We start from the raw sequence: 54,924 nt of genomic DNA, 5'->3' as shown, positions 1-54,924 counted from the left end.
TTCTTGGCGACCGGAGCCTTCTTGGCGGCCGGAGCCTTCTTAGCCGGAGCCTTCTTGGCGGCCGGCTTCTTGGCCGGAGCCTTCTTGGCGGGAGCCTCCTTGGCCGGAGCCTTCTTGGCGGCCTCGCCGGGCAGGTTCACCAGGGCAGCGGCACGCTCACCGACGGTGCGCGACTGGTCCGAGATGGTGCCCAGCGCCTCTTCGGTCAGGCCGCGGGCGTCGTTGTAGACCTTCTCCAGCTTGGGCAGGTTCTCCTCGACCAGCGGGTACTCCTTGAGCTTGCCGACGACCTCTTCACCGCGCTCGGAGAGCGAGTTCAGGACGCCGGCCGCGACGGCGAGGTAGCTCTCGGCAACCTTGCGCAGCTCCTCGGGGCTGAACTTGGCGCGCAGCTCGTCCAGGTCGGTGGGCAGCTCGACGGGCAGCGCCGCGAGGCGCTCCTTGGCCTCGTTGAAGCGGGCGACAGCCTGCTCCCAGGTCTCGTCGAAGCGGTTCTGCGCGTTGTCGCGGGTCTCGTCGAAACGGGCCTGGGCCTGCTCGATCGTCGCCTCGCTGCGCTCACGGAGCTGGTTCAGCACGGCGGTGGCCTGGGTGACTGCGTTGTTGAACGGGTTCTCGGTCATGCGGGTTCTCCTGTTTATTTCTGAGGTCGATTACTCGGTTTGGGAATCGGTTGCTATTCGGGCTTGGCCTGGTTCTCACTGCGAAAGGACTCGTAGATCTCCAGCAGCATCTGGCGCTGTCGTTCGCTGATCGACTCGTCGGCGATCAACGCGTCGCGCACCGGCGATGCCGGGCGCTCCTCGAGGATGCCCGCCCGCACGTAGAGGACCTCCGCGGAGACGCGGAGCCCCTTCGCGATCTGCGCAAGGACGTCGGCTGACGGCTTGCGCAAACCACGCTCGATCTGGCTGAGGTACGGGTTGCTGACGCCGGCCCGCTCTGCGAGCTGACGCAGGGAGACTTGGGCCGCGACACGCTGGGATCGGATGAACCCACCGATATCCGACGCGGCGTTGGACACCGCGTCCATCGGCGTGGCCGCGTTGTCGTGTGCGGCAGCCGATTCAGCCGTGTCGTTGGTCATGGTCGTCCCTTTTGTTGATCGAACGACCCAAATATTACCCCCTGTGCTAACAAATGCAAGCGCTCTGTTAGCAACGCCACACCTCACACCTGACCAGCAGGTTCTGAGAGAACTCAGTGGTGGAAGATCAGCACCGAAACGGTGTAGATCGCCAATCCTGCAAGCGCCCCGACGACAGTGCCGTTGATCCGGATGAACTGCAGGTCTCGGCCGACCTGCAACTCGATCTTGTCGCTGGTCTCCTGCGCATCCCACCCGCGCACCGTCTCGGTGATCACCGAGATGATCTCCCCCGCGTAGTTCTCCGCGACGTGATGGGCGCCGCGCGCCACCCAGCTGTTCATCTTCTGCTGCAGCGGCTCATCGTCGCGGATGCGTTCGGAAACCTGGATGACCGAGTTCGTGATCGTGTTGCGCAGCGTGTTGTTCGGGTCGTCGAGCATCTTCTCGATGACCCCCTTGCCGGCCTTCCACGCGGTCGACGCGGCGCCGGTCACCTCGTCGCGGCCGACGAGTTCGGTCTTGAGCGCCTCGAACTTCGCGATGGTCTCGGGGTCGTACTGCAGGTCGTTGGCGAACTGGCTGATCGCGCCCAGGAGGGCGAGCCGGAGCTCGTGCTGTGGGTCGCCGGCCACCTTCGCGGTGAACTCCACCAGCTCCTTGTAGATCTTGTCGCCGACGAAGTTCGCGGCGAACTTCGGCATCCACTGCGGACCGTCGCGGTCGATGAGGCGGTCGATGAGTCCCAGGCTGCCCAATGCCCAATCGTGGGCCCGGTCGGCACCGAGCTGCAGCATCGGCTCGAGTCGGTTCTCCTCCACAAGCTGCTCGAGGATCCGCCCCAACGGCTGTGACCACTCCGGCTCTGCGGCCCACCGGACGGCAGCAGTCAGGAACCGCTCGACATCCTCGTCCTCGAGCATCTCCGCGGCGAGGTTGATCATGCGCGCCGCCTCATCGGACACCCGCGGCGCATTGGCCGGATCCGCGAACCACGTCGACATCCGGCGAGGCAGTTCCAGTGCCGCGGCACGCTCCTCGATGAGTGCGGGCACCATGAAGTTCTCCTCGATGAACCCACCGAGCTGATCGCCGATCTGGTCCTTCTTCCGCTTGATGAGCGCGGTGTGCGGGATCGGCAGGCCCAGCGGATGGCGGAACAGCGCCGTCACCGCGAACCAGTCTGCGAGCGCACCGACCATTCCCGCCTCGGACGCGGCGCGCACATAGGGGACCCATCCGGCCAGGTCGGCTCCGTCTCGCGACTCGAGGTAGCGGGTGAACAGGTAGACCACGGCGGCGAACACGAGGAAGCCGGTGGCGACCGCCTTCATCTTCCGCAGGTCGCGGCGGCGCTGCTCGTCGGCCTGAGCGCCGAGTGCTCCCAGGGCGGGACCGCTCGACGACGATGGGGCTTTCGCGCCCGGATCCGGGCTCAGGACAGACGAAGTCGACATAACGTCCAGTCTTACCTACCGGCCTGCGGCAAGCCATGCGTTCGCCCCGCGCCGCGCCGCCTACGCTGAACGGATGCCGCCAGAGAAGCAGCGAGTCGCGCTCGTCACCGGAGCGAGCCGAGGCGTCGGCTGGGGTGTCGCCGCCGCCCTTCAGCAGAAGGGGTGGCGCGTGTATGGCACGTCGCGACACGGCACCGGACCCGACGGCACTGTCGCGCTGTCCGTCGACCATGCCGACGACGATGCCGTCGCCGCCGCCTTCGCCCGCATCGTCGAGGAAACCGGGCGCCTCGATCTGCTGGTGAACAACGCATGGGCATCGCCGCCCGGATTCGCCGGGTTCACCGCGAAGTTCTACGAGCGGCCGGTGTCGGACTGGGATTCGCTGATCGGCGTCGGGCTGCGCTCGCACTACGTCGCCGCGGTGCAAGCGGCGCAAGTGATGGTCCCGCAGGGCAGTGGGTTGATCGCCTCGACGTCGTCATTCGGCAGCCGCGGGCACCTGCACTCGGTCCTGTACGGCGTCGGCAAGACCGGCTTGGACAAGATGGCCTACGACATGGGCGCCGAACTCGCCAGCACCGGGGTCACCGCGGTGTCCCTGTGGCTGGGGCTGATCCGGACACCGTTGCTGCTGGGCAGCGGCCTCACCGAGTTCGCCGGCTTCCCAGTGTCGCGCGCCGAGGACCCGGCCTTCGTCGGGCGGGTCGTCGCGGCACTGGCCGACGATCCTGGACTACCCGCGTTGAACGGCCACACGATCATCACCGCGGAGTACGGTGCGGCCCACGGGATCACCAACGACGACGGTCAGACCGTGCCAGACTCGCACCGAGCCGCATTCGGTGGCGGGCCGTTGTTCCCGCCCCCGACGGAAACCGTCTGAGGGAGGCCCGATGGCCAAGAAGAAGAAGGCAACGCCCGCAGAGCCGCCGACCACCGGCTGGTCGGTACCGGCGTGGGAGGCACTGCGCGCGAGCACCGCCGATCCGGTGGCGCGCTACGACCCGAAGGCGACGCCGGGGTACACCGGCAACAAGGCGTCGGCCGCGGCGGAGCTGACCAGTCGTGGCCAGCGCCTCGCGGATTTGCAGGAGATGCTGTTCGCCAACGGACGGTCGGGCGACCATCGCAGCGTCCTGCTGGTGATCCAGGGCATGGACACGGCGGGCAAGGGCGGCATCGTTCGCCACGTCGGCGGGATGGTCGATCCGCAGGGCCTGGCGATCAAAGGGTTCGGCAAGCCCACCCCCGAGGAGCTGTCCCACGACTTCCTGTGGCGCATCCACCGCGCGTTGCCAGCGGCCGGCCGGATCGGGATCTTCGATCGCAGCCACTACGAGGACGTGCTGCCGGTGCGCGTGCACAACCTTGTGCCCGAGGAGGTGTGGTCGCAGCGATACGAGCTGATCAACCAGTTCGAGCGCGAGGTCACCGAGGCCGGCACCACGATCATCAAACTGCTCCTCGTCGTCTCGAAGGACGAGCAGAAGCAGCGCCTGACCGACCGGCTGAACAACCCGGCCAAGTACTGGAAGTACAACCCGGCCGACATCGATGAACGCGCCTATTGGGACGCCTACCTCGAGGCCTATCAGGCGATCCTCGACAAGACCGACACCGACGTCGCACCCTGGTTCATCGTGGGCGCCGACCGCAAGTGGTTCTCACGGCTGGCCGTGTGTGAATTGCTCATCAGTGCGCTGGAAGGCCTCAACCTGGACTGGCCGCCGCCAACTTTCGACCTCGCCGTCGAGCAAGCCCGGGCAGCTGCCCTCTAATCGCCGACTGGGCCCTCCTAACCCGCCGACTGGGCTTCCGCGTCCGCCGACTGGGCCCTCCTAGCCCGCCGACTGGGCTTCCGCGTCCGCCGACTGGGCCCTCCTAGCCCGCCCACTGGGTCGTCCTCGGTCGCCCACTGGGTCGTCCTCGGTCGCCCACTGGGTCATCACGGGATTCGTCAGACTCCGCACGGCGAAGAGCCGGCCTAAGTCACGTGTCTCCGACGCAGATCTCACGTCCCCATCAACGACGTCGAACCCCGCGGCCGCAACGTGTTCCGCAAGCAACTCGGGGGGCCAGGAGTAGCCCAAGGTCACCGCGTGGTCAAAGGTCATGAGCTCGGTCCCGACGAAGTATCCGATCGCCAGGCCTCCGCCTGTCCGGACACACCGGGCGAACTCGGCGAGCGCCACGTCAAGCTGCTGCGGCGCCAAGTGGATCAGCGAGAACCACGCAAGGATTCCACCGAGACTGCTGTCCCTCTCATCAAGTCGTCGGGCGTCGCCGAGCCGAAACTCGAGACCGTCGTGCGCGCGACGCGCCTCGTCGATGAACTCCGGCACTACATCGACACCGGCGATATAAGCACCAGCGCCATGGAGAAACCGTGTCCATTGCCCTGGACCGCAACCGACGTCGATGATTCGGCCGCTGAGCCCCCCGACCCACTCAACCAACCGGGTCCGATCGACGTCGGACGCCGACTCGATGTTGCCGAACAGATCGATGTACTCGACGGCTCGTCGTGAGTAGGCGGCGCGCACGTCTTCCTCAGTCACTCCGCAAACGATAGCGCTGCACTGACTCACCACCCACTCGGCGGCGTGAGACGACCCACTCGCGGGATTTCCTGGCCCACTCGGCGGCGTGGGAGGGCCCACTCGGCGGCGTGGGAGGGCCCACTCGCGGGACTTCCGGGCCCAGTCGCGGCCTAGTCGTCGTCGCCAGATTCAACTCGACGGCGCTCGCGGCGCGCGGCAGCGACCATGTTCCGCAGCGACGGCTCCAACTGCCAGTAGTGGCGCGTCTTGAGCCCACCGTCGGGGTTGACCCACAACCGCTTCGGATCGATGTAGCGGGCGGCCAACTGGATGAGGTCGTCGATCTCGTCGATCTCGGGGATCAGCGCGCTACGGCTCTCGTACACACCCGGCCCAACACCATGCGACAGGGTTGTGCCCTTCGCCAACTGTGCGAAGACCCAGTCCAGGTGCCGCGTCGCGACGACCGACACCACGTCGGCATCCATCGCCTCGAACGCGTCGACAACCCGGCTGATCGATGAGTAGCCCAGGTGCGTGTGGATCTGCGTCTCCGGCTTCGCGCCGCCGACGGCGAGGCGGAAAGCGTTGACCGCCCAGTCCAAATAGCCCTGGCGTCCGCGCTCGCGCAGCGGCAGGAGTTCGCGGATCGACGGCTCGTCGACCTGAATGATTTTGATGCCGGCCTTCTCCAGGTCGGCGATCTCATCGCGCACCGCCAGTGCGATCTGCTCGGCGGTCTCATACATCGGCTGGTCCTGGCGCACGAACGAACGCGCCAGCATCGTGACCGGACCGGTGAGGATGCCCTTGACCGGCTTGTCGGTCAGTGACTGTGCGTAGCCTGTCCACTCGACGGTCATCGGGTGCTTGCGCTTGATGTCGCCGTAGATGATCGGCGGGCGCACGCAGCGGGAGCCGTACACCTGCACCCAACCCTGGTGGGTTGCGGCGTAGCCGTCCATCAGTTCGGAGAAGTACTGCACCATGTCGTTGCGCTCGGCCTCGCCGTGCACCAGGACATCCAGGCCGATGTCCTCCTGCAACTCGATGACGCGCTTGATCTCGTCACGCAGTCGCTGGGCGTACTCCTCCCACGACAGCCGGCCCTGGCCGTAGTAGTACCGCGCCTGGCGCACCTCGTTGGTCTGTGGAAACGAGCCCAAGGTCGTCGTCGGGATGATCGGCAGACCCAGCGCCTTGTCCTGCAACGGCTTGCGTTCCGCGTAAGGGAGCCGCTGGCGCTGATCCGGGCGGATGTTGGCCACGCGCTGACGGACGTCGTGCTTGAGCTTGAAGTGCACCGTCGCCGGCCGCGAATACCAGTGCTCCGGCGCACCGTGGGTGACGGCCTTCGCCAGCGCCACGACCTCGGCGACCTTCTGCTTGGCGAAGGACAACCGATCGGCGACGTCGCCGGGCAGGTCGGGCTCGATCAGGACGTCGATCGGGACGTGCATCAACGAGCACGACGTCGAGACGACCACGTCGGGGATGTGTTCCTTGATCTCCAGGAGGAAGTCGAGCTTGCCGCCCTTGGCGGCCTTCCACACGTTGCGGCCGTCGATCACGCCGGCATAGAGGCGCTTGCGCTTGAGCCCGGGCACCGCACCCAGTTCGGCCGCCGACATCGGCTCGCTGACCAGGTCGACGCCGATCGCCTCGATATTCGTCGATGCCAGGATCGGCAGCGCGTCAGCGAGGTCGCCGTAGGGTCCGGTGACGAGGATGCGCGGGCGCAGCGCGCCACGGCTCAGCTCGGTGTAGGCCTGGCGCAGCGCACCCAGATCAGACTCTGTACGGTCGCTGGTGAAGCAAGGCTCGTCGAGTTGCACGCACTTGCAGCCCTGCTTCGCCAGACGCTCGAACAAGTCCGCGTAGACCGCCAGCAGGTCGTCGAGCCGATCGATCGGCGCGAAGCCCTCCGGCGACCCGGGCGCGGCCTTGCTCAGCAGCAGCAGCGAGGTAGGACCGAGAATAACCGGGCGCAGTTCGATGCCTTCGGCCTTGGCACGACGATGCTCGTCGAGCAGCCCCTCGGCGTTCAGCGCGAACACCGTGTCCGGGGCGATCTCAGGCTGGCGGTAGAAGTAGTTCGTGTTGAAGTACTTGACCAACTCCAACGGCGGATGCCCGGGCTTGCCGCGCGCCATCGCGAAGTACAGGTCGATCGGTTCCAGCTCGTCGACGAGGTCGGTGAACCGCGGCGAGATCGCGCCGAACAACACCGCGTTGTCCAACACGTGGTCGTAGAACGAGAACGTGTTGCCCGGCACCTGCTCGAGCCCGGTGGCGGCCAGTTCGTTCCAGACGCCGTCGGCGAGTTCGCGACCGGTGGCCAGCAACTCGTCGCGGCTCAACGAGCCGTGCCAGTAGCCCTCGAGGGCAGCCTTCAGCTCGCGGTGGGCGCCGATACGGGGATAACCCAGAATCGACGAACCGTACTCGATGCCGTCCGGACTCGTCATAGTGCAGACCCGCTACTTCGCGTCGTACTGGTAGAACCCGTGTCCGGCCTTCTTACCGATGCGCCCGGCCTCGACCATGCGCAGCAGCAGCGGCGGCGGCGAGTACAGCGGCTCCTTGAACTCCTCGTACATCTTGTCGGCGATGGCCTTGACGGTGTCGAGGCCCACGAGGTCGGTCAGCTTGAGCGGACCCATCGGGTGCGCACAGCCCAGGACCATGGCCTTGTCGATGTCCTCGACCGTCGCGAAACCGGACTCGACCATCCGGATGGCGGAGAGGAGGTAGGGCACCAGGAGGGCGTTGACCACGAAGCCCGAGCGGTCGGCGGAACGGACGACCTGCTTGCCCAGGACGTCGCGCGCGAAGTCCTCGGCGCGCTCGGACACCTCGGGGCTGGTCATCAGCGTCGTCACCAGTTCGACCAGGGGAAGGACCGGAACCGGGTTGAAGAAGTGCATGCCAACGACGCGGGCCGCGTTCTGGGTGGCCATGCCAAGCTTCATGATCGGGATGGAGGAGGTGTTCGACGCGAGCACGGCGCTCGGGTCGGTGACAACCTTGTCCAGCTCGGCGAAGATCGCGGTCTTGACCGCTTCGTCCTCGACGACGGCCTCGACGACGAGCTGCCGGTCGGCGAAGTCACCGAGGTCGGAGGTGAAGCGCAGCCGCCATGCGGCCTGCTCGCGCTCGCGCTCGGTCAGCTTGCCGCTGGACACACCGCGGTCCAGCGACCGCATGACGCGGGCGCGGCCAGCAGCGGCGAGTTCGCGGGTGGATTCATAGACCAGGACATCGACTGAGGCGCGCGCACACACCTCGGCAATTCCTGCGCCCATCTGGCCGGCACCGATGACACCGACTCGCGTGATCTTCTGGCTTGCCATGGGACGGCTCCTCAAACTGGGATCTGTAACGCGGGGGTCTTGAGACTCAAGACTAGGGAAGAAAGCGTGGGGATGTTGAGTGGTTGACAGCGCGGGGCGATGACGGCGGACCGTCACCGCCCCGGCTGTCGTACGAACTGTGCTCCGCCGATTGGGCGGGGTCGCCCCCGCCCGTCGGCGAACTCGGGTGTTCCTAGTGGAACTGGCCCTCTTCGGTCGAGCCCTTGAGCGCCGCGGTCGACGTGTTGGGGTCGACGGTGGTGGCGATCTTGTCGAAGTAGCCGGCACCGACCTCGCGCTGGTGCTTGGTGGCGGTGTAGCCGCGCTCCTCGGCAGCGAACTCGCGCTCCTGCAGGTCGACGTACGCCTTCATCTGCTCGCGGGCGTAGCCGTAAGCCAGGTCGAACATCGAGTAGTTGAGGGCGTGGAAGCCGGCCAGGGTGATGAACTGGAAGGTGAAGCCCATCGCGCCGAGCTCGTTCTGGAACTTGGCGATGGTGTCATCGTCCAGGTGCTGCTTCCAGTTGAACGACGGGCTGCAGTTGTAGGCCAGGAGCTGATCGGGGTGCTCCGCCTTGACGGCCTCGGCGAACTTCTTCGCGAGCTCCAGGTCGGGCTTGCCGGTCTCCATCCAGATCAGGTCCGCGTACGGGGCGTAGGCCTTGGCGCGGGCGATGCAGGGCTCGACGCCGTTCTTGATCCCGTAGAAGCCCTCGCTGGTGCGGGTGCCGTCCAGGAACGGGCGGTCGCGCTCGTCGACGTCGGAGGTCAGCAGCGTGGCGGCCTCAGCGTCGGTACGGGCGATGACGACCGTCGGGGTGTTGGCGACATCGGCGGCCAGGCGAGCAGAGGTCAGGGTGCGGATGTGCTGCTGGGTCGGGATGAGCACCTTGCCACCGAGGTGGCCACACTTCTTCTCCGAGGCGAGCTGATCCTCCCAGTGGGTACCGGCGGCACCCGCAGCGATCATGGCCTTCTGCAGCTCGTAGACGTTGAGCGCGCCACCGAAGCCGGCCTCACCGTCGGCGACGATCGGCACCAGCCAGTTGTCGACCGACTCGTCACCCTCGACACGCGAGATCTCGTCGGCGCGCAGGAGGGCGTTGTTGATGCGGCGCACGACGGCCGGGACCGAGTTGGCCGGGTAGAGCGACTGGTCGGGGTAGGTGTGGCCCGAGAGGTTCGCGTCACCGGCGACCTGCCAGCCCGACAGGTAGATGGCCTTGAGGCCCGCGCGGACCTGCTGCACGGCCATGTTGCCAGTGAGGGCGCCCAGCGCGTTGATGTAGGAGCCGTCGCCCTTGGTCACGCCGTCCCACAGGACCTCCGCGCCGCGGCGGGCCAGGGTGTGATCCTCGACGACGTTGCCCTGGAGCTCGGCAACCTGCTCGGCGGTGTAGTCGCGGGTGATGCCCTTCCAGCGGGGGTTGGTGTCCCAGTCGTTCTGGATTTCCGCGGCGGTGCGGGGCTTTCCGACGTTGCTCATTAGTGCATTCGCTTTCTTTGACTTACGAAAAGGCCGTGACGATTGCGAAGAATCCGAGGCCTCTAGGCGGTGCCTGATGTAAGCGTGCCACACGACAAACCTGCAGGTCCAATCGTTTCGGAATGCAAATTCAGGGCATCCTATGGCGCTATTTTGCAAAGTTTGCAAATATAGAGGTGTGAATGTTCTGCCCGCTCGCGCCAAAAAGTACGCGCGTACTGGGATTTCGATGTCGGGCTCGTTCGACGACAAACGCCGTAGTTGCGCGCGTCATGCGGCGAAACCACGGCCGTGCACGGCCGCAGTGTGCGGGGAGTCACATGCTCCGACGACGGGGATGCGCCGGGATCAGGTCTGTCCGGCCGCGGCCAGCGCCTTGCTGAACAACTCCAGGAATGCGGTGTCGCTCATCGGCTCGGACACCTCTGGGAACGGTTTGGTGAACGGCGTCGGATCCCCGGCGACGGTCACCGCGACCGTGTACCGATTACGCTCGGACGGGCCCGGCGTGCGAGCCGCGGCGTACGCCGCGAAGGACACCGACCGCGATGTCGTGCCATCAGGCAAGGTCGTCGTCGTGTCTGTGCGTAGAGCGAGCATTTGGGAGATGTCGAGCCGGCCGAGTCGGCCCAGTCGCCCCGGCCGTGCGCCCACGAGCTGCGGTGGCGTCAGCTTGCGGTGTTCGGCGGTGATGACCGCCCCGGCGCGCGAACCCTCGGTGATCGTCGTGCGCGTGGTGGCACACCCGCCGGTGCGCTCGGCGATGTCGGCGTCGATGTTGCGCGCCAACGCGACCACGAGATTGCTCAACGTCGCATCGGCGCTGCGAGCGGCGAGTACCGCCGCGTTGTCGGTGTCGAGGCGCTTGTTGAGATCGGCATCAGCGGTGGGCCGGCACTGCGCCGGTACGACGCCGGCCTTGGCGGCTACTGCCAACGCCTCGGCATTCGCATCGACCAGCTCACCGATTCCGGCACTGACCGGGGAGAACCCGGACGGCAGCGACGACGGGGACAGCAACATCGTTCCCGGAGCGGGCGGCGCCAGGTCTACCGTGGAGGAGCAGCCCACCAGCCCGATGACGGCGGCCGTGGCCGCGATCGCCGTCGACGCTCTCGGAGAACCCATGCGCGACACCGTACCCGGCACACCGTGACGACCGCCCGCGCGCACTCGAAAGCCGACGACGCCCGCCGGTCGGGTTCCCAGTACGTGGGTTCTCGGCTCAAGCAGTTGCGGGCCGAGCGCGGCATGTCACAGGTGCGCCTCGCCACCGACCTGGGCATCTCGGCGTCCTACCTGAACCAGATCGAGCACGACACCCGTCCGCTCACGGCGGCGGTGCTGGGCCGCATTTCCGAGGTGTTCGGCGTGGACGCCGGGTTCTTCGACCCGCAAGACGACATCCGGCTCGTCGCAGAGCTCCGTGAGGCACTCATCGAGGAGCGCGTCGGCGACGCGGAGTCCACCGGCACGCCCATGGACCCGCACGAGCTCGCCGACATCGTTGCCGCGCACCCGGCCATCGCCGAGGCGGTCGTCAACCTGCACCGGCGCTATCGCGTCGCCGCCGATCAACTCGCCGCGGTCACTGACGAGCGCGGCGACCGCAGCATGCGCGGTGCGATCAGCGCTCCCCACGAGGAGGTACGCGATTTCTTCTCCGCGCACCACAATTACTTCAACGACCTCGACGTCGCGGCCGAGGAGATGGTGACGCGGATGCGCATGCATTCCGGAGACGTGCGCACCGAGATCGCGAATCGTCTGGAGACGGTGCACGGCGTACAAATCGTGCGACGCGTCGACCTTGGCGACGACGTACTGCACCGGTTCGACGCCCAGGCGGGCCGCCTCGAGATCTCCGCGGCACTCGGCCCCGGTCAACGGACCTTCAAGCTGGCCTTCGAATTGGCGTACCTGGCCTACGGCGACCTCATGCGCGAACTCGTCGATGACGCCGGCTTCACCTCTGACGACGCGCGGTCCCTGGCGATGTCGGGCCTGGCCAACTACTTCGCGGCAGCGGCGGTGATGCCGTATGAGCAATTCCACGGCGCGGCCGAGGACTTCCGCTACGACATCGAGCGACTGTCGGCGTTCTATTCGGTCTCCTACGAGACGATCTGTCATCGCCTCTCGACGCTGCAGCGCCCCAATCTGCGCGGCATCCCGTGGTCGTTCGTGCGCGTCGACCGTGCCGGCAACATGTCCAAGCGGCAGTCCGCGACCGGTTTCCACTTCTCCGCCAGCGGCGGCACCTGCCCGCTGTGGAACGTGTACGAGACGTTCGCATCGCCGGGCAAGATCCTCAGCCAGGTCGCGCAGATGCCCGACGGCCGCGAGTACTTCTGGGTCGCGCGCACGGTCGAGCGACGGGCCGCCCGGTTCGGACAGCCGGGCAAGACGTTCGCCATCGGGCTGGGCTGTGAGCTGCGGCACGCCGGACGCGTCGTCTACTCCGACGGATTGGAGATCGGCCCACAGGCCCGGGTCACCCCAATCGGATCGGGCTGTCGTGTTTGCGAGCGCATCCAGTGCCCGCAGCGCGCCTTCCCGCCGTTGGGGGTGCCGCTGCACATCGACGAGCACCGCAGCAGCATCTCCCCCTACGGCACGTAACGGACTCCGCGGCTACCGCGCCGGGACGGGCGCACGCAATTCGCCGACGAGGAACTTGGTCTGCGCAGCCACGGCGGGGGCGAGGAACGGTTCGACGTAGACGTCGAAGTGCCCGGCCTGCACCCGGTACAGATCGGCCTTGTCCCCCAGCTTCTTAGCGGCGGCCAGCGTCGGCGCGACCGGAGTGAGGTCGTCGAGTTCGCACGCGATGAACTGAATGCGACACGGAAGCCGGTCGAGGTAGGAGACGGCACGGAAGACCGGCAGCCGTAGGAAGTCTCGCAACCCGATCCGGTTGTTCCAGGTCGGACCGGCCAGGTGCTGGAGCCGGGCCCAGATGTCGTCGGAGGGGTAGGCGGAGCCGGATCCCTCTGGCCCCATCGCGCGCACGTAGAACGGCTCGCGCTTGCGCAGCGCACGGACGCCGTCGCGCAGCACGCCGGAGACCAGCCAGGCTCCATGCAGGGGCGGAGTGTTGCGAACCAGGAACAGTGCCGTCGCCAGGTTGTCGAGGTTGGGGCACTGCGAGACGACCGCAGCGATCTCACCGTCGCGCGCCGCCGCGGCGACGACGATGCCACCGGCGTAGGACGTGCCCCACAGGGCGACGCGCTTCGGGTCGACGCCGTCGAGGGCGCGCGTCGCGGTGATCGCGCATTCGTAGTCGCGCAGCTGGGAGTCGACGTTCACCACGTCGCGCGGGGTGCCCTCGCTGTCACCGAAGCCCGAGTAGTCGAAGACGACTGCATGGATCCCCGCTTGCGCGAAGGCCTGCGCGTAGCTGTCGAGTCCGCAGTCGCGGGTGAATCCCAAACCGTGGGCGAGAATGACCGCAGGCGCACGACCGTCTGCATCGGTCAGATCGGTCGACGACGGTGGGTAGTGCCACGCAGCGAGCACGTGCCCGTCACGGGCAATGGTGATGTCTTCGCGTTCGGTTACAGACTCCATTGCACCAATGTATCCGAGATTCTCAGTATCAGGTACCTGAATACCAGGATACAGCGCCGACCGAGCCTGAATCCCCGCCGACTGAGCCCAATCCACCACCGACCGAGCCCAATCCACCACCGACCGAGCCCAATCCACCGCCGACCGAGCCCGGTCACCCAACCACACGGCCCCGCGCACCCTAGGCTGTGGGGACCAATCCAGCGCTTTGCACACCAGGGGGTGACATGGTCGGAGCCGTTCGTGCCTTCGTCGCGGCCGCTGTCGCCACGACGGTGTCCGCGATCCTCGTCGCACCGTCCACAGCGAGTGCCGAACCCTTCAACGTCGCGCCCGCTCCGCCCGCAGTTCGCGACTTCATGAACCGGCTCGCGCCGCCGCCACCGGTGCCGCACCGCAAGCATCCCGACCCGCGTACCGCGGGAACAAACGAAGACTCCAAGGTGCGCGACGTGTGGGCGGCCCTGCTGCCGTCTCCGACGGGCGATCCGTTCTTCGACCACTGGCCGTCGAATCTCTCGAAGCTGCCCCCCGGAACGGTGATCGCCGCGCGCAGCGTCACGCCCACCGTCGGCGCCGTCTTGGGCCAGCCGGTCCGGCGCGCAGTGCAAGTGAAGTTCGCCACCACCGACTCGCGCGGCGAGCCGTCGTTCGGCACCGCCACCGTCCTGTATCCGACGGTCCACCACGCCGGTCGCGGGCCCACCCCCGTCCTCATCAACAACCTGGCGATCGACTCGCTCGGGGCCAGTTGCACGCCGGGGTACGCGATGTCGCATCCGCGCACCCTCGGCACCAACGATCCCGACCGCCTGCCCCCGACGACCCAATGGGCCCTGGATCGCGGTTTCATCGTCGTGGTCCCCGACCACCAGGGCGCGCGAATGGCCTACGCCGATCCGATCGTCGCCGGCCGTGTCGTCCTCGACTCCATCCGCGCGATCGACAACCACGACGCCGCGCTAGCGACGCCCCGGCCTCCTGGAACCCTGCCCTTGACGACCAGACCGCTGGGGATCTCCAAGTCCCCAATGGTGATGTCGGGCTTCTCCGGCGGGGCGATTGCGGCCCACGGCGCGGTCAAGCAACTCGACGACTATGCACCCGAGCTCAAGGGGCGCATCCGCGCCACCGCCCTGGGCGGGCTACCCGCCGACTTCTCCTTGCTACCCGCCTCGATGAACGCGACCTGGGCCACCGGCGTGCTCCACGTCGCGACGCTCGGCCTCATCCGTGAGCGGCCCTATCTGCTCGCCGACGCGAACAACCTCGCCCAGTGGATCGCGACGTCGCCGATCAAGGACACGTGCACCGCGCCGGCCGGGCTGGCGGGGGTGACGCTGTGGCCGATGCAGCTGTTCTCGCGCAGCGGCGACCCGTTCCACACCCCGCTGGCCAAGGAATTGTTCCGCGTCACGGCGATGCGCGGACTCGCTTCGGCCACGCCGCTGTACGTCTACCACGGCACTTTCGAATGGTGGGTGCCCGCCGCGGGGACGCGCGAGTTCGTCGCCGAACAATGCCGGCTGGGCGTCTCCGTCGACTACCACGAATACCCCGCCGAACACTTCGGCAGCGCCTTCATGGGGTTCCCCGATGCGTTGAGCTGGCTCGACGAGCAAGCGGGCGGTCCACACGTGGCCCCGTTACCTATCCCGCGCACGTCCGGCGGCTGCCCGAGGAAGCCGTAGTCCCCACGATTTCGTCTACCCCCCGTCGATCGATGCTGGTTTGCCGAAACGGTAGGGATCGGGGACGCTCAGACCGCGACGACGTCGATGAAGTCAGCCAGGCCGACGAAGTCGGAGGGATTGCGCGTGTAAAGGCGCGCGCCGTGGGCGTACGCCGTTGCTGCGATCAGCAGGTCCATCGACCGCGCCCGCGGGTTGCGGCCCTCGAGGACGACGGCCGAAGCCAGCCGACCGTAGCCGTCGGCCACATCATCGTCGACGGGGAGTGCGTCGAACTCCCGCTCGATCTGCACCAACCGCCGCAGACGCTCGGCACGAATGTCGGGCGTCTTGGCGACGAGCACGCCGACGTGCAGTTCGGCCAGGGTGATCGCGCTCAACGCCAGCTCACCCGGAATCGGTTCAACACCCGAAGCGAGGACAGCACTCGTGTCAAGGATTCCCCTCATCGCCGATCCCACGGATCGCGCAGTTCGTGGGCGACCAGGTCGCGGTCGGCCTCCCACGCCGGATCCCCCGGACCGGAGAAGAGCTTCTCGACGTCGGCCCACCGGCGCCAGGTCTTCGTCGCCGCGGAGACCAGCCGCGCGCTGGCGCGCCCGGACACCGTAATGGTGATCTCTTCGCCGTCCTCCACGCGACGGATGAGATCAGAGGCGTTCTGCCGCAGTTCACGCAGCCCGACGGCTTCCATGCTTCAAATGTAGCACTTGTGCTATCAGTCCCGCCGGTGCGGAAACCTCGCTACGGTTGGTCGCCATGACCACTCCTCGCATCGAGCCCGGCGGCCTGCGTGAACTCGGCCCGATCAATTGGGCTGTCACCCGCGTCCTCTCCACCGCCCAGGGTGTCCCCGACGCACACGTCTTCTCCACACTCGGCCGGTCCAAGGGACTCTTCCGCGGTTGGTTGTACTACTCGGCGCGGATGATGCCGTTCGGGAAACTGTCGCGCAAAGACACCGAGATGATCATCATCCGCGTGGCACATCTGCGCTCCTGCGACTACGAGATGGACCACCACCGCAAACTCGGTAAGCGCGCCGGGCTCGACAACGCGGCGATCGGCCGGATCATCGAGGGCCCCGACGCTGGATGGGGCGATCGGGAGCGATCGCTGCTGCTGGCCGTCGACGAGATTGTCGGGTCGCACGACGTCACCGACGAGACGTGGGCCGGACTGACCCGCCACCTCGACGAGCCCGAGCAGATCTCGTTCGTCCAACTCGTCGCCAACTACGACGCGTTGGCCACCACGCTGGGCGTCCTGCGCGTCCAGCGCGACGTGTAAGGAGGCCTCAGCGTGCCGAGCCTCGCGCAACACCTCATGGCCAATCCGGTGGTGTCGGCGGTCTACGAGGGCCTGTGGCGCCCGACGTTCACGCGGATCTTCAGCCTAGGCGGTCCGGGCACCGCGGAGTACGACAAGGCTTTCACCGCCTATCTCGCTCGCACCGGCGAGCGCCAGATCCTCGACGTCGCGTGCGGTCCCGGGCTCTACACCCGGCGTCTCGCGCAGCACCTGACCGGCGATGGCCGTGCCATCGGCCTCGACTTCTCCCCGGCGATGCTCGCCCGAGCCGTCCATAAGCCCCACGACCGGACGACCTTCATCCGCGGCGACGCCCACCATCTACCGTTCCCCGACGACACCTTCGACACGGTGGCATGCTTCGCCGCGCTCTACCTGATCCCGGATCCACTCCCGGTCATCGACGAACTGGTGCGCGTCACACGTCCCGGCGGGGAAATCGCGATCTTCACCTCGGTGCAGACGGCCGTCTCACGAATCCCCGGTGTCCAGCTCGTTGGCCGGATGACCGGCTACCACTTCTTCGGCGACGACGAGATCACCGAGCGGCTGCGCCAGGCCGGGGTGTCGCGCATCGAACAGACCATCGTCGACCAAGGGCAATTCGTCCTTGCCCACAAGGACCATAGTTAGGCCAGGCTAGCCAGATCCGCTTCGTCTAATTTACGGTAGTCACATCCTCCAACGATGAAGGAGCCCACCGTGGCCACCACCGATCTGCCATATGCGAACCGTCCCGAAGAAGACATGCCGGGCCATTGGCTCCTCGCCAAGCTGGGCAAGCGGGTCCTGCGCCCGGGTGGGCGCGAGCTCACCGAGCAGCTTCTCACCGACGCCGACCTGACCGGCGCCGACGTCCTCGAGATCGCCCCGGGCCTCGGCCGCACCGCCGTCGAGATCCTCGCCCTGGACCCGCGCAGCTACCGCGGCGTCGAGTCCGACGAGGCCGCGGCCACCATGGCCGAGGGCGTCGTCGGCGACCGCGGCACCATCACCGTCGGGCAAGCCCAAGACACCGGCCTCGCCGCGGACAGCGTCGACGTCGCCATCGGCGAAGCCATGCTGACGATGCAGTCAGACAAGGTGAAGGGCCAGATCGTCAACGAGGCCAACCGCGTCCTGCGACCCGGCGGCCGGTACGCGATCCACGAGCTGGCCCTGCACCCGGACACCCTGACCGACGAGCAGAAGACCGAGATCCGCAAGTCGCTGGCCCGCTCCATCAAGGTGAATGCGCGCCCCCTGACCGAGAAGGAGTGGCGGGCCCTCCTCACCGACGCCGGGTTCACCGTCGAAACCGTTCGCTTCGCGCCGATGGCGCTGCTACAGCCGCGTCGGATCATCGCCGACGAGGGCATCGGCGGCGCCCTGCGCTTCGCCGGAAACGTCATCCGCAACCGCGACGCCAGGCAGCGAGTCCTCGGCATGCGCAAGACCTTTCGCAAGTATCGCGACAACCTGGCGGCGATCGAAATCGTCGCCGTGCGCAACTGATCCGATGGCCGACGCACCCGAAGAGACCGTCCTGCACGGCCTCGCCGACACCGCGCTGAACGATGCGGACGCCCCCGGGCCTGCCATCAAGGCGCTCGCCCACCTCACCGGGGCCACCGTCGTGCGCCTCAGCTTCCGTGCCGGCCAGACGATGGCCGAGCACACCGCCCGTTGGCCGATCCTCGTCATCGGCCAGGCCGGGAGCGTGGCGTTCACCGTCGGCGATCAGACCACGACACTGACGCCCGGTACGGCGATTCACGTCGAGGCCGAGGTCACCCATGCGCTGACCGCCACCGAGGACTCCGCACTCACGCTGGTCGTCCTCACCCCCCACACGAAATAACCCACGAAAGGCATTCCATGATGAACACCTTCCGCGCAACCCTGCTCGCCGTCCTGGCGGCGATCACCGCACTGGTCGGCGCCACTGTCGCTGGCCCTGCGTCGGCGCTGCCAGCCGACTTCACGGTGACGACCCAGAACCCGACGGTCGCAGACTTCAACAACATCGTGACGTTCCTCGTCGCGACGCCAGCCTCCGACGCCGCCAAGGCCCGCAACGTCGAGGGTGGCGAGAGCGCGGTCGTCGTGCCCCGCACCGTGTACAACCTGGGCCTGTTCCGCGCACCGCGCGGATCGTCGACGGTGACCGGCCCGATCGTCCGCAAGGGCAACGTCGCGACGGTCAACCTGCACGCCCGGTCGGCCGGCCGGCCCGACGTCAACATGCCCATCGACTTCGTCTACCAGGGCAACTGGAAGCTCGCGTCGAGCTCGATGTGCAAGGGCGTGAAGACCGTCGGGCTGCCGATCTACTGCAACGCCTGACACACCGGGTGTCGCGCGCGCACGGCACCGGGCTGCGGATCGAGGGACTGACCAAGAGCTACGGCGGGTACACCGTCCTGGATAACGTCTCCACCGAGGTCGCGCCCGGTTCGTTGACCTACCTGCTCGGCCTCAACGGTGCGGGCAAGTCGACCCTGTTGCGCTGCGCCAGCGGGATCGCCACCCCCGATCGGGGAACCGTCGAGATCGACGGCGCACCCTGGTCGGACCGGGCACGACGGTCCAGTCGGGTACGCCACTTGGGCATCCACCTCGACCACGACGCGTTCGCCGGCCGCCACACCGCGCGCCGGCACTTGCGGTGGTTGGCCCGCTCGGCGGGGATCGGTGACGATCGGGTCGAGCAGGTGCTGGACACCGTCGGCCTCACCGCCGTCGCCGATCAACCCGTCGACGGCTACTCGCTGGGCATGCGCCAACGAGTCGGGATCGCCGGAGCCCTGATCGGCGATCCACCGGTCCTGCTGTTCGACGAGCCGCTCAACGGCCTCGACATCGCCGGAATCATCTGGTTGCGGACGTTGCTGCGCGAACTCGCCGACGCCGGACGGGCAGTTCTCGTCGCCTCCCACCAGCTCGACGAGGTTAGGCGCAACGCGGATCGAATCCTGGTGCTGTCGCGCGGGCGCCTCGTCGCCGACGCACAATTGCACGATTTCCTCGGCACAGACCCCGACCTCGAGCAGGCCTACCTGCGGGCCGTCGGAGGCACCGACGCACCCCCGGAGTACTCGCGATGAGCACGCTGACCGCGGCGGTCGCCGCCGAAGCCACCCGCGCGGCCGGCCGGCGCAGCCCATGGTGGTTCATCGCCATACCCTTCGGGATCGCGCTACCGCTGCTCATCACGTACGCCATCGCGGCCGTGTCGGAACGGTTCGCGACGATGGAGACGACGTCGATCACCGTCTCGGCCGTCGAATCCAACAACTCGGTCTACTGGGTGATCAACCTGGGGGTGTTGATCCTGGCCATCGGCGCGGCCCATGCCCAGGCTGCGGCGGCATCGGGCACTACGGCCGACACCGAGCGCTACCTGTTCGGTTCACCGTCGACGGTGATCATCGCCCGTTCGGTCTTCTACGGCCTCATCGCGGCGGCAGTGACGCTTGGCCTCGTCGTAGTGCTCATGACGACGCTGCCGCACCTGTTCCCCGTCGTCTACGGCGGGGTGGACCTGGGTTCTTCGGCCGGTTTGCGCTTCTGCTGGGCCGTTCCCTTCTTTGCCTACTGCGCCGCGTCGCTGGGGGTCGGCCTCGCCGCGCTCACCGGTTCCGGACTCACCGCGATCGCACTGATGCTGCTGTGGGCCGGCGTCGTGGAGGACGCCATCGCACTCATCCCCAACGGGATGACCGTGCAGCAATACATGCCGTTTCTCAACGGAATCTACGGGACCGGACAGTGGCTGGCGCTCACCCCGCCGTGGGGCCGCAGCGGCGCACTGGGCTACTTCGCATTGCTGTCGGTCGCCTTCCTGGCCGCCGGAATCGCCGCAGCCGGCGTGCGTCGTCGACGGGCTTAGAAGGCACGGTCACCGATCACACGCGGAAAACCGACTATCCTGGCGTGTCAGAGATGCCAGAAGCAGCCAGACACACGAGGGAAGGATCCGCGATGAGCAGCCGTGCCCGCCAGCGCGACCACGTACTGGTGACCATCGAGGCGGCCGATGGACCGGTCGATGCGTCGCACGTCGCCGAAGTCCTCGACCTGCACGTGAGCACAGCGCGATTCCATCTCAACAAACTCATCAACGACGGGTTGGTCGTGGCGGTGCCGCTGCCCAGCACCTCGGTGGGCCGACCGCGCACGGGCTACTCGACCTCGATCCCCAAACCCGAACTACGCCTCATCGGCCTGCTTGTGGAAAGCCTCGGCGACGACGAGGAGTCGCGCCGGGCCGCCGCCGTCGAGATCGGCCGACGATGGGCCGCGCCGACCCTCGACGACTATCAGGACTCCGAAGCCGCCGACCCGGTCGAGGTCATCGAATCGACGTTGACCAAGCTCGGCTTTGAAGTGCAGTCGACATCCATGGTCGCCGATGTCCTCAACATCTCCATCTGCTCCTGCACGCTGCACGATGTGACACGCACCGATCCGACCGTGTCGTACAGCATCATCGAGGGCGTCCTGGACCAGGTTCTCGCCGTCACCCATCCCGCCCCGGCCGGGTTCACCACCAGCGTGTTGTCGGATTTCGGCGGCGCCAGCTGCGTCATCCTGGTCCGACTCGCTCCGGCGCAGCGCGCCTGACCTCCCGATCGCCCAACCGCTGCGTCTCGGACGGCAACGTTCCGGTGGATGGATCGCGTATCGTTGATCCGTGCCCAGTCCGGTAGCTGCCAAGCGTGAAGACGCCCGCACCACCCGGTGGGCCGATCACCGCATCAAGGTCCGCGCGGAGTTCGTCGAAGCATCCATCCGGACGATCGACACCATCGGACCACAGGCCACACTCGACGACATCTGCGCCGAGATGGGCGTCCGCAAACCCAAGCTCTACCGGTTCTTCGACACCAAGAACGACCTCTACCGGGCCATCCTCGAGCACTGGGTGGAGATGCTGTGGGACCGCCTGTCGGGGACGCTGAACATCTACGAGGATTCCGGCGAGCAGATCGTGCGGCGACTGGTCAGTGAGCTCGCCGACACCATCGAGGAGCACCCCAACGTCGTTCAGTTCCTGGCGACCGGCCAGTACCTGTCGGCCACCGGCGACACGGAGCATCCGCTGATCCTTGCGCGCGGCGCCGTCGACCGTGCTTCCGAGGTGGCCGAGGAGCTTCTCTCCGACTTCATCAGCGACCACCGCCAATTCGAGCTGGTCGTGTACTCCGTGTTCGGGATGACCGCCTCGGCCGCCGACTGGTGGATCCGCAGCGAGGCATCCGGTGACGGCGCCATGGACCGCGACCTGTTCATCAACCAGGTCACTCGGTCGATCATCGGCATCATCACGGCGAATCTCGACGAGGGCGTCGAGATCGACGTGAGCCAGCCGCTACACCTGGCGGTCATCGACGACGAGGACGACGAGGACTACTGAGTCGAATCGCCCGAGCCGCGGCGCTGCTCGCGCCACTGCTGTTCGGCGCGCCCCAGCGCGGTGACCGGCTCCGCGTCGTACACCCACTCTGCGGCGATGCGGAACCAGTTGGCCGTCGCCTCGAGCTGTCCCAGCATCCCGGCAGTGAGCATGTCGACTCGGCGCGACACGAGGATCTCGGCGGGGAGGGACTGCTCGCGCATGTCGGTGAACGACTCACCCCGGGGGTCGAGAACTGACATGACGCCCCTCGCGCGGTCGCGAGTCATCGTCACCTCGTCGTCGACCATCTGCCAACCGAAGGCCTGCAGCGTGTACTGCAGGGATTTGTCGGCCGAGATCGCCGAATCGCCGTCGAACACGCCCTGCGTCAACGCCAGCCGCAGCACCTCGTCGCCGTTCTGCGCCGCGCCGGCGCGCCACACGGCGAGTTCGAACTCGCGCGCGTCGGCGTCGATCTGCTTGTAGGAGCCGAAGTCGACGAAACCGAGCCGGCCGTCGGACCCGAGTAGCACGTTGCCCGGGTGGGGGTCGCCGGAGAACTCGCCGAGCCGATAAATGGAGCCGATGTAGAAGCGGTAGACGATTTCGCCGATCCGGTCACGCTGGTGCGCCGCATGCGTCGTCGCCGACGCCAACGGCTCACCGTCGAACCACTCCGTCACCAACATCTGGTCGGTCGACAAGCCTTCGACGACACGCGGCACGACGATGAACGGGTGCCCCTCGTACGCGCTTGCCAGACTCGCCTGGTTGCGCGCCTCGGCGACATAGTCCAACTCGCTGGCCAGGGTCGAGCGGAGCTCGGCGATCAGCTCCTTGCTTCCCAACGCGGGCAGTTTGCGACGCCAGAACTTGAGGAACGCCACCAGATTCTTGATGTCGGCGCGCACCGCGTCGTCGATCCCCGGGTACTTGATCTTCACCGCGACCTCGCGCCCGTCGTGCAGCGTGGCGCGGTAGACCTGGCCGATTGACGCCGACGCGACGGCGCCGGTCCCGAACCGGGAAAACACCTGGTCGAGCGGCCGACCGAGTTCGTGGGCGACGGCGGCGCTCATCGTCGCCGCGTCGACCTCGGGGGCCTGATCGCGCAGGACGGCCAACCGTTCCTGGAACTGCGGTGCCACCTCGTCAGGCAGGTACGGCATGTCGAGAACCGACAGCATCTGACCGACTTTCATCGCGGCGCCCTTCATGCCGCCGAGCACGTTGGTCAGCTGATTGGCCAGCAGGATCACCGTCTTGTCGCGTGCCTGCTCCTTCTCCTGCGGCGACTTGCCCACCGACGACACCCGACGGCCCGCGTCGCGCACGACATGGTTCGCCGCGACGGCCGTCATCTTCCTACCGCGCGCGAACCGCGACGTCGGGGGGAGCTTGGAAGCCACGCGCCCACCGTATCCCGCGGCCGAGGAGGCCAGCCGGTTACTGGTCGAACTCGATCTCGACGTCGTCGGAGACGGGGACGGCCTGGCATGCCAACGTCAATCCGGCGGCCAGATCGGCGTCGACGAGGGTGTCGTTGCGCCGCATCCTCACATCGCCGGATCGGACCGTGCACGCGCATGCGCTGCAGGCTCCTTCGCGGCACGAGTAGGGCGCGTCGAGCCCTTTCGACAGCAGGACATCAAGCAGCGGGGTCTCCCGCGGCCAGGACAGCGTGTGGGTGGTTCCGCCCAGCGCGACGCGCACCGTGGCGTCATCGGGGCTCTCGGTGATGGGCGGGATCACGATGTCGGCGAACGGATCGCCGGCCAACGACTGGAAGATCTCGGTGTGGATGTGTGCCGACGGGACGCCGGCCTCAGCGAGCGCCCCGCGCACCATTGTCATGAACCCGTCGGGGCCGCAGAGGTAGACGTCGCACCGTCCGTAGGACCGTAGCCGCGGGGCCAACTGCTCGGGTGTCATCACCCCGTCGCGGTCGTCGAGGTGGTGGTGGACGGTGAGACGGTCGGGAAACTCGGTATTGATCTCGTCGAGCTCGGCGGCGAAGATCACGTCGTCGGAGCTGCGGTTGGCGTAGAGGAAGTAGATGGCGCCACTCCCCCCGATCAGCGTCGATTTCACGATCGACATCAGTGGAGTCGCACCGCTGCCCGCCCCGATCAGCAGTAGATCCTGGTGCAGCGATCGGGGGACGAACTTCCCCGACGGGGAGAGCACCGTCAGGTGGTCACCGGCGCGCAGGTGATCGCAAATCCAGTTCGACGCGTAGCCGCCGGGCACGCGCTTGACGGTGATGACCAATTGGTCGTCGAGGTGCGGGGAGCTCGACAACGAATAGCAGCGGGCGACCGACGACATCTCCCCGTCTGGTCCGGGTACGCGCACCGTCAGGAACTGGCCGGGTAGATAGCGGAATTTGTGGACCAGGGAGTCCGGCACGGCCAGCACCACTGACACCGCGTCGGCGGTCTCAGCGATCACCTCGAGCACCTCCAGTGTCTGGACGTGCGTGTTGGCGGCGACGGAGGCGAGTCCGGTCACTCCTGCACCGTCGAGGGCTTCTGGCCTTTCAGCTCGGCGATGATGTCGTCGGGCAACGCGCGCGACGCTCGCATGATCCGGCTGGACACCGCACCGCGGATGAAACCGGCCTCATAGCAGAACCGCAGGAGCGGCTCGGTCATGAACACCGCGCGGTCGCGATACTCCGGGCTGGCCTGGCTGGCGATGAGCCCGCGCAGGCGGCTGATCCCGACGGACTTGTACACCTTCGGATTGATCAGCGTCGGCATGACGCTCAGCACCATGACGGAGAAGATGCCCCGGTGCACGGCGTTGTATGCCTTGCCGTGCTTGGCCATCGACCGCACCATCTCCTCGCGCGCATAGGTGATGTGGCGGGCCTCTTCGAGGACGTGGATCTTCATCAGCTGCCGGAAGTGGGGCTGGACGGTCTCATCGGCAGCGCCTTCGCGCTGCAGCCGGTCGAGGACCTCCTCGATGAGGAGTGTGCCCGCATAGCTGGACGGCCCGATGGGGAGGAATCCGACGAGCCGAAGGGCCTTCAGGAAGGGGCGCGGGTAGGTGTACGGCGCGACACCGGACTTGTTGACCAGGCGGCTGAACATCGTGGAGTGCCGGGTCTCCTCACCGACCTCGGCGAGGGCGTACCGGCAGTGGTCGTCGACCATCACGTGGTTCTCGAGTATCGACCTCATCAGATTCATCGATAGCCCGACCTCGGCCAACAGGCCGAAACTGAGGACCGATACCGCCTCGTGCTTGCCGAGCTCGGTGCGCTGCTCGGGGGTGAGCTCATCCCAGACCTTCGTGCCGTACAGCGACTGGCGGTGCTCCATGACCCAGCCCTTGTCGGGGGCCAACGGCCGGTCCCAGTCGATGTCGAGTTCGGGGTGGTAAGCGCGATCAGCAGTCGAGCGCAAGAGTCGTTGGGCGGTCGTCTGCCGGTCGCCGACTCGGCGCACTTGAACAGTGGAGGCACCGAGTTCGTTGCCACCCGGTCGCGTATCGGATTGCTCGATGGTCATCGTGATCCCTCCGCCCGGAAGTAACCGGTACTCGTAGTTCCAGTTTGGGTCGCGTGATCGTCGGTGTCAACCATCCCGACCACCCGCGGGAACAGTGTCGGGCACCTCCGCAGGCCATACCTTGCCGCGTCGGAGGATGGCCCTCTCGTGCCGCGTGCGGAACAGCCCTGCCTCGCGGGCGTGGCTGACAAAAGAGTCGGTCAGCGCCCGTGCACGCAGGCTGTACTGCGGCTCGTCGTGTGCGATCCGCAGACCGCTGCGGGAGTCGATCCCGATCGACGGGTAGATGGCGCCGTTGAGGATCAACGGGTACAGCCCCGCCGTCGCCCGCGCGAGCACAGCGCCGGTGACACGGCGGCGCAATCGCCCGGCACGGCCCACGGCAAGCCGGAACTCGTTGAGCGAGTATTCGAGGTGTCGGTGATCGGACATCTCGTGGATCCGCATCGCCTGTCGCACATGCGGCTGCACCGTCGGATCGACCGCCATCGCCGTCGCATAGCTGTGGATGGCCTCTTGCAGCAGCAGGATCAGCCCGCTGGTCAAAATTCCGGCCGGCACGAACAACACGAACTTGGCAGTCAGCCACGCCTCGCGGTGGGGACGATTGATGGCGAGGCCGGTCTTGTTGACCAGCCGCGAGAACATGGCACTGTTGCGCGTCTCCTCCTGGATCGCCTTGAGCGTGTATCGCGTCACGTCGCTCATGAGGTTGGCGCTTTCGCCGATGTTGCGGAACATCAGCAGGGTGATCGCCGCTTCGGCACGCATCGCGAAGGTCAGCACGTTGACCAACTCGTGGCGGCCGAGTTCGATGCGCTGATCCGGGGTTAGGCACTCCCACTCCGGCGAGCCGTGGATCGAGGACAGTCGGGTCGGGAACCAGGCGAGGTTCGGCGCGACGTCGGCGTCCCAATCGACGTCGAGATCCCCGCTGTAGGACTCTTCGGCCGCGGCCAGCAGCAACCGCTGTGCGGTCGTCTGCCGATCGGCGATGCGGCCGCGGTGCTTGGCAGGCCCACCTTCGACGGTGCGTGGCAATCCGTCGCGCTCATCCCTCTCGTCCAACGCAACCCCCTCCAGGCGTTCTGGTCAATTGACCAGAATTAGTTACGCGTACTACGAGTACCGTATACTCTGGTTTTCATAGGCGGGCCGAATCAGGCAAACGCAGGATCTGATGGGCGAAGGAGGTGCGGTGATGGCCACGGAGGCACCCTCCGCGCGACCGGCGTTCAACGACGATCCGCACGAGGAGTCCGACTACCGCGGGCCCGCGACGATCATCCTGCGCGGCACCGAGATCGACGTGGACGTCGAGATGCTCGGGTACCGCGAACCGATCGACGGGATCTTCCGTTGGACGGGCCGGATCTCGCCCAACGACCAACTCGCCGACATCGTCGGCGACCTACAACGGCTGCCGTGCGTGATCCGCACACCGCACAGCAGCCGCGATGCTTTTGTCGGCGACGTCGACTTCTGGGACCGCTACCGAATCATCGGTAAGAGCACCCCGCCGTTCCACGTCGCCACTGAGCTGTCCGAGATCGAGTCGGACACGGACGGGTAGAGGGGTGGCTCCCGGCGCATGCGCCGGGAGCCCCCGTCCAATCCGCGTTTACGGCCGCTGGGCCTACAGGTTGATCATGTGCCCGATGGCACCGTGGAATACCTCTTGCAGCGCCTCCGACATCGTCGGATGCGTGTGCACGTTGCGTGCCAATTCCTTGGCGGTGAGATCCCACTTCTGGGCGAGCGTGAGCTCGGGCAGGAACTCCGAGACGTTGTCGCCGACGAGGTGCGCGCCGAGCAGCTCGTCGTGGGTGGTATCGGTGATCAGCTTGACGAAGCCGGCCGTCTCGGCCAGCCCCTGCGCTTTGCCGTTGGCACTGAACGGGAACGTCGTGACCTTGACGGCATAGCCCTCGTCCTTGGCCTGCGCCTCGGTCAACCCGAAGGACGCGACCTGCGGCTGGCAGAACGTGGCGCGCGGCATCATCCGGTAGTCACCGAGCGTCATGGTCTCCGCCCCGGAGATGGTCTCAGCGGCGACGATGCCCTGCGCCTCGGCCACGTGGGCCAGCTGCAGCTTCGCGGTGACGTCGCCGATCGCGTAGATCCCCGGCACGTTGGTGCGCATGTAGTCGTCGATCGCGATCGCGCCGCGCTCGGTGAGTGCGACACCGGTGTTCTCCAGGCCGAAGCCGGTCACGCGGGGAGCGAACCCGACGGACATCAATACTCGGTCGACGGTGAGTTCGCCCGGCTGGTCTTTGGCATCGGCGTAGGTGACAGTGACCGAGCTGCCGTTGTCGGTGACGGTCTGCACCTTGGTCGACGTCAACAGCTTCACGCCGAGCTTCTTGTACTGCTTGGCGATCTCCTTGGACACGTCGGCGTCCTCGTTGGGCAGCACACGATCGAGGAACTCGATGATGGTGACGTCGACACCGTAGTTGGCGAGCACGTAACCGAACTCCATGCCGATCGCACCGGCCCCGACGATGGCGATCGAGTCGGGCAGGTCGCGGGTCAGGATCTGCGTCTCGTAGGTGACGACGTTGTCGGACAGCTCGACGCCGGGCAGCAGCTTCACCGTGGAGCCGGTATCGATGATGACGTCGTCGAAGGTGATCTCCCGGTCGCCGACGACGATGGTCTTTGCGTCACGGAACACCCCGTAACCGTCGATCTCGGTGATCTTGTTCTTCTTCATCAGGAAGTGGACGCCCTTGACGATGCCGTCGGACACCGTGCGACTGCGGTCGAAAGCCGATCCGAAGTCGAAGCTGACGTCACCGCTCATCCCGAACGTCGCGGCCTCGTGCTTGAAGATGTGCGCCAGTTCCGCGTTGCGCAGCAGCGCCTTGGACGGGATGCACCCGACGTTCAGACAGACACCTCCCCACCACTTCTCTTCGATGACGGCGGTGGAGCGGCCGAGTTGGGCGGACCGGATTGCGGCCACATACCCACCGGGCCCAGCACCCAGGACAACGGTTTCAAAGTGTTCTGACACGGCTCTCAGCCTAGCGCTCGGACATGTCCGTCGCAGGGGGTCTCGGCGACCAGCCGATCGCCGTATCAATCAGCAATTGAATCGGTGATTGAAATGAGGTGTACTGGATGGGTGACCGTCGAAACCGCCACCCGAGAACGCCTCCTGTCGTGTGCCGAGGAGTTGTTCGCGCAGTCCCCTTTCGACGCGGTCTCGGTGCGGGCGATCTGCGCGGCGGCGCACGCCAACGTCGCCGCCGTCCATTACCACTTCGGCACCAAGGAGGACCTCGTCGTCGCGCTCCTCGACGAGCGGCTCGTGCCCCGCTGGCGCGACGCGCTCGACGGCCTCACCGCTGCGTCACCGGTCCCCGACGTCGTCGACGCGATACTCACGCCCTTCATCGAAATCCAGTCCGACGCGCTCGGCCGCACCCACCTGCACCTGCTCGCACGACTCATCGCCGACGCGCCGCACGCCCGCCGTCCCAAGGGTTGGACCTCGCTGCGGAGGTGGAGCGCGACGCTGCCCAACGTCGACGAGAAGTCCGCCCGGGCGCGCTGGGCGCTGGCTTTCGATCTGATCCTGACCTCTTTCGGGCGGACCGGCGCGACCCCGCTGTCCCCCGACGCGATTGCGGCGCTGCGCGACTTTGTGATCGCCGGGCTCACCGCACCCCCAACTCCGGCCCCGTAACCAGCCCCCGAAGAAGGCCCTCCGATGACCACATCCACAGCCCCCGATCCGTTCGCCCCGGCCCGCTTGGGGCCGTTGCGCACGCGCAACCGGCTCATCAAGTGCGCCACCTTCGAAGGGATGACGCCCGACGCGCTGGTCACCGACGATCTGATCGCCTTCCATCGGGAGGTCGCCGCCGGCGGCGTCGCTATCAGCACCGTCGCCTATTGCGCGGTGACCCCCGGCGGGCGCACCGACCGTCACCAGATCTGGTTGCGCCCCGAGGCCGTGCCGGGTCTGGTCCGCCTGACCGATGCGATTCACAACGAAGGAGCGCTGGCCGCCGCGCAGATCGGTCACGCCGGCCCCGTCGCGAACTCGGTGTCGAATCGGGTCCCCGCGCTGGCGGCCTCGCGCATCCCGGCCCCGATGGGCATGTCGGTGACGCAGTCCCCCGATGCCGACGAGATCGCCGGCCTCGTCGCGGCGTTCGCCGATGCGGCCAGGCTCGCCGTCGATGCCGGGTTCGACGCCCTCGAATTACACTGCGGCCACAACTATCTGCTGTCGAGTTTCCTCTCGCCGCTGCTCAACCGCCGGCGCGATGGCTACGGCGGCCCCCTGGTCAACCGCGCCCGATTCGCCCGCGAGGTGGCCGCGGCGGTCCGCGCAGCCGTCGGCGACCAGGTCGCAGTCTGGGCAAAGCTGAACATGTACGACGGCACTCCGCGGCGCGGGCCGCTGCGCGGTTTCGACGTCGACGAGGCGTGCGCGACCGCTCGACTCTTCGAAGCCGACGGCCACCTCGACGCCATCGAGCCAACCGCGGGCAGCTCGCTGCTCAATCCGATGTACCTGTTCCACGGCGATGTCCCGCGCAAAGAGTTCGCCGATGCATTCTCCGGGCCGATGCGCTGGGGGTTGAAAGTCGCCGGGCCGGTCTTCCTCAAGCACTACCCGTACCACGACGCCTACCTCTTGCCTCTGGCCAAGCAGTTGCGGGCGGCGGTGGCGATGCCGGTGATCCTGCTGGGCGGGGTCACCGACCGCGCCAGCATCGACGCCGCGATGAGCGAAGGATTCGACTTCGTCGCCATGGGCCGCGCACTGCTGCGCGAGCCGGATCTGCCGCGCCGTCTGGCAGTCGACCCGACGGTCCACTCGCAGTGCACGCACTGCAATCTGTGCATGCCGACGATCTACACCCACACCCGCTGCCCGGTGCGCACTGGCGAGGCGATCGGCTGATCTGTTCTCACATTCGTACTACGCACCCGGGGCGCTAATGCCCGATTCCCGGACGTAGGGTCGAAAAGGGCGAACCCCCTCGCCCGGAAGAGATCAGAAGAAGAAGGCGAAGAACTCCTATGTGTACTCGTGTGATCTGGCCCGACGCCAACGGTGCCGTCGTCGTCGGGCGGAACATGGACTTCCACCAGGACCTCCACACCAATCTGTGGAAGCTGCCCCGCGGGATCGAGCGCGATGACCGCGTCCACGGCAAGCTCACGTGGAAGGCCAAGTACGGCAGCATCGTCGCCGGCGTCTACGACCTGCTGTCGACCGACGGGATGAACGAGAAGGGCCTGGCCGGGCACATCCTGTGGCTGGCCGAGTCGAAGTACGGCGACCCCGATGACTCACGCCCCCAGCTGGCGATGTCGGTGTGGTTGCAGTACTACCTGGACAACTTCGCCACCGTCGCCGATGCGGTTGAGTGGACCAAGACCAACAACCCACAGGTCATCCCGATGTCGGATCCGACCGGAGGCAGCCAGCCGGCGATCCACCTGGCGCTCGACGACGCCCAGGGCGATTCTGTGATCTTCGAGTACATCGACGGTGAGTTGAAGGTCCACCACAGTCGCGACTACCTGGTGATGACGAATTCGCCGAGCTACGACCAGCAACTGGAACTGGTAAAGAAGTTCCAGGGGCTGGGCGGCGACGACCCGCTGCCGGGCACCTGCAATGCGCCCGACCGGTTCGCGCGTGCGCTGTACTACGTCAACCACCAGAACCAGCCGGCCGACTCCGAAGAGGCCGTCGCCGCGATGTTCAGCATCATCCGCAACGCCGCCCAGCCGTACCGCACGCCGGACCCGGGTAAGCCCGACGCATCGCAGACGCTGTGGCAGGTCGTGTGTGACCTGACCAAGCTGCGCTACATCTTCGGCTCGACGTCGCGCCCCAACATCGTGTGGGTCGACCTGCCCGAGATCGACTTCACGGAGGGCTCCGGCGAGGCCAAGGTGGACCTGGTCAAGCGTCTCGAGGTGGAGAACGGGCTCTCGGGCAACATCACCAAGAAGTTCCACCGCCACGCCAAGTTCCACATCGCCTCGATCGAACAGGCCAAGGCCCTCGGCGAGGCCGTCGTCAAGGCAAAGGCCGCCGTCGACGATGCCAAGAAGGTTCAGGAGATCGTTGCGCAGAAGTACACCGACCTCGTCGGTGCGGAGTAATCGCAGGTAAACGCCACAAGCGTTTCCACACGCCGCGAACGGCCCCGGGTCATCCGGGGCCGTTCGTGCATGATGGACGGATGACCAACACCGCGGATCCCAACGAATGGCTCGAAGACATCGAAGGGCAGGCGCAACTCGACTGGGCGCGCCACCAGAACAAGGCGACGGTCGACGAGTTCGCGAGTACCCCACACTTCGAGCAGTTGCGCAGCGCAACCCTGGCCATCCTCGACAATGACGACAAACTCCCCGGTATCACCCGGCGCGGCGAGTTCCTCTACAACTTCTGGCGCGACGCCGACCACCCGCGCGGCCTGTGGCGCCGCACCACGCTGGAGTCCTACTGCACCGAGAAGCCCGAGTGGGACGTGCTCATCGACGTCGACGCCCTCGCCACCGAGAACGACGAGAAATGGGTGTGGGCGGGGGCGCACGTCCTGCGCCCGCGCGACGGGTCCGGCGTATGGCGCCATGTCCTGGTGTCCCTCTCGCGCGGGGGCGCCGATGCGACCGTCACCCGCGAGTTCGACCTCGTGACACGCGAGTGGGTGGCTCCCGAAGACGGTGGCTTCCACCTCCCCGAGGGGAAGTCGACGATAAGCTGGCTCGACCCGGACACCGTCTACGTGAGCGCCGACTTCGGCGAAGCCCCCGACGGCCAGCCATCGCTGACCGAGTCCGGCTATCCACGCATCACCAAGCGCTGGTCCCGCGGCACCGCCCTCACGAATGCACCGACGGTGTACACAGGCGAGTACACCGACGTGGCCGCCGGTGCTTCCTACAGCAGCGTCCCGGGGTTTGAGCGGCACTTCGCCGAACGTGCGACCGACTTCTACAACTCGCTCAACTACGAACTCGACCCGGACACCGGTGGCCTCACGCTGATCGATCTGCCCACCGATGCCCTATCGCAGCCCTACCGCCAGTGGCTCTTCGTCATCACGAGATCTCCGTGGGAACTGGGCACGGCGGTGCACGAGCCGGGCAGCCTCCTCGTCTTCGATTACGACGCCTTCGTCCACGCCGGACGACGGGAGGCGACCGTGCTGTTCACCCCGGATGCGACGACGAGCCTGGCCAGCATCGTGTTCACCCAGTCCCATCTGGTGCTCACGACGTTGCACGACGTCGCCACTCAGCTGTCGCTGCTGTCATTGGGCGACTGGCAACCGTCGGAGTTGCGGGGATTGCCGCCACTGGCCACCATCGGCGTGCACGACACCGACCCCGAAGACGGCGATGAGATCTTCCTGGTCTCCAGCACCTTCGTCACACCGCCGACCATGCTGCACGGGACCACCGTCGACGGTGTGACACCGATCAAACATTCGCCGGCGTTCTTCGATGCGGACAACATCGTGGTCGAACAATTCTTCACCGCCTCCGACGACGGCACACGGATCCCCTATTTCGTCGTGCGACGCCGTGACGTCGAGTCCGGCCCGACCCTCCTCTACGGGTACGGCGGCTTCGTCAACGCGCTCGTGCCCGGCTACACACCGGTGCCCGGCCGAAACTGGATCGTCGAGGGCGGGATCTATGTCATCGCCAACATCCGCGGCGGCGGCGAGTACGGACCGACATGGCACTCGCAAGCACAGAAGGCCGGGCGCCACCTGGTGTACGAGGACTTCTCGTCGGTCGCGAAGGACCTGGTCGCCAGGGGACTCACCACCGTCGCGCAGCTCGGCGCGATGGGCGGGTCCAACGGCGGGCTGCTGATGGGCGTGATGCTCACCCGCTACCCCGAGCTCTTCGGCGCCCTGGTCTGCCAGGTCCCACTGATCGACATGCGGCGCTATCACACGATGCTCGCCGGGGCGTCCTGGGTGGCCGAGTACGGCAACCCCGACGACCCGGAGCAGTGGGCGTTCATGGAGCCGTTCTCTCCGTACCAGAACGTCCGCGCCGACGTCGAGTACCCGCCCATCCTGATCACGACGTCAACGCGCGACGACCGCGTGCACCCTGGCCACGCCCGCAAATTCGCAGCGATACTGGAGCAAACCGGGCATTCCGACGTCTGGTACTACGAGAACATCGAGGGCGGCCACGGTGGCTCCGCGAACAACAAGCAGGCGGCGTTCCTGTCCGCCCTCGCCTTCGAATTCCTCTGGCAACAATTGGGTTCTTGACCTGGGCATTTGCGACTCGTACCGTTGAGCCATAATCCACGCCAGCCCTGTGGAGGCCCCAATGGCCATCGACTATGCGCCCCTGCCCGGCGAAGTGCAGCCGCCTGTCCCCGACGGTCCCAAGCTGTGCAGCGGCGAAGAGATGCGCATTCTGCACAACGCCTTCTTGTGGGCCTACGAGCAAGCACCCGGGTTGATCGGATCGGTGGGTCCCGGTGAGACTTCGCGTAGCGAATTCATCGGCCAGTGGCTGGCCGATCTGGATGCGACGCTGCACACCCATCACGAGTCCGAGGACGAACTCCTCTGGGACCGACTCGAACAGCGTTCCCCCAGCTGCGCCCTGCACGTCGGCCAAATGCGCGCACACCACGTCCAGGTGAGCGAACTTCTCGCGGAGACCGAACCGCTGCTGACCGCGTGGCGGAGCAATGCCGACCCAGCGACGGGCGAGAAACTGACCGATGCCTACACCAGGATGTTGGGCGTGTTGACGGTGCACCTGCGGCGCGAGGTCGTCGAAGTGGTCCCGGTCGTCGAACGGGTCATTACGCAGAAGGAATGGTCCGGGCTGGCCAAACACAGCATCAACGCGATCCCCAAGAGCCGTCTGCTGCCGCAGTTGGGGCTGCTCTTGGCGAACTCGTCACCCGCCGATCGAGCAGAGTTCTTCGCCGCCGTGCCGCCGCCGGTGCGACTACTGTGGCGCATCACCGGCCGACGCCAGTTCGCCAAGCAGTACCGGCAGTTGTTCCCCGGCCAACCGGTGCCGGAGACGATCTGACGCCGGGGCGACGGCCCCGAACGAACAGTCAATCTGCAGTCAGTGCCCGCACGACGAGTCCGACGACGACGACCGCCACTCCGACACCGCCGACGGCCAGACACCACTGGTGCAGGTTGTCGACGAGCCCGTTGATCGCCGACTCGGCGACCTCGCGCATGCCTGCCTCGGTGACTGCGACCTCATCCTTCGCGCGGGCTGAGAAGTAATAGCCGCCCGCGAAGCTCGCGGCGGCCGACAGCACGCCGCCCAACCCCAGCCACACCAGTGTGGTGCCGCGCCGCCGGGACACCAGCAGCGCAAGCACCGCGGCGATCACGCCCACGACGATGCTCCCGTAAGCCAGACGCTTCACCTGCACACCCGACTGTTGATAGCGACCGGCCTCCAGCGCCTGGTCGCGGTCGCTGACGGGGACGAGGATCGGGCCCGGGATCCGCTGGGCGAGTGCCGGGTTGGCTTGCGCGGCAACGCGACGGACCATGTTGGTGAGGTCGAGCTGCATGACGCCCGGGTCGACGCCGGGCGGTGCGGGCTCGAACAACCATTGATGCTGCTGGCTGGCCAGATCGACGAAGTCCTCGGTGAATGCCGGTGACTGCGTGTAGCGCTGCGCGAACGGTGCCACCAGCGCCCCGGCGGTCGCGCCGGCGCGGCGCTGGACCTGGTTGGTGATCGTGTCGGCCATGTAGGTGCGGACCTGGGCGCTCTGCCCCATCGCCGTCGCCGTCGCACGGAATCCGTCGGCGTCGACGACCCGCTCGGTGACCCATAACGTGGGAAGCGCGACGACGATCGCGGCGACGGCGATCAGGCCGGCAAGGAAGGCTGCAAGGCTGCGCATCCGGACAGACTACTGGGCGTGCTCAGAACAGGATGGCGATGAGCAGGCCGACCGCGATCAGGATGGCACCACTCCGGACGAGCATGCCGACCCACTCGTGGAGGTTGTCCAGCAGTTCACCGACGGCCTTTCCGCCGAGCCGCGCCATCCCGGGATCTGCGACGGCAAGCTCGGCCGTGGCCCGTTTGCGCAGATAGGTGGCGGCAGCGTTGGTTGCCGCCGCCGACAACAAACACCCGACGCCGAGGACCGCCACGATCACGCCACGATGCTGGCTGAACGCCAGCGCGACCATTGAAGCGAGGGCGGCGACGACGACGCATGCGGTCCCCCACCGCGATACCCGCTCTGCCAGCGGACGATAACGGCCCGCTTCCAGGGCCGGTCGATTCTGCCCCACCGGAACCCGGATCGTGGGGATCTTGTCGGCCAGCCCCGGGGTCACCTGTCCGGCGACCCGCCGGACCATGGCCGTCAGGTCCAGTTGCATGACCTCGGGGTCGACGCCGGGTGGCGGCGGCGAGAACAGCCATTCGTGGGCTTGGGCCGCCAAGTCGGCGACGTCGTCGGCGAAGCCCTCGGAGTTGGTGAAGCGCACGGCAAGCGGACGGGCCAAGACGCCGGTCACCTTGCCGGCGTGTGCGGCGATCTGTTTGGTGATCGTGTCCGCGAGGTACTCACGGGCCTCGGTGGTCTCGCCGAGTTCCCGGACGGCCGAGGTGAAGCCAGACTCGTCTACGACGCGTGCCCGGATCCACAGCAGCGGCGGACCGAGGATGATCGCGACGATCGCCACGACCACCGCGATGGTGGCGACAACGGCCATCAGTTCTGGAACCCGACCGCCCCGCTGTGGATGCACAGCTTTCCGGAGTTGGACACCCATGCTGCCGCGAAACCACCACTGCACGCGGTGCCCTCAGGTACCGCGATGGCGCGACCGCCCCACCCGCCGATGGCGACGGAGGTGCCGCCCGGTGCGGATTGGGCCACCGACATGGCACCCGGCCCAGTGGTGTACGAATGCGCCTGCCCACCTCGGGGCGCACCGGCCAGCGCCGTCGACTTCGGCTGCAGTGATCGCGCATCGGCCTGTCCGCCGGCATCGGCCACGGCAACCGCCGTGCCGTTGCCGCCGGACTCCTCGGCACGGGCGCTACTGCCCTTGCCCGCCTTGGCGCTGCACGCACTGCCCCCGACGACATGTGTTTGATGGCCGCCATTGGCGGCTTGGCACAACGTACCCGCCGAGGCGGTCGCCTGACCGCCGACGACGGCGAGCCATGCGCCAGCGGCGATCATGCCGGCGGTCGCGATGAATCGCGCCGCGATCATCCTGCAGCTCGTTTGAGGGATTCCTTCGTCAGGCCCTTCTTGGCGGTGTCGACGGCGGTCTTCTGCCCCTGCTTGACGAGCAAGCCGGGCAGCTTCACCTTGAGGTCGATCTCCAGGTCGAACTGCACATGTGTGCCCTTGGGCGTCTCGGTCAGCGTGTACACGCCGTGCTGCTTGGCGAGTTGGTTGCTGTCGATCAGGTCCCAGGTGCACGTGTTGTCGGTCCACGAGTAGTCCAAGGTCTGCTCGTCGGTGATGGGGCCGACCGACACCTTCACCTTGACGATCTTCGGCAGACCGTCGTCGTACTCCTCGACGATCTCGGCCGACTTATGCGGTCCGGACCACTCGGGCAACGACTCAACGTCCTGCAGGACTTCCATGACCACCGACGGCGGTGCTGCGATATCGAACTTGGTACTTGCGGAGACAGCCATGCGCGTAAACCTACCCTGTCGGACTGCGCGCGTCAGGTCTCTCTGTCGATGAGTTTGTAGGGCCATGCCTCGTCGGGGATGTCCGACGTCTGACACGGCTTGTCGACGGCGGTGAACCACCCGCGGTAGTGCATGATCTCGCCAAGAACGGGGTTGCGGACGGTTGCGTCGCAGCGGAACCGTTGGTGCTGCTCGTCCCATCCTTCGATGTACTTCATCGTCGCCACCAAGGGGCCGCGAGGCGCGAGTTTGGGCCCCCGCAGCCATCGGGCCGGGCCGCTCTCCAAGAGCAACTCGCCAGCTCGGGTGACCTTCGGCTCAATGGGGAACAAGAGTTCCGGTCCGTCACCGAGATAGTCGACGAAACCGTCACGTCCATCGACGAGCACCGAGTTAAGGCCGCGGTCCCCCGAGCTGTAACCGAAGGTGCGCAACACGGCCAGGCACTCGCGGCCCAGTTCGTCGCGATAGCAGTAGTTGCCCGCCCGGAACGGGAGCATACGGCTGGTCTTCGACGGGATCGCGTTGCGCTTGCCGTAGAACCACACCACCGGCGGCGGAAGCGTCGGGGTGACGTACACCGATTCGAGGAGCCCGGTCATTATCTGCGCGACGCCCGACGTGGAGTCGATCCCGTAGCGCCATTGGAGATTTGGGTGCAGCCGGTCGAAATCAGAACCCAGTGCCGCGCGGTAGACCGGCGTCATGGGAGCACTCCTCTCTGATCGACCGAGTGCCCACATAGTACAAAGTGCAACTACTGCTCCGGTGGAAAACCGAACGGCCACATGATGACCGGAAATGGGCGGTCGTCTAACCTCAGGCTTTCCCGGCTTCGCGGAACCGACCTGGGCTCATCCCGACCGTCTTCCGGAATGTCCGACTGAAGTGCGACACATCCTGATGGCCCACCGCGGCGGCCACCTCGGCAACCGATAACTCGGTGGTGTTCAGCAGCAGCTTCGCTCGGTCCATTCGCGCGCCATTCAGGAGTGCACTCGGAGTCAGACCCCTGGCGCCCAAGAGTTTCTGCATGGATCGCAAGGACATGCCGACATCGGCCGCGATGTGCGGCAGAGTCAGGTCCGGTTCGTGCAAATGATCCGCCACCACGCGTTTCACCGCCGCGACCTCACGAGTCCGGTAAACCTGCGCTGCGCCGGTATCGACAACGGCCTCCAGCACCGATGCCGCCAACATGTCCATCGTCGCCGCGGCGAAGGACTCGCGGACCTGCTCGGGCACATCGTCGTCGAGTCCGGCTAGATCCGCGATCAGCCGACCCACCACCGCCGAGGGGCCGGCGCTGTTGAACGCGCACCCGAGCGACCCCTCGAGGACGCGCTCGGGCAGGCGCGACACAATCGGAGTCGCCGGGATTCGAACCGCCACCTGAGAGAAGGCCGAGGGGGTGCGGAACACGAACGGTGTGCCGAGATGAAGCAGGGTGAACGCACCGGGGCTCAGCACGTTCGTGCGATCACGCTGCTCGATCTCCACTGTTCCGGACGTCACCATGCACACCAGGAAGCCGGCGGTCGGGTCTCCGCGGACCATCTCCGGCGACCGAACCACCGTGTGCTGTTGGCACTGGATCGAGCTGATGTGCAGATCGCCGAACGCGTGCCCGCTCCACTCCGCCTCGAGTCGATCCAAGCGATTCGGCCAGTCCACGCCCATATCGCCGTAGAGCGCGCCGATCGTGTCGGCCCACTCCCGGCGCCCTTCCATCGACCCCAGGTCAGCCGTGCGCAGACAGACGCGTTGAGCGCCCTCGCCGTTGCCCATGATCGTTCGCATTCGGCCATGCAATTGTTCGCGCTCAGCCATTTTGTGCCATCCCGGTGCCTCCTAGTGTTCTAGATCACAGGGACCAGCAAGCCCGACCGTACACGCGGATATCGCACTGCACCACAGTCCGATATCCGCTCAACACAATTTGAAATTCCTAACAACCGCGAGGAGTTTGACCCATGACGACCACACAGTCACCCGCTGACTCGGGCACACTCAACGACGTCCGCCCGATGACAGGCGCAGAGTACATCGAATCCCTGCGTGACGACCGCGAAGTCTACTATCGCGGAGAACGCGTCGCCGACGTCACCACTCATCCGGCATTCCGGAATTCCGTCCGCTCGATCGCACGGATGTACGACACTCTCCATGCGCCCGAAATGCGGGGAATTCTGGCCGTGCCGACCGATACTGGCAATGGTGGTTACACCCACCCGTTCTTCAAGACCGCCCACACCGCAGAGGACCTCGTCCTCTCCCGCGACGCCATCGTCGCGTGGCAGCGCGAGGTGTACGGGTGGATGGGACGCTCACCCGATTACAAGGCGTCCTTCCTCGGCACACTCGGCGCCAACGCCGACTTCTACGGCGAATACAAGCAGAATGCTTTGCACTGGTACAAGACGTGCCAGGAGCGCCTGCTCTACCTCAACCACGCCATTGTCCACCCACCGATCGACCGCGACAAGCCGGCCGACGAGACTGCCGACATCTGCGTCCACGTCGACGAGGAGACCGATTCGGGATTGATCGTCTCGGGGGCCAAGGTCGTGGCCACCGGATCGGCGATCACCAACGCCAACTTCATTGCGCACTACGGACTTCCGTTGCGCAAGAAGGAGTTCGGCCTAGTATTCACCGTTCCGATGGACTCCCCCGGACTCAAATTGATCTGTCGAAGCTCCTATGAGATGAATGCGGCAGTAATGGGGACCCCATTCGACTACCCATTGTCGAGCCGATTCGACGAAAACGATTCGATCATGGTCTTTGATCGGGTGCTGGTGCCGTGGGAGAACGTCTTCGCCTACGACGTTGAGACGAGCAACAATTTCGTCATGCGATCGGGATTCCTGCCCCGTTTCGTGTTCCATGGTTGCGCGCGACTTGCCGTCAAACTCGATTTCATCGCGGGCTGCGTGATGAAGGCCGTCGAGATGACCGGTACTTCCGGATTCCGCGGAGTGCAGATGCAGATCGGTGAAATCCTCAATTGGCGGGACATGTTCTGGGCGCTCTCCGACGCCATGGCCAAGTCGCCGCAGCCCTGGGTGAACGACACTGTTCAGCCCAACCTCAACTACGGCCTCGCCTATCGCACCTTCATGGGCGTCGGGTACCCGCGCGTGAAGGAGATCATTGAGCAGGTCGTCGGCAGCGGGCTGATCTATCTGAATTCCCACGCCAGCGATTTCGGGAATCCAGAGATCGCCAAGTACCTGAATCAGTACGTCCGCGGTTCCAACGGCGTCGCGGCGATCGACCGCATCCAACTCCTGAAACTGTTGTGGGACGCCGTTGGCAGCGAGTTCGCCGGCCGCCACGAGCTGTACGAGCGGAACTACGGCGGCGACCACGAAGCAGTGCGGTTCCAGACCCTGTTCGCCTATCAGGGCAGCGGGCAGGACGTGGCACTCAAGGGCTTCGCCGAGCAGTGCATGTCCGAGTACGACGTCAACGGATGGACTCGGCCGGATCTGATCAACAACGACGATCTCGCGATCGTCACGCGCTGACCTGGGCGACGTCAACCATGACCTCCCCCGAATCCGATCTCGATGCGACCCCACTGCGAATGCGAAAAGCCCTGGGCCGCTTCGCCAGTGGCGTCACCATCGTCACCACCGCCGAGAGCGAACTCGACGACTCCGTCCACGGGATGACGGCGAACGCCTTCACCTCGGTCTCGCTCGATCCGCCGTTGGTCCTCGTGTCGATCGCCAATCGCGCCAAGATGAACGACAAGATCACCGCAACCGGACGATATGGCGTATCGATCCTGGCCAGCGATCAGGAGCCCCTGTCCCTGCACTTTGCGGGAGCAACGGAGCGCCACGACCTCGTCCGATTCACCTGGCGAAAAGGCGTCCCACTCCTCGAAGGTGCTCTGGTCCATCTCTCCTGCCAGGTCACCGATTCACATCCGGCCGGGGACCACACCCTCCATATCGGCCGTGTCGACGAGCTGTGGTACGACGATGGCCGACCCCTGGTGTTCTACACCGGCAGCTTCCGAGCGCTCGAACTGCAAACCCCCGACGAAGCCTGGGGGTTCTGACCGATGCGACGACGGCACCTCGGTTGCGGGCCGGCCTCGGTCTCAACGAGGCCCGGTGCGGTACCGCCCCGGACTGGTGCCGGTCACCCGGCGGAACACCCGGCTGAAATGCGACACGTCACTGAAGCCCAGTTCGTCGCATACCTCGGCACAGCTGTATTCGGTGGTGCGCAGGAGCACGCATGCGCGATCGATGCGACGGTCATAGAGCCACTTGCGGGGCGTAGTTCCGACGATGGTGAACAGATTGTGGATGTATCGCACCGACATCCCGAGTTCAACGCCGACCTGCGCGACCGTCCGCTCGGGGTCGCCGATGCCGGCCAGCAGTGCCTGCTGCACCATCCACAGATCGCGGGCGTGGATCCGATCCGTCTGGGACAGCGACGGCGTCGGAGCGCACTGCGCGACCGCCGCGGCGACCATCTCGGCGATGGCCGGCGCGATGTGTTCGCACTCGTCGTCGCCGAGTTCATCGACGTCGGCGACGATATCGACCAGCATCCTCGACGCCAATCGTCCGACGCCGGACTGCGCCGAGATCCGTCGACCGAGAATCTCGTCGAGAACCGGTGTCGTCACCCGGTCGCGCAGTTTGCCGCCGGGAATCCGCAACACGATCTGGGCGAACTCGGTCTCCCCGCGCACCACGAACGGCATCGAGGCGTCGACGAAGCCGAACGCACCCTCGTCCAGGCAATCCGACCGTCCGGACTGGGAGATCGTCGCGGTCCCCTCGGTGATGAGACAGAGCAGCAGGTCCTCCGACGGACCGGACGAGATCATCGTCGGGGTGCGGATCACCGCATGGGGGTCGGCGCGCACCTTGCTCACCGACATATCGCCCAGCCCACGCGCATGGACCTCGGCGGTGAAGCCGCCGCGCTTGCCCGTTTCCGGCCAGCTCAGATCCATCTCGCAGTAGGTGGAGGCAACCGTGTTCGACCAGACCTCGCGGCTCTCGGCCCAGGCCAGATCACGGGTGCTGACCGCAACTTTTGCGCCCGTGGAGTCCGTGCAATCGCGGTCAATCATTCGTGCGCTCGTGGTCATTCTGCTACCCCACTTTCGCACCATAGTGTTCCAGATCACAGGGATCGGACGTCTCCGAGACCGCAATCGCCGAACCAGATGCCCGCCCTCCCAGCCCGAATCCCAGATACCCGAATCGATATTTCACAACAATCGCGGCGCGTACCGCTGACCGGAACGTTCTTCTGGACGTGATCACCGGAACCGCCACATAGTTCCCTTGGGCACGTCCGCACCAGCCCGCCAACCCACAGGAGGTCGCGATGGCAGCACTCCAAACGATTCAGAAGATCGGTCCCGTACTCGATCTGTTCACCGTTTCCCGGCCCGAGTGGGGCGTGTCGGAGGTCGCTGCGCAGATCAACGTTCCCCGGTCCAGCGCGCACGCGCTCCTCGCCTCTCTTGTCGACATCGGACTCCTGCAGTGCCGCTCACGAGGGCGCTATCGGATCGGCTGGCGGATCATCGAGCTGAACCAGACCCTCCAGGGCACCGTCGACGTCAAGTCGTGCGCTTCACCGGTGCTGCAGGCCCTGTCCGATGAATACGGAGAGACCACTCACCTGGCGATCCTGGAGCGATACCGGGTGTTCTACGTCGACAAAGTGGTCGGCAACCACATCATCAACATCACCGGTGCGCGCGTGGGGGCCCATCTCGATGCTCACTGCAGCGCCGTCGGCAAAGTACTCCTCGCGCACTGCCACAGCGACGAGATCGAACGCAATGTGACCAACAAACCGCTCCGACGATTGACGGCCGCCACCGTGACCGATCCGGCCGCACTCCAGGCCGAGCTCCGGACCGCATTGCGCAACGGCTGTGCCTACGACAACGGCGAGGCGGCTCCCGAAGTCCACTGCGTGGCCGCGCCGATTCGCGACGGTATGGGAGCGGTCGTCGCGGCGATCAGCATCACGGCCCCGTCGAGTCGGTTCCTCCCCGCCCGGAACGAATACCGTCGCGCCGTTATCGCTGCCGCGGCGACTGTCTCCAAGTCCCTGGCGACGTCGGCGGACAAACCGCTTGAGCCCGGACTCGACAATCCGACCCTGCACGTCGTCGCCGGGTGAGTCGGCGATGACGGCGGTGGCGTCAATCCCTCAGGTGACGGGACAGGCCGAGCGCCGCAGTCCGCACGGCGGCCGCCGTATGGTCCAGATTGATCCGGTTGTGCCATCCCGACACCGAGATGCCGGCCACGACTCGACCGTCGGAACCGAATACCGGACTGGCCACGCACACCAGCCCCGGCTTCGACTCCTCGAGGTCGTAGGCCACACCCCGGTCGACGATCCGGGTCAATTCCTCGGTGAGCAGGCCTGCGCCGGTGATGGTCCGCTCGCTGACCCGCGGAAGCCCGGCGGCAAGCACGCGCTCGACCACCGACGGCTCGGAATGGGCCAGTATCGCCTTGCCGATCCCGGTCGCGTGAGCCGGCCACCGTACCCCGGCCCGGGTCGGCAGGGGCGGCCCGGCCGGGCCCACCAGCACCTCGACGTAGACCACCGATTCACCGTCCAAAACGGCCAGGTGCACGGTCTGCCGGGTCGCCTCGCGGAGGTCCTCCATAACGGGGCGCGCAGCCTCGCGCAGATTGCGCTGACGGGGAACCCGTTGCCCCAATTCGAACAGTTTCAGCCCGAGGCGGTAGCCGCGGTCGGCGCGCTCGACCAACCGGTGTTCGTCGAGTTCGTTGGCAATCCGGAAGACACTCGACTTCGAGATGCCGGTACGTCGGGCGAGTTCGGAGACACCCAGCGGCTCGTCCTCGTCGGCCAGCTCCTCCAGCACACGCACCGCGCGCGCTATTGCACCGACCTCGTTCCGCTCACCGGCACGACTGGCCTCCATGGTTCTCCAGCCTGCCCTGCCAACACGCCCAGCGCAACGAATCCGCGGGAGAACGCCGCAGAAGGAAGACAGCCGTCATGACCAACCAGATACAGTCGGCCGCCGACGCCCTCCTTGAGGCCTACCGGACCAGATCTCCGATCGAACCGCTCACCCCGATGTTCGCGCAGGCCCCGCTCTCGACCGCCTACGAGATCGCCCTTGCGCAGGTCGAGTCGTGGGTCAAAGCCGGCGACGCCGTCAAAGGCCACAAGGTGGGCCTCGCCTCCCGTGCGATGCAGCGCCAGGCCGGCGTCGACCAACCCGACTTCGGCCACCTCACCACGAGCATGTTCCACCTCGAACACCAGCCCATCCCGGCGGACACCTACATCCAGCCTCGCATCGAACCCGAAGTCGCATTCGTGCTGTCCAAGCCGCTCACCGGGCCCGGCGTGACCGTCGCCGAGGCTGCGGCGGCCGTCGACTTCGTACTCGCATCGCTCGAGATCGTCGATTCCCGCATCCGCGACTGGAAGATCGGCATCTTCGACACCGTGGCCGACAACGCCTCGTCCGGCGGGGTCGTACTGGGCAGCCGACCGGTGCGCCTGACCGACGTCGATCTGCGCTTGTCCGGGTGCAACCTATCTGTCAACGGCGAACTGGTGGCCACCGGCGCCGGCGGCGCGGTCCTGGGGTCCCCGCTCAATTCGCTGGTGTGGCTGGCCAACACCGTCGGCCCGCTCGGCGTCACCCTCGAGCCCGGGCACGTCGTCCTTCCCGGCTCGGTCACCCGAGCCGTACCGATAGCCCCGGGCGACGCGATCGTCGCCGACTTCGCCGGCATCGGAAGTGTCACCGCCATCTTGGGAGAGAACAAATGACCACCGAGACCTGGAACGCGGCCAGGGTCGCCGACACCCTGCTGTCGTGCGAACGCGGACGGACGCCACGGACGTCGATTGCGGCGGAGTGGCCCGGCCTGGACCTGCACACCGCCTACATCGCGCAGGACATCGCGCTGGCCGACCGCCGCAGCAACGGCGAAGTGGTCACCGGCGTGAAACTCGGCCTAACTTCGCGTGCCAAGCAACAGCAGATGGGCGTCGACGAGCCGTCGGTGGCCTGGCTGACCGATGCGATGGTCCTACCCGCCGGTCTGCCGGTGCCGGCCGACCGGCTCATCCATCCACGTGCCGAACCAGAAATCGCATTCGTCATGGGCCGGCGCCTGGCAGGTCCCGGCGTCACCGCTGCTACGGCACTCGCAGCCGTCGACGTTATCCTCGGCGCCATCGAGATCATCGACAGCCGGTACTCCGGTTTCAAGTTCACCCTTGCCGACGCGGTCGCCGACAACAATTCGTCCGGCGTGTACGTCACCGGGGGGATCGCTCGTCGCGCGGCCGACGTCGACCTGCCGCTAGAGGCCTGCCTGCTCGAGATCGACGGTCACGTCGTCGACAGCGCGACCGGGTCCGCGGTGCTCGGGAACCCGGCCGAAGCCCTCGCCTTCGCCGCCAACACCCTCGCTGCCCGCGGACATGCCATCGAGGCCGGCTGGATCGTCCTGACCGGCGGCATGACCGACGCCGTCGCCGTCGAGCGCGGCGCGCGGGTCGCCGCACACTTCACCACGCTCGGATCCATCACACTCGCGGGAGGATAGCCATGCCGATCATCGACGTCACACTGACCCAAGGACGATCGCCGGAGCAGTTGCGCACCCTCATCCACGAGCTCACCCTCGCGGCCCAGCGGGCCGTCGACGCACCCTTGACGTCGATCCGGGTGATGGTGCGCGAAGTACCGTCAACCCATTTCGCCGCCGGCGATGTGACGATCGCCGAAAGGCGATCGTCGACGTCCTGAACTGCGCCGACGGTGCTCGACCGACCCGTGCAACCGCGGTCAATCATCCGTGCACTCGTGGCCATTCTCTGAGGATCCAACCGCCAATAGTGTTCCAAATCACAGGGCCGGTTCAACTCGACCGGCGCTGCTGACCACCAGAACCCCAGAATCCCCAGCCTCGGATTCTTCCCTCTGAATGGAGCACCCCATGACAACGACCGAAGACTTGACGCCCGCGTGGATCAACGACGTCACAATGGAACAGTTGGAGCGCAACCCCAACGAGGTCTACCAGCGGCTGCGCGCCGAGGCCCCCGTTGCCTACGTCCCCCAGCTCGGTCTCTACATCATCTCCACCCGCGACCTGTGCATGGATATCGCCAAGGATTCCGCTCACTGGCCGGCCGTCATCTCACCGGCCGGAGGGCGCACCTTCGGAGAAGGGGCGATCATCGGCACCAACGGCCCCCAGCACAAGGATCTGCGGAGCATGGTCGAGCCCCACCTGCGACCGCAGGCCGTCGACACCTACATCGACGACCTCGTGCGGCCGATCGCGCGGGCACGACTCGAGGCCATCGAAGACATCGGTGCTGTCGATATCGTCGCCGAATACTGCGAACCGGTCAGTGTCCGCGCACTCGGTGACCTCCTCGGTCTCCCGGACGTCTCCGAAGACAAACTCCGTGAGTGGTTCCACAAGCTGAGTGTCTCGTTCACCAATGCCGACATGACGCCCGACGGCGAGTTCGCCAACCCCGACGGTTTCATCCCCGGCGACGAGGCCCGGGCGGAGATCATCGCCATGCTCGACCCGAAGATCGACAAATGGATCGTCGAGCCCGATGATTCGGCGGTCTCGCACTGGTTGCACGACGGCATGCCCGAAGGTGAAACCCGCAGCCGGGAGGTCATCTACCCGAACATCTATGTCTTCCTGCTGGGTGCGATGCAGGAACCCGCCCACGCCATGGCGACGACCATGGCCGGCCTGTTCAGCAAGCCAGATCAGTTCGAGCGTGTGGTCGACGATCCCTCGTTGCTTCCCCGAGCCATCAACGAGGGCATGCGATGGGTCGCCCCGATCTGGTCGGCCGCCGTCAAGGTGGCGACCTCCGAGGTGACCGTGGGCGACGTAACGCTCCCCGCCAACTCCCTGGTCATGCTCTCGTACGGGTCGGCGAACAACGACGAGAACGCCTACGAGGCACCGACGCAGTACGACCTCGACCGGGCCGTCTCCCCCAACCTGACTTTCGGTGGCGGGGTCCATGCCTGCGCCGGAACGTACTACGCATCCGCCGTGGTCCGAATCGCGCTCGAGGAATTGTTCGACGCCATTCCGAACCTCGAACTCGACGAGACCCACGACGTGGATTTCTGGGGCTGGGGATTCCGCGGCCCCAAGGAATTGCACGTGACCTGGGAAGTCTGAGGTGCAACCGATGGCCGATACCGATACCCCGGTGGTCGCCCCCGCCCATTTCCGCGTCGAAATCGCTCGCTCCACGACGGCGTTCGAGGTGGCGCCCGATCAATCGATTCTCGACGCCGCCCTGCGCGCCAACGCCTGGATTCCACATTCGTGTACCCAGGGCACCTGCGGCACCTGCAAACTCAAGGTGCTGTCGGGCACGGTGGATCACGCCGACTCCCCGGAGTACACCTTGTCGCTGGAGGAGCGCACTGACGGACTGACGCTCGCCTGCCGGGCGGTACCCACGGACGATCTCGTCGTCGAACCGCTGGGCGCGACCGACGACGGGGTGCCCCACCACCCCCTGCGGGACTACACCGCCGAGGTCGTCGAGCTGGAGGATATCGCTGCCGACACCCGGCGCCTCGTCGTGGAGTTGGATTCCCCGATGGCGTTCAACGCCGGCCAATACTGCGAACTGATCGTTCCCGAAAGCGGTGTGGCCCGGCAGTACTCCATGGCCAATCCACCCGACGAGAACCGGCGGCTGGAGTTGCACATCAAGAGGACTCCGGGCGGATTGGCCACCGACGGCTGGGTCTTCCGATCGCTCAAGGTCGGCGATCGATTCACCCTGAAAGGGCCTCTCGGCCAATTCCACCTGGTCAACCAGTGCGAGGAAACCGCGGTCCTCATCGGCGGGGGCACCGGCCTGGCACCGTTGAAATCCATCGTGCGCCATGCACTCCACCTCGACCTGCTGCCGGAGATCCACCTCTATCACGGGGGTCGGCGCCAAGTGGATCTCTACGACGTCGAGTTCTTCACCGCCCTCGACCGCGAGCATCCCAACTTCCACTACCACCCAGCGCTGAGCGAGGAAGACTGGGACGGCGCGACCGGCATGGTGACCGATGTCGTCGCCGATGACTTCGCCACCTGCAAGGGCATGCGCGCATACCTCTGCGGGCCGCCGGTGATGGTGGCCGCGGCGGTGAAGACGCTCAAGCGCCGTCGCATGTCGCCACGATTGATCCTCCGTGAGGAGTTCACGCCAGCCCCACCGACAACCCCGTCAGAGTCGTAGCCCACGGCCTCGACGCCACTGCCGTAACCCAACCGCACCCTCTCCCGGAAGCGAGACACCCCCATGTACGAGATCACGGTCATCTACAACCACCCCGCCGACCCCGCCGCGTTCGACGACTACTACTGGAACACGCACGTTGCGCTCGCCCGGAAGATCCCCGGCCTGCAGAGTGCGTCGTTCGTCAAGTGCGACACACTCGACGGATCGACGCCGAGCCACTACGGCATCGCCCGATTGGTCTTCGACTCCAAGGACCAGGCCCTCGCCGGGTTGGGGTCCCCGGAGGGACAGGTGACCTCGGCCGACGTGGCGAACTTCGCAAGCGGCGGCGCCACGCTACTGTTCGCCGGCGACCCCGACAAGATCTGAGGGCCTTCAGGTCTGGGCGGCCCGAGCCGCGATCTCGCCGGACCGGACGGCACTCGCGGGACGGCCCGCGATACCCCAGTTCTCCGGCAAGACCTCGACGATCTGACCGCGCACAGCGTCAGGCGCGACACCGAGGGCGTCGACGATCACCGCCGTGAGGGCTTCGAGCAGGGCTTGGCGCTGCGCGGCAGGCCGTCCGGCCAGCACGATCGCAGTGAAGTACGGGGCGTCGACGCCTGAGTCGACGTGCCCGGCCACCGCGACACACGACGGGTCGTAGCGGACGACGAATACCCGCACCCGCTCGATCGGGGAATCCAGCACCCGCGAGTACGTGGTGCTGGCGTCGATCAGGAGCTTTCGCTCCTGCGCAGCGGTGAACCGGCCGGCCGGGATGTGAAAGTGTGCAACAGGCATTTGGGTCTCCTCTGATCAAAGATGCGTCGGCCGACGGGCTACAGCACCCCGTGGCGCACTCCACCGTCCGCGGCGAGTACCGCGCCGTGCAGGACCGATGCCTGCGGCTCGACCAATAGGCCGACCAGCCAGGCGATCTCGTCGAGAGTGGGCAACCGGCCAAGTGTGGTCTTGGCGCGGTATCGCTCCCACAATTCGTCGACCGACGTTCCGGATTCGGCGGACTGCGTCTCGATCAGCGCGCGCAGCCGCGGCGTATCCACCGGTCCCGGCGCGATCGTGTGGGTCGTCACGCCGTTGGGGCCGTACAACGCGCTAAGTTGTCGCATCAGGTTGATCAGCGCCGCATTCGCGGTCCCGGGCCCGGCATCGAGGGGGCCGGGTTCAATACCGAGCGACCCGGCGATGGCCACGAACCGCGACCCCGCGACCAGGTGGTCGCGCACCGCGTGCAGCAGCCGAACCGTGCCGGCAACTTTGATATTCGCGGCGACGGCCAGCGCCGACGGGTCGATCGCATCGGCCGACCCGCGCACTGGCAGTCCGGCCGCGAACACTGCCATGCGCACCGGGGTATCGAGTGCCCGCTTTATCGTCGCGACGGCATCATCGGATGCAATATCGGCCGGGCACGCGACAACCAACTCGCTGGACGCGCCCAGCTCGTCGAGTGCCGCCGCGTCGCGCGCCACTGCCACGACGCGAAACCCCTTGGCCACCAACGACGACGTGATTGCCGAACCCATCGCGCCGGTCGCACCGACGACGACGCATGTCTCGGGACTCCCCGTCGCGGCCATGGTCTACCGCCGGAGGCGGATCGTGACGGCCCTGGGTTCGGTGAAGAACTCGCGCGAGTACTGCCCACCCTCTCGACCCAATCCGCTGATCCCCTCGCCGCCGAACGGCAGGCGCAGATCGCGTTCGAAGAAGGTGTTGATCCACACGGTGCCGGCCTTCCACGCGGCGGCCATCCGGTGCGCACGGTTCAGGTTGTCGGTGAAGAGGATGCCGGCCAGGCCGTAAGGCGAATCGTTGGCGATCCGCAGCGCCTCATCTTCGGTGTCGAACCCGAGTACGGTCTCGACCGGTCCGAAAATCTCCTCGCGCGCCGTCCGCGACTCGTTGGTGAGGCCGGTGATGACCGTCGGCGGATAGTAGGAGCCCGCCCCGTATTCCGCGCCGGTGAGTCGCTCGCCGCCGACGACGACTTTTCCGCCCTCCTCCTGTGCCAGCTCGACGTAGCCGTGCACCTTCTTGAGGTGTTGCTCCTCGATAAGCGGTCCCATGAACGTGTCGGGCCTCTTCGGATCTCCGACGACGAGTTTGGCGGCCTCGGCGGTGAACCGCTCGAGGAACTCTTCGCGAATCGAGTTCTGGACCAGAAGCCGCGTGCCCGATAGGCACACCTGACCGTTTCCGCCGAAGATTGCGCGCAACGACATCGGCACTGCGAGGTCGAGATCGGCGTCATCGAAGACGATGTTGGCCGACTTCCCGCCCATCTCGGCCGAAACCGGCGTGTGGTTGCACGCCGCGGCCTGCAGGATCTTGACACCGGTGGCGCTCGAACCGGTGAACGTGATGCGGTCCACGCGTGGATCGGACGTGAGCGGGCCCGCCACCGCCTCACCGCCGTAGCCGTGCACCACGTTCAACACCCCCGGCGGGAGCCCCGCCTCCAAGGCGATCTCGGCGAACCGGTTCGCGGTCAATGGGGTTTGCGGCGCGGGTTTGAGGACAACGGTGTTGCCGAATGCCAGCGCCGGTGCCACCTTCCACGTCGCCAACATCAGCGGCGCATTCCACGGGCTGATCGCCGACACCACTCCCGCGGGCGGGTACAGCACATAGGAGAGCAGGTCCCCGTCGGGGTAGGCCTCGTTCGCGGCCATTGCGACGTAGTCGGCGAAGAACCGGAGGTTGTGCGCGACGCGCGGGATCTCCGCGTGCAGGGACTGGGTGATCGTCTTGCCCCCGTCCCGTGTCTCCAGCAGCGCCAACTCCTCGCGGTGCTCGTCGACCGCATCAGCCACCCGGTGCAGGATCGTCGCCCGTTCCTTGGGTGCCATCTTCGGCCACACGCCTTCGTCGAAGGCCGTGCGCGCGCACTCGATCGCGTCACGGCCGTCGTCGGCGGTGCCGCGCGCCACCTGTCCGAGCAGAGTGCCGTCGTGCGGGTCCCTCGTTTCGAACGTGGCGCCGTCGGAGGCGGACCGCCATTGGTCCCCGATCAGGTGTCGTACATCGATCGGTGCGGATGTCGTCATAGCCCTCGCCCTCCGGTCACGCGTTCACTGCCGTCTCGTAGGTCCGCCCGGCGAGTTCGGAAGCCACGTCGATGATCATGTCCTCCTGGCCGCCGATCACACCGCGCCGGCCGAGTTCGAGGAGAATGTCGCGCGTAGACACCCCGAACTTGCGGGCGGCCCGTTTCGTCGGATGGAAGAACGTCGAGTAGACACCCGCATATCCAAGGATGAGTGCGGTTTCGTCGACGATCTGCGGTTCCTTCATCAGCGGGGCGACCACGTGCTCGGCGGTGTCGATCAGCGGATACAGGTCGACTCCCGTGTCCCAACCCGCGCGCTCGAATGCCGCGGCGAGGACCTCGGTCTGCGCATTGCCCGCGCTGGCGCCCAACCCGCGCAGCGAACCGTCGATGTACTTCGCGCCGTTCTCCGCGGCGGCAAGAGCATTCGCCACGCCCACACCGAGGTTGTTGTGCGCGTGGAAGCCGATTCCGACGTCGATCGCTGAGCGCAATTCCGCGACCCGTTCTCCCGCTTGCTGCGGGACCATGGCTCCCGCCGAGTCGACGACGTAGACGACGTCGGCACCGTAGGACTCCAGTTTGACGGCCTGCTCGGCAAGGGCGCCGGCCTCGAGTTTGTGGCTCATCATCAGGAAGCACATCACGTTCAGCCCCTGCTCCTTGGCCCACTCGACCGGTTGCTGGCCGCAGTCTGCCTCGGTGCAGTGCACGGCGACTCGAACAGTCTTGATGCCCGCGTCGATCGCACCTTGCAATTCGCGAAGGGTCGCGATGCCCGGTACGTAGAGGACCGCGATGTCGGCGTTCTCTACCGCCCCGACCGCAGCCCGGACATACTCGGGATCGGTGGCGGCGGCGAACCCGTATTGGATGGACGACGCGCCCAGTCCGATGCCGTGCGCGACCTCGATCGTGGAGATCCCTGCCCGGTCGAGTCCCGCGGCAATCGCGGCGACGTTGTCGGTGGTGAATTGGTGCGACACGCTCGACATGCCGTCCCGCAGCGTCGTGTCGACCAGGATGACCTTCCGATCGGGGTTTTCGTTGGTCACTGTGCTGCTCCCGTCACGAGATTCTGCTGGGCCATGACCTCCGCGACCTGCACAGCTGCGGCGGTGATGATGTCGAGGTTGCCCGCATACGTGGGCAGAAAATCACCTGCGCCGACGACTTCGAGCATGACGGTGACGAGATCACCGTCGACGTCGATCAGCTTCAGCGAGTAGCCGGGGACGTACGTCTGGACCCGGGCGACCATGTCGACCACCGCGCGTTCGATGGTCGGAGCGTCTGGCCGGCGAACCCGGGCATACACGGTGTCGCGCATGTTCATCGGCGGCTCCGCCGGATTGATCACCGAGATCGCTTTCGCGGTATCGGCGCCGGCCACCTGGGCGAGTGCGCGCCCGGTCTTCTCGCTGAACTCACTCAGGTTCTGCCGGGTGCCCGGCCCCGCGCTCTTCGATGCGATCGCCGCAACGATCTCACCGTATGAGGCATCCGCGGCCTCGTTGATCGCATACAGGATGGGGATGGTCGCCTGGCCCGCGCAGCTGACCATGTTGACGTTGGGCGCACCCAGGTGCTCTTCGAGGTTCACCGCGGGAACGACGTACGGGCCCACCGAGGCCGGCGTGAGATCAATGGCGGTGATGCCCGCCTCGAGGTACCGGGGCGCAGCAGCGGCGTGGACCTTCGCCGAGGTCGCCTCGAACACGAGATCCGGCGGGCGTTGCTGGGAGAGCAGCCATTCCAGTCCTCCCGAAGACGCCTCCAGGCCCGACTCGCGGGCCCTGGCCAGGCCCTCACTCGCCGGATCGATACCGACCATGGCGACGGGGTCGATGTGCTCTGAGCGGAGCAGTTTGTACAGCAGGTCCGTGCCGATATTGCCCGATCCGACAATTGCTGCGGTCAGCTGACTCATGTCGCCTCCTAGTGGTCTGTACGGGGTCGACCCTAGGTCCGCGATGCATACCGACGGGAGCGAGAATCCGCCTGCGCGGACAAGCGACGAAATGTTGTGCCCGATATTCGGGCATGCCGAAAGGGCGTGACCGCCGTCACAAACGCGGGGCATTCTGGCGCTAGAACTGCAAGACAGCCCGCCATGTCGGTGCTGGATGATCCAGAGGAGATATCGATGTCCGAGAACCCCGCACGTTTTGAAATCGCGCACCTCGCCCGCGTGGAGCTGTTGAGTCCCAAGCCGCAGGAGACCGAGGACTTCTTCACGCGATTCCTCGGGATGTACGTCACCCAACGGGAAGGCCAGTCGGTTTATCTCCGCGGCTATGAAGACCCTTATCAGTGGAGTCTCAAGATCACCGAGTCGCCGCAGGCCGGAATGGACCACTTCGCAATGCGCACCCATTCGGCCGAGGCGCTCGACCGACGCGAGAAGTCCCTCAACGACGCCAACGTCGACCGTGCGTGGCAGGACGGCGACTTCGGGTACGGCAAGACCCTGAAGTACCAGACCCCCGATGGGCACAACGTGTCGCTCGTCTGGGAGGCCGAGAAGTACGTCGCCCCGCCGGAGCTGCAGAGCAAGATCCTCACGCGTCCGTCGAAGAAGCCGCTGCAGGGCATCCCGGTGAAGCGGATCGACCACCTCAATCTGATGGCTTCCGATGTCACCCCGGTGAAGGAGTCCTTCGAACGTCATCTGGGATTCCAGACCACCGAGCGCGTCGTCGACGGCGACGTGGAGATCGGCGCCTGGATGAGCTCGAATCTCCTGGCCCACGAGGTCGCCTGCATGCGCGACCTCACTGGCGGGCGGGGCAAGCTGCACCACGTCGCGTTCTATTACGGCAACCTGCAGCACAACGTCGACGCCGCGGAGATGTTCCGCGACTACGATATCCAGATCGAAGCGGGACCCGATACCCACGGCATCACGCAAGGCCAATTCCTCTACGTGTTCGAACCCGGCGGAAACCGGGTCGAACTGTTCGGGTCGGCCGGGTTCATGCATCTCGATCCCGACGCGACCACCAAGACCTGGGATATGGCCGATATCGACACCGGGTTGGCCATCGGCGGCGCCAAGCTCCCCTGGGAGACCTACTTCACATACGGGACACCGAGCCCGCTGGCACTCGACGCTCACATCGAGAAGTTCGTCCACTTCGGGCCGGGCATGGCCCCGCCGGAGCCCTCGCCTCAGACAGACTTGGCGGGCTCCTCCGCGTAGCCGACCCCGAGCGCCGAAGGCCGGTCACCCCGTACGGAGTGGCCGGCCTTCGGTTTCAGGTGCGAAAGACCGAAGGCCGGTCACCCCGTGGGGTGACCGGCCTCGGTGCTGGTTCGCGATGGTGCGAAGGGCTACAGATCAGAAGCCCATGCCGCCCATCTCGTCGCCGCCCGGCATGGCCGGTGCAGCGTGCTTCTCCGGCTTGTCGGCGACGACGGCCTCGGTGGTGAGGAACAGAGCCGCGATCGAGGCTGCGTTCTGCAGCGCCGAGCGGGT

At 66.4% G+C, this 54,924-nt stretch carries 58 protein-coding genes (1 of these 58 only partly in view); 29 read left to right on the top strand and 29 right to left on the bottom strand.

Features of this window, described 5'->3' with window-relative positions:
• The 3 genes from B4L26_RS04765 to B4L26_RS04755 all read right to left on the bottom strand — a co-directional run.
• Positions 1 to 623, bottom strand: partial view of a heparin-binding hemagglutinin gene (locus tag B4L26_RS04765; RefSeq protein WP_290716457.1) — the 5' portion only. It extends 61 nt beyond the left edge of the window; 623 of the gene's 684 nt are visible here — the first part of the coding sequence; the start codon lies at positions 621 to 623; its stop codon lies beyond the left edge, outside the window.
• Positions 624 to 676: 53 nt separating this feature from the next.
• Positions 677 to 1,087, bottom strand: a complete 411-nt coding sequence (locus B4L26_RS04760; protein WP_290716455.1) for a helix-turn-helix domain-containing protein — start codon at positions 1,085 to 1,087, stop codon at positions 677 to 679.
• A 113-nt stretch (positions 1,088 to 1,200) separates the two neighbouring features.
• Positions 1,201 to 2,421 (bottom strand): DUF445 domain-containing protein, encoded by a 1,221-nt coding sequence (locus B4L26_RS04755; protein WP_290716519.1) that lies wholly within the window; start codon positions 2,419 to 2,421, stop codon positions 1,201 to 1,203.
• Between the two features lie 196 nt (positions 2,422 to 2,617).
• On the opposite strand from B4L26_RS04755, the gene B4L26_RS04750 reads away from it, so the two are divergent.
• Both B4L26_RS04750 and B4L26_RS04745 read left to right on the top strand, forming a co-directional pair.
• Positions 2,618 to 3,430, top strand: coding sequence for an SDR family NAD(P)-dependent oxidoreductase (locus tag B4L26_RS04750; RefSeq protein WP_290716452.1), 813 nt, complete (start codon positions 2,618 to 2,620; stop codon positions 3,428 to 3,430).
• 10 nt (positions 3,431 to 3,440) lie between these two features.
• Complete coding sequence (locus tag B4L26_RS04745) at positions 3,441 to 4,325, top strand: polyphosphate kinase 2 family protein (RefSeq protein ID WP_290716450.1); 885 nt, start codon at positions 3,441 to 3,443, stop codon at positions 4,323 to 4,325.
• A gap of 60 nt (positions 4,326 to 4,385) precedes the next feature.
• Here B4L26_RS04745 and B4L26_RS04740 read toward each other — a convergent pair whose 3' ends face one another.
• The 5 genes from B4L26_RS04740 to B4L26_RS04720 form a co-directional block, all read right to left on the bottom strand.
• Positions 4,386 to 5,105 (bottom strand): class I SAM-dependent methyltransferase, encoded by a 720-nt coding sequence (locus B4L26_RS04740; protein ID WP_290716448.1) that lies wholly within the window; start codon positions 5,103 to 5,105, stop codon positions 4,386 to 4,388.
• 152 nt (positions 5,106 to 5,257) lie between these two features.
• Positions 5,258 to 7,555: a 5-methyltetrahydropteroyltriglutamate--homocysteine S-methyltransferase gene (gene metE, locus B4L26_RS04735; RefSeq protein WP_290716445.1), complete on the bottom strand. Its 2,298-nt coding sequence runs from the start codon at positions 7,553 to 7,555 to the stop codon at positions 5,258 to 5,260.
• A 12-nt stretch (positions 7,556 to 7,567) separates the two neighbouring features.
• Positions 7,568 to 8,440: a 3-hydroxybutyryl-CoA dehydrogenase gene (locus B4L26_RS04730; RefSeq protein WP_290716443.1), complete on the bottom strand. Its 873-nt coding sequence runs from the start codon at positions 8,438 to 8,440 to the stop codon at positions 7,568 to 7,570.
• A 193-nt stretch (positions 8,441 to 8,633) separates the two neighbouring features.
• Complete coding sequence (aceA, locus tag B4L26_RS04725) at positions 8,634 to 9,926, bottom strand: isocitrate lyase (protein WP_290716440.1); 1,293 nt, start codon at positions 9,924 to 9,926, stop codon at positions 8,634 to 8,636.
• 348 nt (positions 9,927 to 10,274) lie between these two features.
• On the bottom strand, positions 10,275 to 11,054 hold the full coding sequence (locus B4L26_RS04720; RefSeq protein WP_290716438.1) for a hypothetical protein: 780 nt from the start codon (positions 11,052 to 11,054) through the stop codon (positions 10,275 to 10,277).
• 123 nt (positions 11,055 to 11,177) lie between these two features.
• Here B4L26_RS04720 and ramB point away from each other — a divergent pair, with 123 nt between their 5' ends.
• The gene (ramB, locus tag B4L26_RS04715; RefSeq protein WP_409563548.1) at positions 11,178 to 12,548 is read left to right on the top strand and encodes an acetate metabolism transcriptional regulator RamB; all 1,371 of its coding nucleotides are present in this window, start codon (positions 11,178 to 11,180) and stop codon (positions 12,546 to 12,548) included.
• 12 nt (positions 12,549 to 12,560) lie between these two features.
• Here the strand turns inward: ramB and B4L26_RS04710 are convergent, their stop codons facing one another.
• Positions 12,561 to 13,499: an alpha/beta hydrolase gene (locus B4L26_RS04710; RefSeq protein WP_290716433.1), complete on the bottom strand. Its 939-nt coding sequence runs from the start codon at positions 13,497 to 13,499 to the stop codon at positions 12,561 to 12,563.
• Between the two features lie 227 nt (positions 13,500 to 13,726).
• Between B4L26_RS04710 and B4L26_RS04705 the strand changes: the two genes are divergently transcribed.
• Positions 13,727 to 15,190: a lipase family protein gene (locus B4L26_RS04705; protein ID WP_290716430.1), complete on the top strand. Its 1,464-nt coding sequence runs from the start codon at positions 13,727 to 13,729 to the stop codon at positions 15,188 to 15,190.
• Positions 15,191 to 15,258: 68 nt separating this feature from the next.
• Here the strand turns inward: B4L26_RS04705 and B4L26_RS04700 are convergent, their stop codons facing one another.
• Together B4L26_RS04700 and B4L26_RS04695 are read right to left on the bottom strand one after the other, a co-directional pair.
• The gene (locus B4L26_RS04700) at positions 15,259 to 15,639 is read right to left on the bottom strand and encodes a type II toxin-antitoxin system VapC family toxin (protein ID WP_290716428.1); all 381 of its coding nucleotides are present in this window, start codon (positions 15,637 to 15,639) and stop codon (positions 15,259 to 15,261) included.
• Positions 15,636 to 15,884 (bottom strand): type II toxin-antitoxin system Phd/YefM family antitoxin, encoded by a 249-nt coding sequence (locus tag B4L26_RS04695; RefSeq protein ID WP_290716426.1) that lies wholly within the window; start codon positions 15,882 to 15,884, stop codon positions 15,636 to 15,638. The genes B4L26_RS04700 and B4L26_RS04695 overlap by 4 nt, the downstream gene beginning before the upstream one ends.
• A 65-nt stretch (positions 15,885 to 15,949) precedes the next feature.
• On the opposite strand from B4L26_RS04695, the gene B4L26_RS04690 reads away from it, so the two are divergent.
• From B4L26_RS04690 to B4L26_RS04650, 9 genes are all read left to right on the top strand, one after another.
• On the top strand, positions 15,950 to 16,480 hold the full coding sequence (locus B4L26_RS04690; RefSeq protein ID WP_290716424.1) for a carboxymuconolactone decarboxylase family protein: 531 nt from the start codon (positions 15,950 to 15,952) through the stop codon (positions 16,478 to 16,480).
• A 12-nt stretch (positions 16,481 to 16,492) separates the two neighbouring features.
• Positions 16,493 to 17,134, top strand: a complete 642-nt coding sequence (locus B4L26_RS04685) for a class I SAM-dependent methyltransferase (protein WP_290716422.1) — start codon at positions 16,493 to 16,495, stop codon at positions 17,132 to 17,134.
• A 54-nt stretch (positions 17,135 to 17,188) separates the two neighbouring features.
• Positions 17,189 to 17,995, top strand: coding sequence for a class I SAM-dependent methyltransferase (locus tag B4L26_RS04680; RefSeq protein WP_290716420.1), 807 nt, complete (start codon positions 17,189 to 17,191; stop codon positions 17,993 to 17,995).
• Positions 17,996 to 17,999: 4 nt separating this feature from the next.
• The gene (locus B4L26_RS04675; RefSeq protein ID WP_290716417.1) at positions 18,000 to 18,341 is read left to right on the top strand and encodes a cupin domain-containing protein; all 342 of its coding nucleotides are present in this window, start codon (positions 18,000 to 18,002) and stop codon (positions 18,339 to 18,341) included.
• Between the two features lie 20 nt (positions 18,342 to 18,361).
• Complete coding sequence (locus B4L26_RS04670) at positions 18,362 to 18,826, top strand: hypothetical protein (RefSeq protein WP_290716414.1); 465 nt, start codon at positions 18,362 to 18,364, stop codon at positions 18,824 to 18,826.
• A gap of 8 nt (positions 18,827 to 18,834) precedes the next feature.
• A complete protein-coding gene (locus B4L26_RS04665) occupies positions 18,835 to 19,587 on the top strand; it encodes an ABC transporter ATP-binding protein (RefSeq protein WP_290716411.1) in 753 nt (250 codons plus the stop codon).
• Positions 19,584 to 20,372 carry an ABC transporter permease gene (locus tag B4L26_RS04660; RefSeq protein WP_290716409.1) on the top strand — a complete coding sequence of 263 codons (789 nt, stop codon included), beginning with the start codon at positions 19,584 to 19,586 and terminating at the stop codon, positions 20,370 to 20,372. The genes B4L26_RS04665 and B4L26_RS04660 overlap by 4 nt, the downstream gene beginning before the upstream one ends.
• A gap of 92 nt (positions 20,373 to 20,464) precedes the next feature.
• Positions 20,465 to 21,106 carry a transcriptional regulator gene (locus tag B4L26_RS04655; protein WP_290716407.1) on the top strand — a complete coding sequence of 214 codons (642 nt, stop codon included), beginning with the start codon at positions 20,465 to 20,467 and terminating at the stop codon, positions 21,104 to 21,106.
• Positions 21,107 to 21,176: 70 nt separating this feature from the next.
• On the top strand, positions 21,177 to 21,899 hold the full coding sequence (locus B4L26_RS04650) for a TetR/AcrR family transcriptional regulator (RefSeq protein WP_290716405.1): 723 nt from the start codon (positions 21,177 to 21,179) through the stop codon (positions 21,897 to 21,899).
• Here the strand turns inward: B4L26_RS04650 and B4L26_RS04645 are convergent.
• From B4L26_RS04645 to B4L26_RS04630, 4 genes are all read right to left on the bottom strand, one after another.
• The gene (locus tag B4L26_RS04645; protein ID WP_290716403.1) at positions 21,893 to 23,290 is read right to left on the bottom strand and encodes an ABC1 kinase family protein; all 1,398 of its coding nucleotides are present in this window, start codon (positions 23,288 to 23,290) and stop codon (positions 21,893 to 21,895) included. The two genes, B4L26_RS04650 and B4L26_RS04645, sit on opposite strands and share 7 nt — an antisense overlap.
• A gap of 37 nt (positions 23,291 to 23,327) precedes the next feature.
• Entirely contained in the window at positions 23,328 to 24,392 is a 1,065-nt protein-coding gene (locus B4L26_RS04640) for a ferredoxin--NADP reductase (RefSeq protein ID WP_290716401.1), read from the bottom strand.
• Positions 24,389 to 25,399, bottom strand: coding sequence for an AurF N-oxygenase family protein (locus B4L26_RS04635; protein ID WP_290716399.1), 1,011 nt, complete (start codon positions 25,397 to 25,399; stop codon positions 24,389 to 24,391). The genes B4L26_RS04640 and B4L26_RS04635 overlap by 4 nt, the downstream gene beginning before the upstream one ends.
• Positions 25,400 to 25,465: 66 nt before the next feature.
• Positions 25,466 to 26,467, bottom strand: a complete 1,002-nt coding sequence (locus B4L26_RS04630) for a diiron oxygenase (RefSeq protein ID WP_290716397.1) — start codon at positions 26,465 to 26,467, stop codon at positions 25,466 to 25,468.
• 133 nt (positions 26,468 to 26,600) lie between these two features.
• On the opposite strand from B4L26_RS04630, the gene B4L26_RS04625 reads away from it, so the two are divergent.
• The gene (locus tag B4L26_RS04625) at positions 26,601 to 26,972 is read left to right on the top strand and encodes a DUF4873 domain-containing protein (RefSeq protein WP_290716393.1); all 372 of its coding nucleotides are present in this window, start codon (positions 26,601 to 26,603) and stop codon (positions 26,970 to 26,972) included.
• Positions 26,973 to 27,035: 63 nt separating this feature from the next.
• Here B4L26_RS04625 and lpdA read toward each other — a convergent pair whose 3' ends face one another.
• Positions 27,036 to 28,421 carry a dihydrolipoyl dehydrogenase gene (gene lpdA / locus B4L26_RS04620; RefSeq protein ID WP_290716390.1) on the bottom strand — a complete coding sequence of 462 codons (1,386 nt, stop codon included), beginning with the start codon at positions 28,419 to 28,421 and terminating at the stop codon, positions 27,036 to 27,038.
• A 111-nt stretch (positions 28,422 to 28,532) separates the two neighbouring features.
• On the opposite strand from lpdA, the gene B4L26_RS04615 reads away from it, so the two are divergent.
• From B4L26_RS04615 to B4L26_RS04595, 5 genes are all read left to right on the top strand, one after another.
• Positions 28,533 to 29,096, top strand: coding sequence for a TetR/AcrR family transcriptional regulator (locus B4L26_RS04615; protein ID WP_290716387.1), 564 nt, complete (start codon positions 28,533 to 28,535; stop codon positions 29,094 to 29,096).
• Positions 29,097 to 29,120: 24 nt separating this feature from the next.
• Positions 29,121 to 30,326, top strand: coding sequence for an NADH:flavin oxidoreductase (locus B4L26_RS04610; protein WP_290716384.1), 1,206 nt, complete (start codon positions 29,121 to 29,123; stop codon positions 30,324 to 30,326).
• 119 nt (positions 30,327 to 30,445) lie between these two features.
• On the top strand, positions 30,446 to 31,543 hold the full coding sequence (locus B4L26_RS04605; RefSeq protein ID WP_290716382.1) for a linear amide C-N hydrolase: 1,098 nt from the start codon (positions 30,446 to 30,448) through the stop codon (positions 31,541 to 31,543).
• Between the two features lie 80 nt (positions 31,544 to 31,623).
• Positions 31,624 to 33,684, top strand: coding sequence for a prolyl oligopeptidase family serine peptidase (locus tag B4L26_RS04600; RefSeq protein ID WP_290716379.1), 2,061 nt, complete (start codon positions 31,624 to 31,626; stop codon positions 33,682 to 33,684).
• Between the two features lie 61 nt (positions 33,685 to 33,745).
• Entirely contained in the window at positions 33,746 to 34,468 is a 723-nt protein-coding gene (locus B4L26_RS04595) for a hemerythrin domain-containing protein (RefSeq protein ID WP_290716376.1), read from the top strand.
• 28 nt (positions 34,469 to 34,496) lie between these two features.
• Here B4L26_RS04595 and B4L26_RS04590 read toward each other — a convergent pair whose 3' ends face one another.
• The 6 genes from B4L26_RS04590 to B4L26_RS04565 form a co-directional block, all read right to left on the bottom strand.
• Entirely contained in the window at positions 34,497 to 35,312 is an 816-nt protein-coding gene (locus B4L26_RS04590) for a hypothetical protein (RefSeq protein WP_290716373.1), read from the bottom strand.
• Between the two features lie 22 nt (positions 35,313 to 35,334).
• Complete coding sequence (locus B4L26_RS04585) at positions 35,335 to 36,138, bottom strand: hypothetical protein (protein WP_290716370.1); 804 nt, start codon at positions 36,136 to 36,138, stop codon at positions 35,335 to 35,337.
• Entirely contained in the window at positions 36,138 to 36,647 is a 510-nt protein-coding gene (locus tag B4L26_RS04580; protein WP_290716368.1) for a DUF6764 family protein, read from the bottom strand. The genes B4L26_RS04585 and B4L26_RS04580 overlap by 1 nt, the downstream gene beginning before the upstream one ends.
• Positions 36,644 to 37,084: an SRPBCC family protein gene (locus B4L26_RS04575; protein ID WP_290716365.1), complete on the bottom strand. Its 441-nt coding sequence runs from the start codon at positions 37,082 to 37,084 to the stop codon at positions 36,644 to 36,646. The genes B4L26_RS04580 and B4L26_RS04575 overlap by 4 nt, the downstream gene beginning before the upstream one ends.
• A 32-nt stretch (positions 37,085 to 37,116) precedes the next feature.
• Positions 37,117 to 37,791 carry a DUF4166 domain-containing protein gene (locus tag B4L26_RS04570; protein ID WP_290716363.1) on the bottom strand — a complete coding sequence of 225 codons (675 nt, stop codon included), beginning with the start codon at positions 37,789 to 37,791 and terminating at the stop codon, positions 37,117 to 37,119.
• A gap of 112 nt (positions 37,792 to 37,903) precedes the next feature.
• Positions 37,904 to 38,884 (bottom strand): AraC family transcriptional regulator, encoded by a 981-nt coding sequence (locus B4L26_RS04565; RefSeq protein WP_290716359.1) that lies wholly within the window; start codon positions 38,882 to 38,884, stop codon positions 37,904 to 37,906.
• A gap of 173 nt (positions 38,885 to 39,057) precedes the next feature.
• Between B4L26_RS04565 and B4L26_RS04560 the strand changes: the two genes are divergently transcribed.
• Positions 39,058 to 40,617: a 4-hydroxyphenylacetate 3-hydroxylase N-terminal domain-containing protein gene (locus tag B4L26_RS04560; RefSeq protein WP_290716357.1), complete on the top strand. Its 1,560-nt coding sequence runs from the start codon at positions 39,058 to 39,060 to the stop codon at positions 40,615 to 40,617.
• 17 nt (positions 40,618 to 40,634) lie between these two features.
• On the top strand, positions 40,635 to 41,159 hold the full coding sequence (locus B4L26_RS04555; RefSeq protein ID WP_290716354.1) for a flavin reductase family protein: 525 nt from the start codon (positions 40,635 to 40,637) through the stop codon (positions 41,157 to 41,159).
• Positions 41,160 to 41,201: 42 nt separating this feature from the next.
• Here B4L26_RS04555 and B4L26_RS04550 read toward each other — a convergent pair whose 3' ends face one another.
• Entirely contained in the window at positions 41,202 to 42,194 is a 993-nt protein-coding gene (locus tag B4L26_RS04550) for an AraC family transcriptional regulator (RefSeq protein ID WP_290716352.1), read from the bottom strand.
• A gap of 260 nt (positions 42,195 to 42,454) precedes the next feature.
• On the opposite strand from B4L26_RS04550, the gene B4L26_RS04545 reads away from it, so the two are divergent.
• Entirely contained in the window at positions 42,455 to 43,264 is an 810-nt protein-coding gene (locus B4L26_RS04545) for an IclR family transcriptional regulator (RefSeq protein WP_290716349.1), read from the top strand.
• A gap of 22 nt (positions 43,265 to 43,286) precedes the next feature.
• On the opposite strand, the gene B4L26_RS04540 is transcribed toward B4L26_RS04545, so the two are convergent.
• On the bottom strand, positions 43,287 to 44,045 hold the full coding sequence (locus B4L26_RS04540) for an IclR family transcriptional regulator (protein ID WP_290716346.1): 759 nt from the start codon (positions 44,043 to 44,045) through the stop codon (positions 43,287 to 43,289).
• Between the two features lie 77 nt (positions 44,046 to 44,122).
• Between B4L26_RS04540 and B4L26_RS04535 the strand changes: the two genes are divergently transcribed.
• The 6 genes from B4L26_RS04535 to B4L26_RS04510 all read left to right on the top strand — a co-directional run bounded on the left by B4L26_RS04535 (position 44,123) and on the right by B4L26_RS04510 (position 48,757).
• Positions 44,123 to 44,911 carry a 2-keto-4-pentenoate hydratase gene (locus B4L26_RS04535; protein ID WP_290716344.1) on the top strand — a complete coding sequence of 263 codons (789 nt, stop codon included), beginning with the start codon at positions 44,123 to 44,125 and terminating at the stop codon, positions 44,909 to 44,911.
• The gene (locus tag B4L26_RS04530) at positions 44,908 to 45,696 is read left to right on the top strand and encodes a 2-keto-4-pentenoate hydratase (protein ID WP_290716342.1); all 789 of its coding nucleotides are present in this window, start codon (positions 44,908 to 44,910) and stop codon (positions 45,694 to 45,696) included. Before B4L26_RS04535 ends, B4L26_RS04530 begins: the two co-directional genes overlap by 4 nt.
• Before the next feature lie 2 nt (positions 45,697 to 45,698).
• Positions 45,699 to 45,899 carry a tautomerase family protein gene (locus B4L26_RS04525; RefSeq protein ID WP_290716339.1) on the top strand — a complete coding sequence of 67 codons (201 nt, stop codon included), beginning with the start codon at positions 45,699 to 45,701 and terminating at the stop codon, positions 45,897 to 45,899.
• 190 nt (positions 45,900 to 46,089) lie between these two features.
• Positions 46,090 to 47,316: a cytochrome P450 gene (locus B4L26_RS04520; RefSeq protein ID WP_290716336.1), complete on the top strand. Its 1,227-nt coding sequence runs from the start codon at positions 46,090 to 46,092 to the stop codon at positions 47,314 to 47,316.
• A 10-nt stretch (positions 47,317 to 47,326) separates the two neighbouring features.
• Positions 47,327 to 48,385, top strand: a complete 1,059-nt coding sequence (locus tag B4L26_RS04515; RefSeq protein WP_290716334.1) for an NADH:ubiquinone reductase (Na(+)-transporting) subunit F — start codon at positions 47,327 to 47,329, stop codon at positions 48,383 to 48,385.
• Positions 48,386 to 48,448: 63 nt separating this feature from the next.
• The gene (locus B4L26_RS04510; RefSeq protein ID WP_290716331.1) at positions 48,449 to 48,757 is read left to right on the top strand and encodes an EthD family reductase; all 309 of its coding nucleotides are present in this window, start codon (positions 48,449 to 48,451) and stop codon (positions 48,755 to 48,757) included.
• A 6-nt stretch (positions 48,758 to 48,763) separates the two neighbouring features.
• Here the strand turns inward: B4L26_RS04510 and B4L26_RS04505 are convergent, their stop codons facing one another.
• Genes B4L26_RS04505 through B4L26_RS04485 form a run of 5 tightly spaced genes read right to left on the bottom strand, consistent with a single transcriptional unit; the run spans position 48,764 to position 53,376 of the window.
• Positions 48,764 to 49,174 (bottom strand): tautomerase family protein, encoded by a 411-nt coding sequence (locus B4L26_RS04505; RefSeq protein WP_290716328.1) that lies wholly within the window; start codon positions 49,172 to 49,174, stop codon positions 48,764 to 48,766.
• 38 nt (positions 49,175 to 49,212) lie between these two features.
• Positions 49,213 to 49,974 (bottom strand): SDR family NAD(P)-dependent oxidoreductase, encoded by a 762-nt coding sequence (locus B4L26_RS04500; protein ID WP_290716324.1) that lies wholly within the window; start codon positions 49,972 to 49,974, stop codon positions 49,213 to 49,215.
• A 3-nt stretch (positions 49,975 to 49,977) separates the two neighbouring features.
• Positions 49,978 to 51,444, bottom strand: a complete 1,467-nt coding sequence (locus tag B4L26_RS04495; RefSeq protein WP_290716321.1) for an aldehyde dehydrogenase — start codon at positions 51,442 to 51,444, stop codon at positions 49,978 to 49,980.
• Between the two features lie 16 nt (positions 51,445 to 51,460).
• Positions 51,461 to 52,501 (bottom strand): 4-hydroxy-2-oxovalerate aldolase, encoded by a 1,041-nt coding sequence (gene dmpG, locus B4L26_RS04490; RefSeq protein ID WP_290716318.1) that lies wholly within the window; start codon positions 52,499 to 52,501, stop codon positions 51,461 to 51,463.
• Positions 52,498 to 53,376 carry an acetaldehyde dehydrogenase (acetylating) gene (locus B4L26_RS04485; RefSeq protein WP_290716316.1) on the bottom strand — a complete coding sequence of 293 codons (879 nt, stop codon included), beginning with the start codon at positions 53,374 to 53,376 and terminating at the stop codon, positions 52,498 to 52,500. Before B4L26_RS04485 ends, dmpG begins: the two co-directional genes overlap by 4 nt.
• A gap of 216 nt (positions 53,377 to 53,592) precedes the next feature.
• Between B4L26_RS04485 and B4L26_RS04480 the strand changes: the two genes are divergently transcribed.
• Entirely contained in the window at positions 53,593 to 54,648 is a 1,056-nt protein-coding gene (locus B4L26_RS04480; RefSeq protein WP_290716314.1) for a VOC family protein, read from the top strand.
• Positions 54,649 to 54,924: the final 276 nt, after the last annotated feature.

Source organism: Gordonia sp. UBA7599 (assembly GCA_002477755.1).
GTDB lineage: Bacteria > Actinomycetota > Actinomycetes > Mycobacteriales > Mycobacteriaceae > Gordonia.
The sequence above is the reverse complement of the archived record's forward strand: the minus strand, read 5'-3'. Positions and strand labels throughout refer to the sequence as shown.

Excerpts from the sequence above, each read along its gene's own strand:
- B4L26_RS04760 (WP_290716455.1), bottom strand. The coding sequence starts at position 1,087 with ATGACCAACGACACGGCTGAATCGGCTGCCGCACACGACAACGCGGCC.
- B4L26_RS04755 (WP_290716519.1), bottom strand. The coding sequence starts at position 2,421 with ATGAAGGCGGTCGCCACCGGCTTCCTCGTGTTCGCCGCCGTGGTCTAC.
- B4L26_RS04750 (WP_290716452.1), top strand. The coding sequence starts at position 2,618 with ATGCCGCCAGAGAAGCAGCGAGTCGCGCTCGTCACCGGAGCGAGCCGA.
- B4L26_RS04745 (WP_290716450.1), top strand. The coding sequence starts at position 3,441 with ATGGCCAAGAAGAAGAAGGCAACGCCCGCAGAGCCGCCGACCACCGGC.
- metE (WP_290716445.1), bottom strand. The coding sequence starts at position 7,555 with ATGACGAGTCCGGACGGCATCGAGTACGGTTCGTCGATTCTGGGTTAT.
- B4L26_RS04730 (WP_290716443.1), bottom strand. The coding sequence starts at position 8,440 with ATGGCAAGCCAGAAGATCACGCGAGTCGGTGTCATCGGTGCCGGCCAG.
- aceA (WP_290716440.1), bottom strand. The coding sequence starts at position 9,926 with ATGAGCAACGTCGGAAAGCCCCGCACCGCCGCGGAAATCCAGAACGAC.
- B4L26_RS04720 (WP_290716438.1), bottom strand. The coding sequence starts at position 11,054 with ATGGGTTCTCCGAGAGCGTCGACGGCGATCGCGGCCACGGCCGCCGTC.
- ramB (WP_409563548.1), top strand. The coding sequence starts at position 11,178 with ATGTCACAGGTGCGCCTCGCCACCGACCTGGGCATCTCGGCGTCCTAC.
- B4L26_RS04710 (WP_290716433.1), bottom strand. The coding sequence starts at position 13,499 with ATGGAGTCTGTAACCGAACGCGAAGACATCACCATTGCCCGTGACGGG.
- B4L26_RS04705 (WP_290716430.1), top strand. The coding sequence starts at position 13,727 with ATGGTCGGAGCCGTTCGTGCCTTCGTCGCGGCCGCTGTCGCCACGACG.
- B4L26_RS04700 (WP_290716428.1), bottom strand. The coding sequence starts at position 15,639 with ATGAGGGGAATCCTTGACACGAGTGCTGTCCTCGCTTCGGGTGTTGAA.
- B4L26_RS04695 (WP_290716426.1), bottom strand. The coding sequence starts at position 15,884 with ATGGAAGCCGTCGGGCTGCGTGAACTGCGGCAGAACGCCTCTGATCTC.
- B4L26_RS04690 (WP_290716424.1), top strand. The coding sequence starts at position 15,950 with ATGACCACTCCTCGCATCGAGCCCGGCGGCCTGCGTGAACTCGGCCCG.
- B4L26_RS04680 (WP_290716420.1), top strand. The coding sequence starts at position 17,189 with ATGAAGGAGCCCACCGTGGCCACCACCGATCTGCCATATGCGAACCGT.
- B4L26_RS04675 (WP_290716417.1), top strand. The coding sequence starts at position 18,000 with ATGGCCGACGCACCCGAAGAGACCGTCCTGCACGGCCTCGCCGACACC.
- B4L26_RS04670 (WP_290716414.1), top strand. The coding sequence starts at position 18,362 with ATGAACACCTTCCGCGCAACCCTGCTCGCCGTCCTGGCGGCGATCACC.
- B4L26_RS04660 (WP_290716409.1), top strand. The coding sequence starts at position 19,584 with ATGAGCACGCTGACCGCGGCGGTCGCCGCCGAAGCCACCCGCGCGGCC.
- B4L26_RS04655 (WP_290716407.1), top strand. The coding sequence starts at position 20,465 with ATGAGCAGCCGTGCCCGCCAGCGCGACCACGTACTGGTGACCATCGAG.
- B4L26_RS04635 (WP_290716399.1), bottom strand. The coding sequence starts at position 25,399 with ATGACCATCGAGCAATCCGATACGCGACCGGGTGGCAACGAACTCGGT.
- B4L26_RS04625 (WP_290716393.1), top strand. The coding sequence starts at position 26,601 with ATGGCCACGGAGGCACCCTCCGCGCGACCGGCGTTCAACGACGATCCG.
- B4L26_RS04610 (WP_290716384.1), top strand. The coding sequence starts at position 29,121 with ATGACCACATCCACAGCCCCCGATCCGTTCGCCCCGGCCCGCTTGGGG.
- B4L26_RS04605 (WP_290716382.1), top strand. The coding sequence starts at position 30,446 with ATGTGTACTCGTGTGATCTGGCCCGACGCCAACGGTGCCGTCGTCGTC.
- B4L26_RS04600 (WP_290716379.1), top strand. The coding sequence starts at position 31,624 with ATGACCAACACCGCGGATCCCAACGAATGGCTCGAAGACATCGAAGGG.
- B4L26_RS04595 (WP_290716376.1), top strand. The coding sequence starts at position 33,746 with ATGGCCATCGACTATGCGCCCCTGCCCGGCGAAGTGCAGCCGCCTGTC.
- B4L26_RS04590 (WP_290716373.1), bottom strand. The coding sequence starts at position 35,312 with ATGCGCAGCCTTGCAGCCTTCCTTGCCGGCCTGATCGCCGTCGCCGCG.
- B4L26_RS04585 (WP_290716370.1), bottom strand. The coding sequence starts at position 36,138 with ATGGCCGTTGTCGCCACCATCGCGGTGGTCGTGGCGATCGTCGCGATC.
- B4L26_RS04580 (WP_290716368.1), bottom strand. The coding sequence starts at position 36,647 with ATGATCGCGGCGCGATTCATCGCGACCGCCGGCATGATCGCCGCTGGC.
- B4L26_RS04575 (WP_290716365.1), bottom strand. The coding sequence starts at position 37,084 with ATGGCTGTCTCCGCAAGTACCAAGTTCGATATCGCAGCACCGCCGTCG.
- B4L26_RS04570 (WP_290716363.1), bottom strand. The coding sequence starts at position 37,791 with ATGACGCCGGTCTACCGCGCGGCACTGGGTTCTGATTTCGACCGGCTG.
- B4L26_RS04565 (WP_290716359.1), bottom strand. The coding sequence starts at position 38,884 with ATGCGAACGATCATGGGCAACGGCGAGGGCGCTCAACGCGTCTGTCTG.
- B4L26_RS04560 (WP_290716357.1), top strand. The coding sequence starts at position 39,058 with ATGACGACCACACAGTCACCCGCTGACTCGGGCACACTCAACGACGTC.
- B4L26_RS04555 (WP_290716354.1), top strand. The coding sequence starts at position 40,635 with ATGACCTCCCCCGAATCCGATCTCGATGCGACCCCACTGCGAATGCGA.
- B4L26_RS04550 (WP_290716352.1), bottom strand. The coding sequence starts at position 42,194 with ATGATTGACCGCGATTGCACGGACTCCACGGGCGCAAAAGTTGCGGTC.
- B4L26_RS04545 (WP_290716349.1), top strand. The coding sequence starts at position 42,455 with ATGGCAGCACTCCAAACGATTCAGAAGATCGGTCCCGTACTCGATCTG.
- B4L26_RS04540 (WP_290716346.1), bottom strand. The coding sequence starts at position 44,045 with ATGGAGGCCAGTCGTGCCGGTGAGCGGAACGAGGTCGGTGCAATAGCG.
- B4L26_RS04535 (WP_290716344.1), top strand. The coding sequence starts at position 44,123 with ATGACCAACCAGATACAGTCGGCCGCCGACGCCCTCCTTGAGGCCTAC.
- B4L26_RS04530 (WP_290716342.1), top strand. The coding sequence starts at position 44,908 with ATGACCACCGAGACCTGGAACGCGGCCAGGGTCGCCGACACCCTGCTG.
- B4L26_RS04525 (WP_290716339.1), top strand. The coding sequence starts at position 45,699 with ATGCCGATCATCGACGTCACACTGACCCAAGGACGATCGCCGGAGCAG.
- B4L26_RS04520 (WP_290716336.1), top strand. The coding sequence starts at position 46,090 with ATGACAACGACCGAAGACTTGACGCCCGCGTGGATCAACGACGTCACA.
- B4L26_RS04515 (WP_290716334.1), top strand. The coding sequence starts at position 47,327 with ATGGCCGATACCGATACCCCGGTGGTCGCCCCCGCCCATTTCCGCGTC.
- B4L26_RS04510 (WP_290716331.1), top strand. The coding sequence starts at position 48,449 with ATGTACGAGATCACGGTCATCTACAACCACCCCGCCGACCCCGCCGCG.
- B4L26_RS04505 (WP_290716328.1), bottom strand. The coding sequence starts at position 49,174 with ATGCCTGTTGCACACTTTCACATCCCGGCCGGCCGGTTCACCGCTGCG.
- B4L26_RS04500 (WP_290716324.1), bottom strand. The coding sequence starts at position 49,974 with ATGGCCGCGACGGGGAGTCCCGAGACATGCGTCGTCGTCGGTGCGACC.
- B4L26_RS04495 (WP_290716321.1), bottom strand. The coding sequence starts at position 51,444 with ATGACGACATCCGCACCGATCGATGTACGACACCTGATCGGGGACCAA.
- B4L26_RS04485 (WP_290716316.1), bottom strand. The coding sequence starts at position 53,376 with ATGAGTCAGCTGACCGCAGCAATTGTCGGATCGGGCAATATCGGCACG.
- B4L26_RS04480 (WP_290716314.1), top strand. The coding sequence starts at position 53,593 with ATGTCCGAGAACCCCGCACGTTTTGAAATCGCGCACCTCGCCCGCGTG.